This is a genomic window from Halovenus aranensis (assembly GCF_900100385.1).
Lineage (GTDB): Archaea > Halobacteriota > Halobacteria > Halobacteriales > Haloarculaceae > Halovenus > Halovenus aranensis.
This window is the reverse complement of record NZ_FNFC01000017.1, coordinates 1-56042: the sequence shown is the minus strand read 5'-3', so window position 1 is coordinate 56042 and position 56042 is coordinate 1. Positions and strand designations below refer to the sequence as shown.

General features: G+C 62.3%; 57 protein-coding genes and 1 pseudogene (1 of these 58 running past the window's edge). 35 read left to right on the top strand and 23 right to left on the bottom strand.

Annotated features, from left to right (window positions below):
* Both BLR34_RS14920 and BLR34_RS14915 read right to left on the bottom strand, forming a co-directional pair.
* A protein-coding gene (locus BLR34_RS14920) for a CheF family chemotaxis protein (protein WP_092704477.1) crosses the window boundary here: on the bottom strand, positions 1-336 show its start. Its footprint begins 531 nt before the window's first position; 336 of the gene's 867 nt are visible here — the first part of the coding sequence; its start codon is at positions 334-336; its stop codon lies beyond the left edge, outside the window.
* A 96-nt stretch (positions 337-432) separates the two neighbouring features.
* Positions 433-756 carry a DUF8062 family protein gene (locus BLR34_RS14915; protein ID WP_092704490.1) on the bottom strand — a complete coding sequence of 108 codons (324 nt, stop codon included), beginning with the start codon at positions 754-756 and terminating at the stop codon, positions 433-435.
* Between the two features lie 149 nt (positions 757-905).
* Between BLR34_RS14915 and srp19 the strand changes: the two genes are divergently transcribed.
* Genes srp19 through BLR34_RS14900 form a run of 3 tightly spaced genes read left to right on the top strand, consistent with a single transcriptional unit; the run spans position 906 to position 2911 of the window.
* The gene (srp19, locus tag BLR34_RS14910) at positions 906-1181 is read left to right on the top strand and encodes a signal recognition particle subunit SRP19 (RefSeq protein WP_092704487.1); all 276 of its coding nucleotides are present in this window, start codon (positions 906-908) and stop codon (positions 1179-1181) included.
* Positions 1181-1408, top strand: coding sequence for an H/ACA ribonucleoprotein complex subunit GAR1 (locus BLR34_RS14905; RefSeq protein WP_092704475.1), 228 nt, complete (start codon positions 1181-1183; stop codon positions 1406-1408). Before srp19 ends, BLR34_RS14905 begins: the two co-directional genes overlap by 1 nt.
* Before the next feature lie 48 nt (positions 1409-1456).
* A complete protein-coding gene (locus tag BLR34_RS14900) occupies positions 1457-2911 on the top strand; it encodes a cryptochrome/photolyase family protein (protein ID WP_092704473.1) in 1455 nt (484 codons plus the stop codon).
* Here BLR34_RS14900 and BLR34_RS14895 read toward each other — a convergent pair.
* Entirely contained in the window at positions 2908-4260 is a 1353-nt protein-coding gene (locus tag BLR34_RS14895) for a serpin family protein (RefSeq protein WP_092704471.1), read from the bottom strand. The genes BLR34_RS14900 and BLR34_RS14895 overlap by 4 nt on opposite strands.
* A gap of 111 nt (positions 4261-4371) precedes the next feature.
* Between BLR34_RS14895 and BLR34_RS14890 the strand changes: the two genes are divergently transcribed.
* On the top strand, positions 4372-5064 hold the full coding sequence (locus BLR34_RS14890) for a competence/damage-inducible protein A (protein ID WP_092704469.1): 693 nt from the start codon (positions 4372-4374) through the stop codon (positions 5062-5064).
* Here the strand turns inward: BLR34_RS14890 and BLR34_RS17535 are convergent.
* Positions 5055-5183 carry a hypothetical protein gene (locus BLR34_RS17535; RefSeq protein WP_281240910.1) on the bottom strand — a complete coding sequence of 43 codons (129 nt, stop codon included), beginning with the start codon at positions 5181-5183 and terminating at the stop codon, positions 5055-5057. The genes BLR34_RS14890 and BLR34_RS17535 overlap by 10 nt on opposite strands.
* Before the next feature lie 85 nt (positions 5184-5268).
* On the opposite strand from BLR34_RS17535, the gene BLR34_RS14885 reads away from it, so the two are divergent.
* The 6 genes from BLR34_RS14885 (at position 5269) to BLR34_RS14860 (ending at position 9822) form a co-directional block, all read left to right on the top strand.
* Positions 5269-6336: an ATP-NAD kinase family protein gene (locus tag BLR34_RS14885; RefSeq protein ID WP_092704467.1), complete on the top strand. Its 1068-nt coding sequence runs from the start codon at positions 5269-5271 to the stop codon at positions 6334-6336.
* A gap of 113 nt (positions 6337-6449) precedes the next feature.
* Positions 6450-7484, top strand: a complete 1035-nt coding sequence (locus BLR34_RS14880; protein WP_092704465.1) for a phosphate signaling complex PhoU family protein — start codon at positions 6450-6452, stop codon at positions 7482-7484.
* A 58-nt stretch (positions 7485-7542) separates the two neighbouring features.
* Positions 7543-7758: a hypothetical protein gene (locus BLR34_RS14875; protein ID WP_092704463.1), complete on the top strand. Its 216-nt coding sequence runs from the start codon at positions 7543-7545 to the stop codon at positions 7756-7758.
* A 59-nt stretch (positions 7759-7817) separates the two neighbouring features.
* The gene (locus BLR34_RS14870; protein WP_092704461.1) at positions 7818-8069 is read left to right on the top strand and encodes a DUF7123 family protein; all 252 of its coding nucleotides are present in this window, start codon (positions 7818-7820) and stop codon (positions 8067-8069) included.
* Positions 8070-8117: 48 nt separating this feature from the next.
* Positions 8118-8927: a carbon-nitrogen family hydrolase gene (locus BLR34_RS14865; protein WP_245683236.1), complete on the top strand. Its 810-nt coding sequence runs from the start codon at positions 8118-8120 to the stop codon at positions 8925-8927.
* A gap of 214 nt (positions 8928-9141) precedes the next feature.
* A complete protein-coding gene (locus BLR34_RS14860; RefSeq protein WP_092704457.1) occupies positions 9142-9822 on the top strand; it encodes a carbonic anhydrase in 681 nt (226 codons plus the stop codon).
* On the opposite strand, the gene BLR34_RS14855 is transcribed toward BLR34_RS14860, so the two are convergent.
* The 3 genes from BLR34_RS14855 to BLR34_RS14845 form a co-directional block, all read right to left on the bottom strand.
* Positions 9819-10847 carry a PAS domain-containing sensor histidine kinase gene (locus tag BLR34_RS14855; RefSeq protein WP_092704455.1) on the bottom strand — a complete coding sequence of 343 codons (1029 nt, stop codon included), beginning with the start codon at positions 10845-10847 and terminating at the stop codon, positions 9819-9821. The genes BLR34_RS14860 and BLR34_RS14855 overlap by 4 nt on opposite strands.
* A gap of 162 nt (positions 10848-11009) precedes the next feature.
* Positions 11010-13121 carry an AAA family ATPase gene (locus tag BLR34_RS14850; RefSeq protein ID WP_092704453.1) on the bottom strand — a complete coding sequence of 704 codons (2112 nt, stop codon included), beginning with the start codon at positions 13119-13121 and terminating at the stop codon, positions 11010-11012.
* A 42-nt stretch (positions 13122-13163) separates the two neighbouring features.
* Positions 13164-13397 (bottom strand): DUF8123 family protein, encoded by a 234-nt coding sequence (locus BLR34_RS14845; RefSeq protein WP_092704451.1) that lies wholly within the window; start codon positions 13395-13397, stop codon positions 13164-13166.
* A 101-nt stretch (positions 13398-13498) separates the two neighbouring features.
* On the opposite strand from BLR34_RS14845, the gene BLR34_RS14840 reads away from it, so the two are divergent.
* Positions 13499-14077: a hypothetical protein gene (locus BLR34_RS14840; RefSeq protein WP_092704449.1), complete on the top strand. Its 579-nt coding sequence runs from the start codon at positions 13499-13501 to the stop codon at positions 14075-14077.
* Between the two features lie 12 nt (positions 14078-14089).
* Here the strand turns inward: BLR34_RS14840 and BLR34_RS14835 are convergent, their stop codons facing one another.
* Positions 14090-14563: a DUF7529 family protein gene (locus tag BLR34_RS14835; RefSeq protein ID WP_092704447.1), complete on the bottom strand. Its 474-nt coding sequence runs from the start codon at positions 14561-14563 to the stop codon at positions 14090-14092.
* Between the two features lie 137 nt (positions 14564-14700).
* Between BLR34_RS14835 and BLR34_RS14830 the strand changes: the two genes are divergently transcribed.
* Genes BLR34_RS14830 through BLR34_RS14810 form a run of 5 tightly spaced genes read left to right on the top strand, consistent with a single transcriptional unit; the run spans position 14701 to position 20953 of the window.
* Positions 14701-16413 carry an ABC transporter substrate-binding protein gene (locus BLR34_RS14830; RefSeq protein WP_092704445.1) on the top strand — a complete coding sequence of 571 codons (1713 nt, stop codon included), beginning with the start codon at positions 14701-14703 and terminating at the stop codon, positions 16411-16413.
* A 22-nt stretch (positions 16414-16435) separates the two neighbouring features.
* Entirely contained in the window at positions 16436-17425 is a 990-nt protein-coding gene (locus tag BLR34_RS14825; protein ID WP_092704443.1) for an ABC transporter permease, read from the top strand.
* 19 nt (positions 17426-17444) lie between these two features.
* Positions 17445-18449, top strand: a complete 1005-nt coding sequence (locus BLR34_RS14820) for an ABC transporter permease (protein ID WP_092704441.1) — start codon at positions 17445-17447, stop codon at positions 18447-18449.
* On the top strand, positions 18450-19634 hold the full coding sequence (locus BLR34_RS14815) for an ABC transporter ATP-binding protein (protein WP_092704439.1): 1185 nt from the start codon (positions 18450-18452) through the stop codon (positions 19632-19634).
* Positions 19631-20953 (top strand): ABC transporter ATP-binding protein, encoded by a 1323-nt coding sequence (locus tag BLR34_RS14810; RefSeq protein WP_092704437.1) that lies wholly within the window; start codon positions 19631-19633, stop codon positions 20951-20953. The genes BLR34_RS14815 and BLR34_RS14810 overlap by 4 nt, the downstream gene beginning before the upstream one ends.
* Before the next feature lie 25 nt (positions 20954-20978).
* Here BLR34_RS14810 and BLR34_RS14805 read toward each other — a convergent pair whose 3' ends face one another.
* Positions 20979-22877 carry a S9 family peptidase gene (locus tag BLR34_RS14805; protein ID WP_092704435.1) on the bottom strand — a complete coding sequence of 633 codons (1899 nt, stop codon included), beginning with the start codon at positions 22875-22877 and terminating at the stop codon, positions 20979-20981.
* Between the two features lie 80 nt (positions 22878-22957).
* Positions 22958-23530: a cysteine hydrolase family protein gene (locus BLR34_RS14800; RefSeq protein ID WP_092704433.1), complete on the bottom strand. Its 573-nt coding sequence runs from the start codon at positions 23528-23530 to the stop codon at positions 22958-22960.
* Positions 23531-23604: 74 nt separating this feature from the next.
* Between BLR34_RS14800 and BLR34_RS14795 the strand changes: the two genes are divergently transcribed.
* Positions 23605-24894: an Hvo_1808 family surface protein gene (locus tag BLR34_RS14795; RefSeq protein ID WP_092704431.1), complete on the top strand. Its 1290-nt coding sequence runs from the start codon at positions 23605-23607 to the stop codon at positions 24892-24894.
* Between the two features lie 45 nt (positions 24895-24939).
* Positions 24940-26115, top strand: coding sequence for a nicotinate phosphoribosyltransferase (locus BLR34_RS14790; RefSeq protein WP_092704429.1), 1176 nt, complete (start codon positions 24940-24942; stop codon positions 26113-26115).
* Here the strand turns inward: BLR34_RS14790 and BLR34_RS14785 are convergent.
* The 3 genes from BLR34_RS14785 to BLR34_RS14775 are packed head-to-tail and all read right to left on the bottom strand — an operon-like array spanning position 26069 to position 28668.
* On the bottom strand, positions 26069-27010 hold the full coding sequence (locus BLR34_RS14785; RefSeq protein WP_092704427.1) for a GNAT family N-acetyltransferase: 942 nt from the start codon (positions 27008-27010) through the stop codon (positions 26069-26071). The genes BLR34_RS14790 and BLR34_RS14785 overlap by 47 nt on opposite strands.
* Before the next feature lie 2 nt (positions 27011-27012).
* The gene (gene gatD / locus BLR34_RS14780) at positions 27013-28257 is read right to left on the bottom strand and encodes a Glu-tRNA(Gln) amidotransferase subunit GatD (RefSeq protein WP_092704425.1); all 1245 of its coding nucleotides are present in this window, start codon (positions 28255-28257) and stop codon (positions 27013-27015) included.
* Positions 28258-28305: 48 nt separating this feature from the next.
* A complete protein-coding gene (locus tag BLR34_RS14775) occupies positions 28306-28668 on the bottom strand; it encodes a hypothetical protein (protein ID WP_092704423.1) in 363 nt (120 codons plus the stop codon).
* Between the two features lie 105 nt (positions 28669-28773).
* Between BLR34_RS14775 and BLR34_RS14770 the strand changes: the two genes are divergently transcribed.
* From BLR34_RS14770 to BLR34_RS14760, 3 genes are all read left to right on the top strand, one after another.
* Positions 28774-29421 (top strand): HVO_0476 family zinc finger protein, encoded by a 648-nt coding sequence (locus BLR34_RS14770; RefSeq protein WP_092704421.1) that lies wholly within the window; start codon positions 28774-28776, stop codon positions 29419-29421.
* A 1-nt stretch (position 29422) separates the two neighbouring features.
* Complete coding sequence (locus BLR34_RS14765; RefSeq protein ID WP_092704419.1) at positions 29423-30043, top strand: protein-L-isoaspartate(D-aspartate) O-methyltransferase; 621 nt, start codon at positions 29423-29425, stop codon at positions 30041-30043.
* A 65-nt stretch (positions 30044-30108) separates the two neighbouring features.
* On the top strand, positions 30109-30840 hold the full coding sequence (locus BLR34_RS14760; protein ID WP_092704417.1) for a protein-L-isoaspartate O-methyltransferase family protein: 732 nt from the start codon (positions 30109-30111) through the stop codon (positions 30838-30840).
* On the opposite strand, the gene BLR34_RS14755 is transcribed toward BLR34_RS14760, so the two are convergent.
* The 4 genes from BLR34_RS14755 to BLR34_RS14740 all read right to left on the bottom strand — a co-directional run bounded on the left by BLR34_RS14755 (position 30841) and on the right by BLR34_RS14740 (position 33634).
* The gene (locus BLR34_RS14755) at positions 30841-31284 is read right to left on the bottom strand and encodes an Ig-like domain-containing protein (protein ID WP_092704415.1); all 444 of its coding nucleotides are present in this window, start codon (positions 31282-31284) and stop codon (positions 30841-30843) included.
* A gap of 51 nt (positions 31285-31335) precedes the next feature.
* A complete protein-coding gene (locus tag BLR34_RS14750; RefSeq protein ID WP_092704413.1) occupies positions 31336-32295 on the bottom strand; it encodes an aminopeptidase in 960 nt (319 codons plus the stop codon).
* A 62-nt stretch (positions 32296-32357) separates the two neighbouring features.
* Positions 32358-33053 (bottom strand): metallophosphoesterase, encoded by a 696-nt coding sequence (locus tag BLR34_RS14745; RefSeq protein ID WP_092704411.1) that lies wholly within the window; start codon positions 33051-33053, stop codon positions 32358-32360.
* A gap of 41 nt (positions 33054-33094) precedes the next feature.
* Positions 33095-33634, bottom strand: coding sequence for a hypothetical protein (locus BLR34_RS14740; RefSeq protein WP_092704409.1), 540 nt, complete (start codon positions 33632-33634; stop codon positions 33095-33097).
* 98 nt (positions 33635-33732) lie between these two features.
* Between BLR34_RS14740 and BLR34_RS14735 the strand changes: the two genes are divergently transcribed.
* On the top strand, positions 33733-34596 hold the full coding sequence (locus BLR34_RS14735; RefSeq protein WP_092704407.1) for an eIF2B alpha/beta/delta subunit family protein: 864 nt from the start codon (positions 33733-33735) through the stop codon (positions 34594-34596).
* A 55-nt stretch (positions 34597-34651) separates the two neighbouring features.
* Entirely contained in the window at positions 34652-35776 is a 1125-nt protein-coding gene (locus tag BLR34_RS14730; protein WP_092704405.1) for a DUF373 family protein, read from the top strand.
* Here the strand turns inward: BLR34_RS14730 and BLR34_RS14725 are convergent.
* On the bottom strand, positions 35773-37605 hold the full coding sequence (locus BLR34_RS14725) for a DEAD/DEAH box helicase (protein WP_092704403.1): 1833 nt from the start codon (positions 37603-37605) through the stop codon (positions 35773-35775). The genes BLR34_RS14730 and BLR34_RS14725 overlap by 4 nt on opposite strands.
* 121 nt (positions 37606-37726) lie before the next feature.
* On the opposite strand from BLR34_RS14725, the gene aglJ reads away from it, so the two are divergent.
* Positions 37727-38749, top strand: coding sequence for an S-layer glycoprotein N-glycosyltransferase AglJ (gene aglJ / locus BLR34_RS14720; protein ID WP_092704401.1), 1023 nt, complete (start codon positions 37727-37729; stop codon positions 38747-38749).
* A 5-nt stretch (positions 38750-38754) separates the two neighbouring features.
* Here the strand turns inward: aglJ and BLR34_RS14715 are convergent, their stop codons facing one another.
* Entirely contained in the window at positions 38755-39084 is a 330-nt protein-coding gene (locus BLR34_RS14715) for a DUF5789 family protein (protein ID WP_092704399.1), read from the bottom strand.
* Positions 39085-39176: 92 nt separating this feature from the next.
* Between BLR34_RS14715 and BLR34_RS14710 the strand changes: the two genes are divergently transcribed.
* The 9 genes from BLR34_RS14710 (at position 39177) to BLR34_RS14670 (ending at position 49496) form a co-directional block, all read left to right on the top strand.
* A complete protein-coding gene (locus tag BLR34_RS14710) occupies positions 39177-40148 on the top strand; it encodes a replication factor C small subunit (protein WP_092704397.1) in 972 nt (323 codons plus the stop codon).
* Positions 40149-40277: 129 nt separating this feature from the next.
* A complete protein-coding gene (gene alaS / locus BLR34_RS14705; RefSeq protein ID WP_092704395.1) occupies positions 40278-43055 on the top strand; it encodes an alanine--tRNA ligase in 2778 nt (925 codons plus the stop codon).
* Between the two features lie 37 nt (positions 43056-43092).
* Positions 43093-43869: an alpha/beta fold hydrolase gene (locus BLR34_RS14700; protein WP_092704393.1), complete on the top strand. Its 777-nt coding sequence runs from the start codon at positions 43093-43095 to the stop codon at positions 43867-43869.
* 41 nt (positions 43870-43910) lie between these two features.
* Complete coding sequence (locus BLR34_RS14695; RefSeq protein WP_092704391.1) at positions 43911-44957, top strand: 3-oxoacyl-ACP synthase; 1047 nt, start codon at positions 43911-43913, stop codon at positions 44955-44957.
* A 38-nt stretch (positions 44958-44995) separates the two neighbouring features.
* On the top strand, positions 44996-45688 hold the full coding sequence (locus BLR34_RS14690) for a type 1 glutamine amidotransferase (protein ID WP_092704389.1): 693 nt from the start codon (positions 44996-44998) through the stop codon (positions 45686-45688).
* 51 nt (positions 45689-45739) lie between these two features.
* Positions 45740-47425: an NAD(+)/NADH kinase gene (locus tag BLR34_RS14685; RefSeq protein ID WP_092704387.1), complete on the top strand. Its 1686-nt coding sequence runs from the start codon at positions 45740-45742 to the stop codon at positions 47423-47425.
* Between the two features lie 73 nt (positions 47426-47498).
* Entirely contained in the window at positions 47499-48032 is a 534-nt protein-coding gene (gene tfe / locus BLR34_RS14680; protein ID WP_092704385.1) for a transcription factor E, read from the top strand.
* A 28-nt stretch (positions 48033-48060) separates the two neighbouring features.
* The gene (locus BLR34_RS14675) at positions 48061-48726 is read left to right on the top strand and encodes a DUF2110 family protein (protein ID WP_092704383.1); all 666 of its coding nucleotides are present in this window, start codon (positions 48061-48063) and stop codon (positions 48724-48726) included.
* The gene (locus tag BLR34_RS14670) at positions 48723-49496 is read left to right on the top strand and encodes a DUF5803 family protein (protein WP_092704381.1); all 774 of its coding nucleotides are present in this window, start codon (positions 48723-48725) and stop codon (positions 49494-49496) included. The genes BLR34_RS14675 and BLR34_RS14670 overlap by 4 nt, the downstream gene beginning before the upstream one ends.
* Here BLR34_RS14670 and BLR34_RS14665 read toward each other — a convergent pair whose 3' ends face one another.
* A complete protein-coding gene (locus BLR34_RS14665) occupies positions 49497-49967 on the bottom strand; it encodes an FKBP-type peptidyl-prolyl cis-trans isomerase (RefSeq protein WP_092704379.1) in 471 nt (156 codons plus the stop codon).
* Positions 49968-50045: 78 nt separating this feature from the next.
* Between BLR34_RS14665 and mutL the strand changes: the two genes are divergently transcribed.
* Positions 50046-52037 (top strand): DNA mismatch repair endonuclease MutL, encoded by a 1992-nt coding sequence (gene mutL, locus BLR34_RS14660; RefSeq protein ID WP_092704377.1) that lies wholly within the window; start codon positions 50046-50048, stop codon positions 52035-52037.
* A gap of 2 nt (positions 52038-52039) precedes the next feature.
* On the opposite strand, the gene BLR34_RS14655 is transcribed toward mutL, so the two are convergent.
* The 3 genes from BLR34_RS14655 to BLR34_RS14645 form a co-directional block, all read right to left on the bottom strand.
* Entirely contained in the window at positions 52040-52660 is a 621-nt protein-coding gene (locus BLR34_RS14655) for an METTL5 family protein (protein WP_092704375.1), read from the bottom strand.
* A gap of 9 nt (positions 52661-52669) precedes the next feature.
* A complete protein-coding gene (gene dph2 / locus BLR34_RS14650; protein WP_092704373.1) occupies positions 52670-53725 on the bottom strand; it encodes a diphthamide biosynthesis enzyme Dph2 in 1056 nt (351 codons plus the stop codon).
* A gap of 68 nt (positions 53726-53793) precedes the next feature.
* Positions 53794-55464, bottom strand: coding sequence for a rhomboid family intramembrane serine protease (locus BLR34_RS14645; RefSeq protein ID WP_092704371.1), 1671 nt, complete (start codon positions 55462-55464; stop codon positions 53794-53796).
* 337 nt (positions 55465-55801) lie between these two features.
* Here BLR34_RS14645 and BLR34_RS14640 point away from each other — a divergent pair.
* A pseudogene (locus tag BLR34_RS14640) lies at positions 55802-56042 on the top strand (ISH3 family transposase); the annotation flags it as partial.

The following is a 56042-nucleotide window of genomic DNA, read 5'->3' as shown; positions in this document are numbered from 1 at the left end:
CGTCAGAATCACCTCGTCGTGCAGTGCCGCCCGACAGAACTCGACCTCGAAGGAATCGACCTGTTGGGCGTCGACGAGGATGACGTTACTGCCGATTCGAAGCGGCGTGGCCGTTGTGTCCCTGTACTCCTCGGGCAGAACGGCGTCGTCGTCGAGAAGCCTGATATTCGAGTAGGGAATCGCCTGCTTGCCCCCGTTCGTCGAGAGGACGAGTCGCTCGTTGGTCAGCATGACGCGACAGGACCGCCAGTTCGCGTCTGGCAGCTGCTCGCCGTTTTTTATCGCGTACAGGTAGTCACCCGCTGTGTCGACGAGCTTCTGTTCCCCCTCGCTCATACCCAATGCTCGTATGTGATGCTATGCGGGGCCGGTATAAAAGCACTCTCACGTCGTCTGACTCCTGCAGGACGGACGGCTGACGCCACTGACGCCCTATCGGTCAGTATGCGTGACGTGTGCGCCTTCAACGGTCTCTTGCTCGCCGTCAGGGCCGGTGACGACAACCTCGTGGTCCGTGTGACGGGCATGAGTGCGCCCGAACCGCATCGCAGGCCGCTCTTCGAGGTACAGTTCCTCGGCAGGACAGGCCCGACAGGTGGCCGTCCAAGGCGACACGTTATCCGGGTAGTGTCCGGTATGTCTGTGATGGTCCAGTGCGAACTGTTCGATGGCACGGTTCCCGGCGTGAAGCTCTTCGAGTTCGTAGGTGAGTTGCCACTCACGACCACACGTCGAGCAGCGAACCGTCGGGTCCATATTAGCGCCCTGTGGGTTCGAGCCGCCCGTATCTGCTTCCAGGTCGGAGTTTTCGTCGACCACAGACGGAGATTCGAGAGCCATCCTAATGAAACTGGCCCGGCCGTGCAAAACAAGAGGTATGTATCCCCGTACACGAAATGGACGATATGGTCGAGAACGTCATCTGGCCGGCGTACCTGGATGCTGACCTCCCGCGTTCCGAGGGACGACGCATCCCGATGGAGTTGGCCGTCTCCGAGCCGACGGTCGACGAGATTGCACAGGCGGTTCAGCAGGTCGGATACGACGCGGTCATCGAGCGGGAGAAGGTGTATCCGAGAGAGTACGAACCCAGAGGCAGAGTGCTGGTCAAAGACGCCGGGGACGCGACGAAAAGCGACCTCCTCGGTGCGACTGCGGCATATCTCGACGCACTCCGGTGATGGAACGCGCTGGTACCGCCCTCGGAACCGCCCAGGGCCTGGTCGTCGTCCGCAGCACCGACGAGACTGTGCCGGACCTCGGGACGGCCCTCGTCGACGAGTCACTAACAGATGTCGGCACCGTCGTCGACGTGTTCGGACCGGTCGAACGGCCGTTTCTGGCTGTGTCGCCGACGACAGACCGCCCCGAACTGCTTGTCGGCAACCCCCTCTACACGCAACACTAGCGGGCGTGGAGAACCCATCTTGAAGTACGCCGAGTCCTACCCTCAGCCATGCACCTTCACTGGCACCGGCGGGACCTCCGTCTCTCCGATAACCTGGGCCTACACGGCGGCCCCGACTCGGAGACACTGCCGTTGTTCGTGTTCGACCCATCAGTACTCGACCACGCGGCTCCGCCACGGATGGCGTTCTTACTGGACTCGCTCCGAACGCTCCGGGCCGACTATCGAGAGCGCGGCAGCGATTTACTGCTCGCACACGGCTCCCCGACGACTGTGGTGCCTGCCCTCGCCGAGGTGCTGGATGCCTCGACAGTCACCTGGTGCCGGGACTACTCCGGGCTGGCACGCGAGCGTGACGTCGCTGTCCGTCGCGAACTCGACGAGGCTGGCATCGAGAGAAAGTCCGTCGACGACGCGGTCCACCACCGCCCCGGTGAGATAACGACAAACGACGGCGACCCCTACAAGGTGTTCACCTACTTCTCCCGGAAGTGGCACGACAGAGCGAAAGACGACGCCGCTCCCCCGCCCGCGGCCGACGAACTGGTTGGTGTTGAAGGAACTGCGGCCGAGCAGGTCGCTGCCGCCATCGACAACCACGACGGAGTACAGCGCTACGCCGAAGTTCCGACGATGGTTGAACTCGGATTCGAGGAACCCGAAGCCGATATCCCAGCAGGCGGGACCGAACGCGCCCAAGAGCTCCTCGATGCGTTCTGTGAACGTGATATCTACCGGTACGCCGAGCGCCGTGACTATCCGGCCGACGACTGCAGTTCTCGGCTCTCAGTCCATCTCAAATACGGGACTATCGGCATCAGGACCGTCTACGAGGCGACCGAGCGAGCCCGCGAGGCAGCCGACTCCGAGGACGAACGCGAGTCTGTCGAAGAGTTCCAGGACCAACTGGCCTGGCGCGAATTCTACACACAGGTTCTCTGGGACCGGCCGGATGTGGTGACGAACAACTTCAAATCCTACGAAAACGAGGTGGCCTGGCGCGAGGACGAGGCGGCCCTCCAGGCGTGGAAAGACGGGGAGACAGGCTACCCAATCGTGGACGCGGGTATGCGACAGCTCCGGGAGGAGGCGTTCGTGCACAACAGAGTTCGGATGATTGTCGCCTCGTTCCTGACCAAAGACCTGCTCATCGACTGGCGGGAGGGCTACGACTGGTTCCGGACAAAACTCGTCGACCACGATACCGCAAACGACAACGGCGGCTGGCAGTGGGCCGCCTCGACCGGGACCGACGCCCAGCCGTATTTCCGGGTGTTCAACCCCATGACCCAAGGCGAGCGCTACGACCCGGACGCAGAATACATCAAGCGATACGTTGAGGAGCTCCAGGGCGTGCCGGCAGATGTCATCCACTCCTGGCACGAACTCGAGCCGGGAACAAGGCGGATGCACGCAGCCGACTACGCTCATCCAATCGTCGACCACAGCGAGCGCAGAGAGCAAGCAATTTCGATGTTCGAACAGGCCCGCGGAGACAGCTAGCGCCAGCCCTCGGGGTCGACGGCGCGCCCGAGAAAGAGCACCGATCCCGTCGGCCGGTCTCGAATCGCAAAGAGGAACGGGCGGTTCGCGCGGAACTCGAAGGGGTCTGCGGGCACCGCGGTATCACCGATGACGGCGGCGGTCGCCCCGGCTGCCTCGGTCCCGGACTCGTCGACGGCGACGAACGTCTTGTGGAAGGCTTCGTGGAGGTACAGGTCCTCGTCGGTGTCGGCGATGCCGTCGAAGTTCGCGGCCTTCTGTGCGAATGCGTCCTCAATTCCAAGCGCCTTCAGCGGCTTGCTCAGCCTGACACGCCAGTCGAATTCGAACCGCGGAAGGTAGACCGTTCCCTCCTGGCGCTCGAGGGCGTCGACGAGGCTGTCGAGCGTCTCCGCGTCGAAGCTCGATTCGTAGCTCTCGAACTCGCCCTCGGGCGGGAGAACGACGAGCATCGACACCTCGTCGCCGACATACGGCAACTCGACGGCCTGGGCACCGTCCAGTTCGGCGTACTGCCAGTCCTGCTCCTGTTCCATCATCTGGACGGCGTGCTCGTCACCGTCGAGGGCGGTGAACGTCTCCTCGCTGGTGGCGTCGGTCGGGAACGTGTGTTTCCAGTTCGCCATGAAGTACACAGCGTTGACCAACACGAGCCGGGTCAGGGGAGTGAGCGACCCCTCCGGAAGGAGGTCCTCGATGCGGTCGTCGGTCTCGGTTGCGACCCAGTCGTTGATGTCCGCGCGTGCCGCGGGCGCATTCTCCCGGAAATCCGTTTCTCGGAGGCCACCGCCGTAGTGTGTATCGAGCGTATCGAGATACCCCTCCTCGAAGGGATACTCCGACTGTCCCCACGCCGAGTTGACGACAGAGAGCTCGAACGGCTGCTCTCCCTCGGCGTCGCTCTCTCCGTCCGCGCCGCGTTCGTCGAACTGCTCTTGGAGCTGTGCGAACCCTGCGTGGACGAGGCTGTCATCCAGCTGGTAACCCAACACCTCGCGCATCTGGTCACGGGTATCCTCGCGCGCTCCCGCGTATGCCATCGAGAGGCCGAGGGTGGCACTGATTGGGGAGGCGAAGACATTCGCCGCCGGTTCGTCACCGACGACTTCTCCGTAGAGGTCGAACGCGAAGCCGTTCGTTCCCCGGACCAGCGTCTCGAGGTGCTCGTCGTCTACATCCGCGGGCGTTTCGGTCTCGTCTGGCGTCTCCGACTCGGCCGGGTCGTTTCCGTCACTGCCGTCGGCTCCGCCGTCACTGCCGTCGTCGCCTTGGTTGTCGTTGCCGATACACCCGGCAAGCGCCGCGGCCACGAAGCCGCTCGAAACCGCCATGAGCTGTCGCCGTTTCATACGCTTCAGTTCGGGCGTGACTGATAAACTCGTTTGCCAGTGTCAAATCGCGGTTTGACCGTCCAGTCGGCGAGAAGGTGGGCTTATACACCTGCCACACGTGACACCGGTATGGAGGTAGCGCTGGTCACCGTCGGAGACGAGATACTCTCCGGTGAGACGACAAACACGAACGCCGCGTGGCTCGGACAGCGGCTTCGCGAATCGGGTGTGTCGGTCGAACGGATGACTGTGGTCCCAGACCGCATAGCCGACATCGCTCGCGTCGTCAACGAGTACCAGGCAGCGTACGACGCGGTCATCGTGACGGGCGGGCTCGGGCCGACCCCGGACGACGTGACGATGCAGGGGGTTGCCGCGGCCTACGGCACGGAACTCGAAGCCGACGCGGCTGTCAGCGAGTGGCTCGAATCCGAGAAGGGGTACAGCAACGACGACCTCGCGCCGGAGACGACACACATCCCAGAGCGAGCGACGATGCTCAAAAACCCCGAGGGCGTCGCGCCGGGCTGTGTTATCGACAACACGTACGTGTTGCCCGGTGTCCCGGCAGAGATGCAGGGGATGTTCGACCAGGTCGCCGACGACTTCAGCGGTGACCCGTGGTACGTCGAGACTGTCTGCACGCCCGAGCCAGAGAGCCATCTGCTAGACCGCATCACCGAGGTCCAGAAACAGTACGACGTGACCGTCGGCAGTTATCCAGGAAAAAACGTCCGGCTGCGAATCGAGGGAACGGACCCCGATATCGTCGAGGACGCCGCCTCGTGGCTGCGCGAGCGCGTCGACCTGACTCAGGCGTAGAGCCGCTTTACCCACAGCGCCGCGAGTACGACACCGCTCAGGAGAATAGCCCACGCTGCTACGTCGACAGCCGTTGCGCCGACACCGACCTGGGTAGCTTCCAGAACTGGCAGACTCATATCAGGCGGTTCGACCGGCGGTAATTAAGGTATTCCGGTTCACCGTAACGATAGTTTTTCACCGCCCCACACCAAGGTCCGGCAGATGCGCCGAATCGGATTCGTCGTCAACCCTATCGCTGGGATGGGCGGTCGTGTCGGCCTGAAGGGAACTGACGGAAAGGTCGAAGAGGCCCTCGAACGCGGCGCAAAGCGACGCGCGCCGTCGCGAGCCCGGGATGCCCTCGTCGCGCTGGCAGACACGACAGAAGACATCGAACTCCTCACCTACGGTGGCGTCATGGGCACAGACCAGGCCCGTACCGTCGGCTTCGACCCTGTCGTGGTCGGCGACCCCGCCGGTGACGGGACGAGCGCAGCCGACACCCGAGAGGCGGTCGCGGCCTTTATCGACCGGGGCGTCGATTTGATACTGTTCGTCGGCGGTGACGGAACTGCTGTCGATGTTGCCCAGCGTGTCGAGGACGCAGCCGAGTCGGTTCCGATTCTCGGCGTTCCGGCCGGCGTGAAGGTTTACTCCGAGGTATTCGGCGTCTCGCCTGAGGCCGCCGGCCACATCGCTGGGGCCTTCGAAACCACCGAGTCGGCGGAGGTAAACGACATCGACGAAGACGAGTACAGGGACGGCGAAGTCAAAACAGAGCTACGGGCACTGGCGACGGTGCCCGCTGCGGAACAGCGACAGTCGAGCAAGCAACTCGGAGGGGGCTCCGTCGAGGGAATCGCCGAGGGGTTCGCTGAGGAGGTGACACGCGGGACCACGTACGTTCTCGCACCGGGCAGTACAGTCGGTGCAGTCGCCGACGCCTTGGGCGTCGAGGGGACTGCTCTCGGCGTCGACGTCTACCGCGACGGCGAGCTCGTGGTCACGGACGGCGCTGCCGAGGATATTCTCGGGGCGCTCGGCGACGAGAACGTCATCGTCGTCTCACCTATCGGTGGCCAGGGCTTCATTTTCGGACGGGGCAACCAACAGATTTCACCCGCGGTCATCCGCGAGGCCGCCGTCGAAATCGTCGCCTCACGTCGCAAACTCGACGATATCGGCGTTCTCCGCGTCGATACCGGAGACTCCGACCTCGACGAGTCTCTCCGGGGCTGGCAGCGCGTCCGGGTCGGCCGCCACGAACGCAGACTGATGGAAGTTGTGTAACGCTGCTGCACAAAATGCCAATCAGTACCTCCAAAGCCCGACAAACCCCATTAGATGTTCTAACAGTTGCGAATATGCATATCCTTAAGGAGAGTGGACGATAATAAAGGAGCATGGAGACGCGCAAGGTTCAGCGACTTGGGCCGTCGACGCTGGCGATGACACTGCCGGCAGAGTGGGCCGGCGAGTACGATGTCGAGAAGGGCGACGAGGTGTCGATACGGCTCGGGGGGAAGGGAACGCTCACAGTGTTACCGGAAGCGGCGCACAAGGAGGGGACAGAGGTCGTTATCACGACCGACGGACTGGAGGCAGATGCCGTCGAGCGCGCCATCATCGCGCAGTACGTGCTCGGCCGTCGAGTAATTCACGTCGAGTCCGGCGAGGAGGCGACGCTTCCGAGTAACCACATCAACGCGGTCTACAACGCCGAGACACAGCTGATGGGACTCGGTGTCGTCGAAGAGACGCCTGCCCGTATCACGATACGGTGTTCGGTCGACCCGGAGGATTTCACGCTCGATAATCTCCTCGAACGGCTGGCGTCAACCGGGAAAACGATGCGAAACGAGGCCGTCCGGTCGCTCGCCCACCAGAACCCCGACCTCGCCCAGCGTGCGCTCAACCGCGAGCGGCAGGCAAACAAGATATTCGTCCTTCTCTTGCGGTTGCTCTTTACATCGTACCAGAATCCGAACCTGGCCCGGTCAGTCGGTCTGGACGACAGCTTCCCGCTTATTGGCTATCGCTCGGTTGCGAAAAACCTCGAACTGACCGCCGATAACGCCGAAGACATCGCCGAGACTGCGCTGAGCGCCGAGGGGCACGCGCTCAACGTCGAGACCGAGACGATGCGGCGCATCCGAGAGTACACCGAGGAGGTGGACCAGCTCACCGAGCTGGCCGTCGAGGCGGCTGTCGAACGAGACTACGAGACGGCAATCGAGGTCAAGACGCTGTTCAACGACATCGAGAGCCGCGAACAGGAGATACTCGCAGACCTGCCCGAGATGCAAAACGAGCAGCTGCTCCAGATTCGAGAGGTTCTGGTTAGCCTCGACGAAACTGCGAACTACGCCGTCCGGAACGCCGAAATCGCGACGAACCTCGCACTCGACGAGGAGTCCGACCACATCACGATTCAGTGAGCCACGCTCTCGGGGCAGTTCCGCACAAACTAAGTACCGAACAGGCAAATTGTCGTGCATGGCAGAGACTACTCACGGGTCGGACATGGCGACCGGACTCGGACTACTGTTGGGTCTTATCGCGGTGATTGCATCAGTTGCGACCGCGGGAACCGCGTACGTCTCGTTTCTCGGCGACCACAGCGACACGATGCAAATTCTCTCCGGACTTGCGCTGACAGTGGCGCTGGTCGGTGGCTGTCTGGCAGTCGTCGCCATCCACGTCTACGAGTGAGCGCGCGGCGGTGTGTTCACTGATAACCGTTAATACGCTGCATCACCTACGTTGTTGTAATGACTGATAGTAGCGAGGACCAGGCGCAAGCCGACCTCAGCGAAGAGGATAGGCAAATCCTCGACTATCTCCGCGAACAGGTCTCTAGGGGAGAGAGTTACTTCCGCTCGAAGAACATCGCGAACCACATCGGCCTCTCCTCGAAGCAGGTCGGCGCACGCCTCCCGAAACTCGACGAAGAAACCGACGACGTCGAGATAGAAAAATGGGGGCGTGCGCGTTCGACGACCTGGCGTGTCACGCAGAGCTAGGCTGGCGGAACCTCTTTATCGGTCTCACTGCTGGTGTCGTGTATGGCTCTGTCACTCGGTCTCGCCCAAATCGAGGTAGAAGGCGCTGAACCGGCCACAAACAGGCAGCGCGCGGTCGAGGCGGTCCGTTCGGCCGCCGACCGGGGTGTCGACCTGGTCGCGCTTCCCGAAATATTCACAGTCGGGTACTTCGCGTTCGACAGCTACGCCGAATACGCCGAGCCCCTGAACGGCGAGACGGTTACTCGCCTCCAATCTGTGGCCGAGGAGTGCGATATCGCCGTTCTGGCGGGCAGTATTGTCGAGGACCTAGCGGCGTCGACAGACGCCGGCTCCGAGACACCGGCAACGGAGGGGTACGCCAACGCCTCGGTCTTCATCGACGACGAGGGCCACCGTCACGCTGTCTACCGGAAACAGCACCTCTTTGGGTACGATTCAGCAGAGCAGGAGCTGTTGACTCCCGGTGAATCGCTGCCGACGGTGGACTTTGGCGGCTTCACGATCGGGATGACGACGTGTTACGACCTCCGCTTTCCCGAACTGTACCGACGGCTGGTCGAGAAGGGGGCGTCGCTCGTCTTGGTGCCGAGTGCCTGGCCCTATCCCCGCGTCGAACACTGGCGCTTGCTACCCCAGGCTCGGGCAGTAGAGAATCTCTGTTATGTGGCCACGATTAACGGCGCCGGCTCGTTCGACGACGCGACCCTGCTGGGTCGCTCGACGGTGTACGACCCATGGGGAACGACTGTCGCCGGTCTCGGCGAAGAGCCGGGCCTCGTGACAGCACGTATCGACCCCCAGGAAGTCGAGCGACGGCGAGGGGCGTTTCCGGCACTGGAGGACAGGCGGCTCTGAGTCGCCCCAGTCGGGAGTTTTAAACCCTATCACCCCCAATAATAGGGTGCCGGGAGACGCTTTTCACGTCGCACCGGCACTAACTCCGACCACTCCAACCTCGGCGGCGGGCACCCACGGTCGTCCGGACGACCACTCCTCCTCTCTCCCGGGCCTCGACTCCTCTCTTTGGACTGGGAAAAGGTTTGTCACACCAGCGCTCGCGCTGGGAAACATGGAGGAGATAGTGCGCGAACTGTTCCGAGCCAACGACCACCACGTCACGGCCAGAGGCGACGACCTGGGCACGTTACAGGAGAAACAGCAGCCCGAAGTCCTCACGGTTTCCTGTGGTGACTCGCGCGTGTTACAAGACGGGATGTGGGACGACAGACCGCCCGGCCACATCTTCACACACAGCAACATCGGCAACCGCGTCAGACAGCGAACAGAGAGCGGAACCGTCGTCGCAGGCGACGTGCTGTATCCGCTGGTCCACACCGGCACGGAGACTGTCCTCGTCGTCGGGCACACCGGCTGCGGTGCGGTCACGGCCGCGTATCAGAGCCTCACAGACGGGTTCACGGACAGACCTGGAATCGAACACTGTGTTCGGTTGCTCGAAGACGACCTCGCCGAGGCCGTCGACTCACTTCCAGGAGACATCGCCGAGGAGAACGCCGTGAACCGGCTCGTCGAGTACAACGTCGACAGGCAAATCGAGCACCTCTGTGACAGCGCGGATGTCCCCGAAGCAGTCACGGCGGTCGGCGTCGTCTACGATTTTCACGACGTGTACTCAGACAAGCGGGGCGGGGCACACTTGGTCAACGTCGACGGGCAGCGAGGCGAATCTGCGCTCGCAGCGCAGTATCCAGAGCTTGCCGAGCGTATCCGACGGCTGTGGGTGTACTAGAGGCCACGTAACACGATTTTTGCTCTGTTCCCGGAGTCGTCGGGAAGCCGTTCGAACCGGAGCTCTCCGCCGACTGTGTCGGCGACCCAGTTTGCGAGCCAGAGACCGATACCCATCGAGTGGACGAGTGGCGTCTCCTCGCCCTCGTTGATAGCCCGGAGGTCGGTCTCGGGTATCGAAGGACAGCCATCTTCGACCGCGGTGACGACGCTGTGGTCAGTCCGGTCGAGAGTGAGACGGACAGACGGCTCCTCGGCCGGATTGTGTTCGATTGCGTTCTCAACGAGTTCAGAGACGGCAATCCGGTAGGATTTGGGCACGTTGGCGACCAGTTGCTCGGGGAGCGCCGTCGTAATCTCGGCCGCGGGGTGTTCCCGGCGAAACTGCACGGCGAGGTGTTCGACGAGTTCGACGAGGTCGGTCTGTCCCTCGACCGACGGGTTGAATCCCACCTCCGTCTGTGCAGTGCGGGCTTTCTCGCTCAACTCCATGAGGTCGTTTGCGGCCTCCTCTATCTGACTCGCCGCCTCGGCGTACTGGCCGTTTTCGGCTCCCTGTATGACCTGTGCGTGGCCGAAAATAAGGTTCAGTTTGTTCCGGACGTTGTGTCTGAGCACCCGACTCAACACGTCGAGTTTCTGTTCGCGGTGCCGTCTGGCGCGCACATCCCGAACCACGCCCGTCAGTCCGTTGTAGCGCTCGTCTGCCGGCAACAGATTGAACCGGATTTCGACCGGCTTGCGCTTGCCTGATTTTGCCACGATGGTCGTGAGTACCGCGCCGGCGTCTCCATCCGTGCGTAGTGCTCCTCTGATGTGGGTGTTCAGCTCTTCGAGGTCGTCGTCTTCCAGCAGCAACGCTGGTCCGCTCCCGACGATTTCCTCGCGGTCGTAGCCGGTCAACTCGACGAACGCCTCGTTGACCACGGTAAACTCCCCCGATTTGTCCATCATGTACAGCCCGTCCTCTGCCTGTTCGACCAGATAGGCGTACCGGCTCTCTGCGCTGTCGATGTCGTCGCTCATACCTCTCCTCTGTGCGGCTGTCCGTCCGGATGATGGCGGGTCACTTAAATCCGTGGCCAATACGATAGCCGGGAATCCATCTCGGAAGCCGATACAGCGGACCGATAGCAGACGAAGTTGACGACCGTGGTACGATGTTTTGTCACTCCGTCTGGGACAGAGCTACGTCCTGTCGTCGAGGGTCTGTTTAGCCTGCTCGAAATCTGTCGCGGTGATGACGACGTCGTCTGCATGGTCGGTGACTTCGTCGGGGTCGATGTCCGTCGCTATCGTGCGAATCGCCCGCATCGACGCCTCGCGGGCGAGTGCCTCGATGTCAGCACCGGAGTAGCCGGCGGTCGAGCCAGCGAGGTCGTCGAGGTCGACATCCTCGCCGAGGGGAGCACCCTCGGTGTGGACTGCCAGAATCTCGCGGCGGGCCTCTTGGTCGGGGTTTGGCACCTCGATGTGCTGTTCGAGCCGACCCGGCCTGAGCAGCGCGGGGTCGATGCCGTCTTTCCGGTTTGTGGCCGCGAGGACGACGAGTTTCGGGTGGCTGGCCGCTCGGTCGAGTTCCGTGAGAAGCTGTGAGACGACACGTTCGGAGACCTCGTTGCCTTGGCCGCGGCTGCTGGCGATTGCGTCGATTTCGTCCAGGAAGACGATAGCGGGAGCCGCCTGACGCGCTCGCTCGAACAGCTCGCGAATCGCCTGCTCGGATTCGCCGACGTACTTGTCGAGTATCTCCGGCCCGTTGACCCGGACGAAGTTGACGCCGCTCTCGCCGGCGATGCCCTCCGCTAGGAGGGTCTTCCCGGTTCCGGGTGGCCCGTGCAGGAGGACACCCGAAGGCGGGTCAGAGCCCGCCTGTTCGAACAGTGGTCCGTACGACAGCGGCCACTCGACTGCCTCTGTCAACCTGTTTTTTGTCGCGTCGAGGCCACCGACATCCGCGAAGGTGGTTTCGGGCTGCTCGGCAACATACTCCCGCATCCCCGACGGCTCGACGCCTGTCATCGCCGTCTCGAAGTCTGCGTATGTCACTGTCAACTCGGCGGCGTCGTGGCCGCCCCGACGGAGTGCCGCCATCCCGGCTTCCCGACAGAGCGAGGCGATATCAGCCCCGACAAACCCGTGAGTCCGGTCGGCTATCGTCGCAAGCTCGATATCGTCTGCCAGTGGCATATCGCGCGTATGGACCGCGAGAATCTCTTCTCTGCCACTGACGTCCGGAACGCCAATCTCTATCTCGCGGTCGAACCGACCCCCGCGCCGAATTGCGTCGTCGATGTCATCGACCCGGTTCGTCGCGCCGATGACGATAACTTCGTCTGTGGCTTCGAGGCCGTCGAGTAACGTCAACAGCTGTGCGACGACGCGATTCTCCATGTCTGCGTCCTCGTCGCGGGCACCGGCTATCGAATCGATTTCGTCGATGAACAGAATTGCAGGGGCCTCTCTGCTCGCCTTCTCGAAGGCCTGTCGGAGTCGCTCTTCGGACTCGCCTTTGTACTTCGAGACGATTTCGGGGCCAGAGATGGTATCGAAGTAAGCGTCCACCTCGTTTGCCACCGCCCGGGCGATGAGTGTCTTCCCGGTGCCCGGCGGCCCGTGGAGTAACACACCCTTTGGCGGGTCGATACCGAGTCTGGTGAACAGCTCTGGCTCGGAAAGCGGGAGCTCTATCATCTCTCTGACGAGGTCCAGTTCCTCGTCGAGGCCGCCGATGTCTTCGTACGTCGTCGCCGCCTCTCCGGGTCCGCCAGAGTCCTCACTCGTTGCGGGCGCGCTCTCCTCGACCGACGCGAGGGTGGGGTCGAGACTGACGACCGTCGAGCCGGTGATTTTGACAGAGCCGCTGGGGTCGGTCTCGGTGACGACGTACGGACCGTATCCCTCGACGCGAATCTGTTTTCCCTGGCGCACGAGGTCGTCCCTGAGCTGTTCGCGCAGCGCCTCTTCGGAGGCTGTCTCGTTTGCGTGTTCGCTAGCCGGCTGGAGGGTGACGCGCTTGGCGTCGTTGACGCTGCCGCTTCTGAGGTGGACGGTGTCGCCGATGTTGACGCCTGCGCTCTTTCGCGTGTCGGCGTCGATGCGGACGAATCTGCCGTCCTCGTCGCTGGGCCAGACCTTGGCGACAGTGAGACGTGACCCTTCGATAATGACTGCGTCGCCGCTTAGGACGCCAAGTTCGCTCTGGACACTGTCAGATACACGTGCTCGGCCGCGGCCGGCGTCGGCCTTTCGTGCACCCTCGACTCTGACGTCGACGGTACCGTCGTCTGTCATAGACACTGATACGGACGAACGAAGTATATGTTTTCGGAGACCAGTCGGCTACTCGCCGCCGGGAATCAGCCCGCGCAGCCCGCCGCTGTAGGTAAAGTGTATCAGCGCGAGTCCCACGAAAACAGAGAGAACGACACCGAGGGTCTGGAGCATCGCTGCGGCCGTATCTTCGTTTGTCGTCCACGGCGGTTCGAGCAGCGTCCCGAGAGCGACGATAATCACGAACCCACCGGCGAGAAGGCCGATGAATTCGAGTTTGTCTTCGTACGTGAACGGATTCATACCTAACCCCTCGTTGTTCTCCGTGGTAAGTTTCGTGGTTTCGGGCGGCGCTCGAATTGGGAAAGCTCAAGACGGACCCGCCAGTCCGTCCGGACAGAACGATGGGCATCCAACTCCCCGACCCTGTGGTCAACCTCGGTGCAGGCATGGGACTAGCGTTGACCTACGGTGCCCCCTGCCGGTACAACATCGGTCCAGAAGGGCGCTGGTGGGAGACGGTCCGGCGAGAGCTATCGGAACTCGGGGGGGTCGTCGACGAACGAATCGGACCGCGGCCGATTACCGGCGCAGAGTACGCTGGAACCGTCGACATGCCACCGGCACTGGTCGACGAATACCTCTGGGAAGAAGGGTTCGTCCGAAACCCCTTTTCGCGGCTGAAGACACTCGACGGACAGCCGGAATGTGGGTCGTGGGTGTACAGAGAGTCGTCGCTCGCGCCACGACAACACCACGTCATGCTGTTTGAGGCCGGCGACGCACGGACCCACATCTACGCCCACGAGGAAGCCTCGAGCGTGAACCCTCGCATGGGTGCCGACCACGTCGACGGAAACGGCCAGAACATCGCCAAGGGCGTCAGATGGGCTCGTGAGGAGCTCCCGCTGACTGTCGAAAAAGAGACACCCGACCCGCCCGAGGCAGCCTGGAGTGTCGCCTACGAACGAGAACAGGACTGAGTTCCCGGGGCCTTACTCTTCGTCGGGAGTGAACAGCGGAACGGAGTCGTGAACGAATCGGAGAGCTTCGTCGCCGCCGAGTGCCCGGACGTGAATCGGCATCTCACCGAGTGACTCGATAGTCTCGACAAATTCGGCGTGTGCGCCGGCGTTGTAGTAGGCGGGAATAAGGACTGCCGTCTCCGCGGCCACGTCTTTCTCGACGACGAGGAGAAACACCATCGGGCCGCCCGTGTTCTTGTAGACTTCGACGCTGTCGAACGTTTTCTGCTCCGTGAGGTCAGCCAGGTGGTCGTACTCTGAGTCGGGAACGAGGACGCTCAGTCCGTCGGGTTTCTCACTGTCGTACCGGGGTGTCACGTCTCCCGGCGTGAGCGCCAGAGTGTCCCACCCGTTTTCCTCGTACTCGTTTGCCGTGGCTGCCGTGTCGTCGAGGAGGTCCTGCCAGTACCCGTCGAACGGAGAATCCTCGCCTAGCGTATCCATACGGGCCGTTGCAGGAGTGCCGAAAAAAAGCTGTCTGTCCACACCAGGCCATCACAGCCAGCGGTTGCGCTGGGTGGCGTCTGACAACTATCGACGAGGCCCCAGTTTTTATATAGGTGGTGGTGTTTTGACACGCTATGGCAGAAGAGTCAGATGACATGAACAGAAGAGGGTTCCTACAGTATGCGGGTGCGACCGGGGCGGCAGTCACGAGTTTCGCACTCGCGGGCTGTTCTGGGGGTGAGGAAGACCTCGAAGACGACGAGGACGGCAGCGACGGCGAGGACGGTAGCGACGGAAGCGATGGTGAAGACGGCAGTGACGGCGAGGACGGCAGTGACGGAAGCGACGGAAGCGATGGCGAAGACGGGGAAGACGGCGAGGACGGCAGTGACGAGCCCTTCGAGATTACGATGACCCAGCGTCAGGACCCGACGACGCTCGACCCACACGACCACCGGGAGACGACGACAGACAACGTCATCCTGCACGCCTACGAGGGTATCCTCTGGCGTGGCCCGGACGGCGGCATCATCGAGAGTCTCGCCACCGAGTGGGAGCAACTGGCACCAGACCGCCACAAGTTCACCATCCGCGAGGGCGTCGAGTTCCACGACGGGACCGAACTCTCGCCGAGTGACTGTGCGTTCAGTGTTCGCCGTGTCGTCGATCCGGAGGTCGGTGACCTCGAAAGCCCACAGCGCGACCAGCTCGCGGGCATCGTCGACGCGGAAGTCGTCGAGGACGAGAACGCGATTATCGTCCACTCTGACGGCGTGAACCCTCTGGTCTTTCAGGAAATCGCCTCGTACTGTTCGGTCGTCAGCGAGGAGTGGATAAACAACACCGCCAGCGAGGACATCGCGACCAGTATGAACGGGACTGGGCCCTACCAGCTTACCAACTACACCGAAGGCGAGTCGGCAGTCTTCGAGCGGTACGACAACTACTGGGGTGAGATGCCCGACGCCACGCAGGTCGAGATTATCGCCGCCAGCGAGGACAGTACCCGCGTTGGCCAGCTCGAATCCGGAGAGACAGATATCGTCTCGGCAGTGCCGCCAGCCGACGCGGGCCGTATCGAGGGGAGCGAGGACCTCTATATCGCTAACAAGGGGAGTACGCGTATTCTGTTCTTGCCGATGCGGTACGACGTCGAGCCGTTCTCGAGCGTGGAGTTCCGGCAGGCAATGAACTACGCAATCGACCTCGACCAGATTATAAGCGAGATTCTCAGCGGGTTCGGACAACCCACCGCACAGCCGACGCTACCGAGCTTTTTCGGTCACAACCCCGACCTCGACCCCTACCCTTACGACCCAGAACAGGCCGAACAGCTCGTCGAGGAGAGCGGCCACGCTGGCGCGGAAATTCAAATCGAGTATCCCGCCGGCCGGTACCTCCTGAACGACGAGATTGTGCAGGCGGCGGCCGGGTTCATCGACGACCTCGAAAACGTCACATGTGAGGCCGTCAGCCGCGACTTCGGGACGCTCGCGGGCGAGTTGCTCGACGGCGACATCACGACCCAGCCGCCGTTTTACAACATCGGCTGGGGGAACACGACCTTCGACGCCTCCCAGACGATGCTCCCGTGGCTCACTGAGGGCACCTCCCAGACCCACTACGTCTCAGAGGAGATGGAACAGCTCATGTCAGACCAGGCAAGCGAGGCCGACGCTGACACGCGAGAGCAGCTCCTCCAAGACGCAAACCAGCTGGCACACGAGGACGCCGTGTGGGTATTCCTGAACCAGGAGTTCCTCGTCTACGGCATCAACGAGCGCATCGAATGGGAGCCTCGCCCGGACGAGTTCTTCCTGGCACAGGGCATGGAACGGTCTGAATAAAGACGAGTCGAGGCGTTGGTTTATGCGACTGACTCGGTTCTTCATACGACGGACGCTGCAGGGTATCTTGGTCATCTGGGGAGTGGTTACTATCGTCTTCCTGTTGCGGTTTATCACGCCGGGAAGCCCCATCGACTTCGTCGCGCCTATCGATGCCTCTCCAGAGTTACGGCAATCACTCGCCGAGAATCTCGGCCTCGACAAGCCGATATACCAGCAGTACGGCGAGTACATATTCAACCTGATTCAGGGTGATATGGGCTACTCCTTCCAGCGCGGGCTGCCGGCCAGTGAAATAATCTTCCGCCGGCTGCCCGCGACGCTGGAGCTGGCGATTGCCGCGACTGTCGTGGCAATCACGTTCTCGATTCCGCTAGGAGTCATCAGCGCAACCCGGCGAAACGAACCGGTTGACTACGTGTCGACGGGATTCTCGCTGGTCGGCATCAGCACCCCGAACTTCTGGCTGGGTATCATGCTGATTCTGGTCGTCGGCGTTCAAGTCGAGTTCCTGCCGACGAGTCGCCGGATTATCGGATTCGGTGGCGCACTAGAACTGCTAGTCACAGAACAGAACTTCCTCGGGTTGCGCGTGTGGCTATCACACATTATCCTGCCAGCAGTGACGCTGGGAACGTACTTCACGGCACTCATCGTCAGATTGACCAGAAGCGGGATGCTCGAAGAGCTCGGGAAATCATACGTCGAGGCGTCCCGCGCGAAGGGACTTCCCGAGACGCTCGTCACGTACAAACACGTGCTACGGAACACGATGATACCGATCATCACCGTGCTTGGTCTCCAGCTGGGGACACTCATCGGGGGTGCGGTTATCACCGAATCGGTCTTCGACTGGCCAGGTCTGGGGACGCTTGTCATCGAGTCGATACGACAGCGTGACTGGCCGGTCATCCAAGGAGCCATTATCGTCATCGGCCTCGGATTCGTGGTGATAAACGTCATCGTCGACGCGCTGTATGCGTATCTCAACCCACGGGTGGAGCTAGAATGAATGGAGGAAAGCAGTAGCTATGTTATCTGACAGAGTTCGACAGAGCCTGCGAGCGGAACTGCGTCGCAGCTTGATGGCCAAAGTCGGCATCGTCCTGCTCGTCGGGGTAATCCTGGTGGCGACGTTCGCCCCATTCTTGGCGACTCAACCCCCCCAAGAGCAGAACCTAGAAGATTCGAACATTCCGCCAGCCGGCCTCACGTATTCGAGCGAGGAAATTGCGTTCGTCGACGGAGAGCGCCAGACAGTGACAAACACCGTTCAGGGGTCACTCGACCACCCGCTTGGAACGAACCAGCTCGGACAGGACATATACTCGCGGACACTGTACGGCGCACGCACGTCGCTGGCAGTCGGCGTCCTCGGGACGGTTATTGCACTGCTCTCGGGGGTGACCGTCGGTCTCATCGCCGGTTTCTACGGCGGCCGCGTCGACGACGGGCTGATGCGTTTTGCCGATATCATGCTCGCGTTCCCGGCACTCGTGTTAGCGATTGCGCTCATCGGGCTGCTCGGGCCGAGAACGCTTGAGATACCTGACCCCTTTGTCGCGGCGGGACTGGCCGATGGAATGCCCGAGACGTTTACGCTTCCGTTGACCGTCACGCTCGTCGTCGCACTGGTCAACTGGGTGTGGTTCGCCCGCATCGCACGGGGTGAGGCACTCACTGTGCGCGAGAAAAACTACGTCAAAGCCTCTCGGAGCCTGGGAGCCAGCAACAGGCGACTCATGTTGAAACACGTGTTGCCAAACAGCCTGACTCCGATTATCGTCCTCGCGACGATACAGGTCGCGGTCATCATCCTGCTCGAAAGCTCGCTGTCGTTCCTGGGTTTCTCGGGGACGAACCTCTCGTGGGGATTCGACATCAACCAGGGCCGTGACCTGCTTGCCACGTCGTGGTGGATTTCGACTGTCCCAGGACTTGCAATTGTCCTGGCAGTCATCGGAATCAACCTCGTCGGTGACTGGCTTCGGGACGCACTTGACCCCGATATCGGGGGCGAACGAGGTGGGATGTAGATGAGCGAGCCGATACTTCGCATCTCCGACCTCAGCACCCGGTTTTTCACGAAGTCGGGACAGGTCAACGCGGTGGAGTCCCTTTCAGTCTCGATAGACGAAGGGGAGATATTCGGCATCGTCGGCGAGAGTGGCAGTGGTAAGAGCGTGTTGGCACGCTCTATCATTGGGCTCATCGAGTCGCCCGGGCAGATTACCGGCGGCAAAATCGAGTACCGGAACGCGCCACTGGCCGACGAGTTCCGCGACGCTCACCCTGACGCCGTCAACGGCGACTACGTCGACCTCCGGTCACTTCCAGAGGAGGCAGTCAGGTCGCTCCGGGGCCCTTCGTTCAGCATGATTTTCCAGGACCCCGAGAGCAGTTTCAACCCCACGCTCACCGTCGGCGAGCAGATTGCAGAAGCCGTCGAAGTACAGCGCCGGGCGAGTTCGAATCCGCGGTCGACAAAAGCCCGCACGAGTTCCAGCGAGTACTCGCTGGGGTCGTATGCGTACGGGGCGGTGATGCCAAACCGTAGCTTCGTGAGTTCCAAGAGCAAAGACCGCGCGATAGAGCTCCTCCAGCAGGTCGGCATTCCCGACCCCGAGGAACGTGTCGACGAGTACCCACACGAGTACTCCGGCGGCATGCTCCAGCGGGCGATGATTGCCCAGGCGCTGGCGGGAGAGCCCGACATCCTCATCGCAGACGAGCCCACGACGGCGCTCGACGTGACCATCCAGGCACAGGTGTTGAATCTGCTTCGCGAGATTCAGGACGAAACCGGGATGACTGTGTTGCTCATTACTCACAACCTCGGCGTCATCGCGCGGATGTGTGACCGCGTCGGCGTCATGTACGCCGGCGAAGTGGTCGAGCGTGGGACCCTCTCTGATATCTTCGACACGCCCGTCCACCCGTATACGAAGGGGCTGCTGGGCTCGATTCCCGACCTGGACACGACCGGCGGCCGCCTCCAGCCAATCGACGGGAACGTCCCGAGTCTCATGGACGAAGAGATGGGGGACCGCTGTTACTTCGCAGACCGGTGTCCGAAGGCGATGGAGCAGTGTCTCGAAGAACCCGACGACGCCAGTGTCGACGGGGGCACAGACCACGAGGTAAAATGTGTCCTCGCCCAGACCGAGTACGACGAGTCCCAGGCGTTGGGAGATAGCCACTTCGGCGGAGGTGACACATGAGTTTAGCAGACGAACTACAGTCAGAGCGCGAGACATCTACGGGGCCGCTCGTCGAAGTGCGAGACCTCGAAAAGCACTTTTTCGAGGGCGACAACATTCTCGACCGTATCCTGGGCAACGGCCCCGTCGCAATCAGGGCCGTCGACGGCGTCTCCTTTGACATCCACAAAGGAGAGACGCTTGGACTGGTCGGCGAATCGGGATGTGGTAAATCCACTACGGGGGAGACGGTACTCAGACTCCAAGAGCCGACCGGCGGAACGGTCAGGTTCGACGGCGACTCGATACTCGATATGGCGGGCGACGACCTCCTCTCGTTCCGGCGAAACGCCCAGATTGTCTTTCAGGACCCCTACACCAGCCTCGACCCGCGAGTTCCCATCGGCGAGACGGTCCGCGAGGCGCTGGATATCCACGGTGTCGGGACGCTGGAAGAGCGCAACGACCGAGTGCGCGACCTGCTCGAACGGGTCGGCCTCTCGGAAGACCAGTTCGACCGCTATCCGAGCGAGTTCTCCGGCGGGCAACGCCAGCGTATCGGCATCGCCCGCGCGCTCGCGCTCAATCCGGATTTCCTGGTGCTCGACGAGCCGACGAGTGCGCTGGACGTATCGGTACAGGCCCAGATTCTCAATCTCCTCTCAGACCTCCAAGAGGAGTTCAACCTCACCTATCTGCTCATCTCGCACGACCTCTCGGTCATCCGGCATATCTGTGACCGCGTCGCAGTCATGTACCTCGGCGAAATCGCGGAGGTCGCCGACGTGGATACGCTGTTCGAGTCACCCAAACACCCCTACACCGAGGCGCTGCTGGAGAGCGTTCCGCGCGCCGAGACCGCAGAGCGAGACCGCGATATCGAGACGCTGAAAGGCGACGTTCCGTCGCCGCGCAACCCCCCGAGCGGGTGTCGCTTCAGGACGCGGTGTCCGAAGGTCATTCCCCCGGCCGAGACCAGCATAGACCAGCAGGAGTATCGCGAAGTGATGCATTTCCGCGAACTGGTCGAAGACGCGGAAATATCCATCCACAAGCTGGCCGAGGATGCCGGACTTTCCGGGCTGGAAGACGGTGACCAGAACCTGAACAGCCGGGAGACTGCGGCCTTCGTCGAAGAGGTCAAAGGGGACGTACTCGACACAGACCTGACCGGGCCGCCCGAACGGGTTGTCGACGAGGCGATCGGTCACCTCGCCGAGGCCGACTGGGAGAGCGCGGCGACTGTACTTCGCGACGAATTCGAAAGCATCTGTGAGACCGACAATCCCGAGCTGTCGGACGACTCACAGCCGGTTGCGTGTCACCTCTACGAAACCTAGGGGACCAGAGAGAGGTGGGTGTCGCTTAGTCGTCCCCGACGATTGCTTTTGGCTCTGTGCCGACACGGCGGTCGAGGAAGCCAGCGAACGCCTGGAATGCCCGGAGCTTCTGGGCCTGGTCGGAAGAGGCGTGTCCTTCTTCGCCAAGTTCCTTGTATTCGTAGTCGCCGTCTTCGCCCTGTTCGAATCCGTGTTCGTCGAGTGCCTCGCTGAAGATGCGCGCCTGTGAGACGGGGACACGACGGTCGTTGACCCCATGGATCAGGAAAATCGGAGCGTCGAGGTTCTCGACGTAGTTCACCGGCGAGCGCTCCTCGTAGAGGTCGGGGTTCTCCTCTGGCGTGCCGAGGTACTTCTCCATCAGTTCGGTCTTGAAATGAGGCATGGTGTTCTCGTACATATCTTCGAGGTCGGTCAGCCCAATCCAGGCGATGCCGGCCTCGTAGAAATCGGGGTACTGGACCATCTGCCAGTACGCCGAGTAGCCGCCGTACGAACCGCCGAAGACGACAACCTGGTCGTCGTCGAGCCAGTCGTACTTGTCGAGAACGTGTTCGGCAGCGATGACCACGTCGCCCTGTTCGGCACCGCCCCAGTCGTCGTACAGCTCCTCGACGAACTCTCGGCCCTTGCCAATCGACCCGCGGTAGTTCACCTTCAACACCGAGAATCCAAGCGAGACAAGCACCTGCGTGTAAAGGTCGAAGTTTTTCAAGTCGGCAGAGCGCGGACCGCCGTGGGGATTTACGATGAGCGGTGACGGTCGCTGGCCAGAGTCATACAGCAGCGCGCCGATTTCGAGTTCGTCGTAGGGGGCGTGGTCGATTGCGGCCTGGTCGGTCTCGGGAACACCGTCGGACTCGACGGTGAAGTACTCGGCGTCGGCGAAGTCCTCTGGGTCGAAGGGACCGTACTCGGCCTCGACGAGCGTCTCACTCTCGTGTGTCGAGAGGTCGTACACGAGTAATTCAGAGCGCCGCGTGGGTGTCGTGTGAGTCAGAATGACTCGGTTCTCGTCGAGAATAGCGTTTTCTCCCCCGAAACCGGCGACACCGTCCGGGAGGTCGAACTCCTCGACATCGCCTGTCTCGAGGTCGTACACTATCGGGACCGTCTCGGCGTCTCGCAGGCGGACGCCGATAACGCGCTCGCCGTCTGGCATGAACGCACTGGGACTTTCCTCGTATTCCCCGTCGCCGAGCCATGTGATGTCGTCGCTTTCGAGCTCGTAGACGCCGAGACGGCCGAGGTCCGTCGAGTTATCGCTAACCAGAAGACGCTCACCGTCCGGCCCCCAGTCGGCGGGCGAGGACTCTGCACCGGTGTCCCCGATTTCGAGATTGCGGGGGTCCGAGCCGTCCGCGTTTGCGACGTAGACGTCCCGATTGTCGAAGTCGTCGCTCTCGTTTGTCGAGTAGGCGACTCGTTCACAGTCTTGCGAGAGGATTGCGCCGCCAACGGCCCGCTCGTAATCGGTAATCTTCGTCGTCTCACCAGAGGGTAGGTCGTGGCGGTAGAGGTTCATCTGACCGTCCCGGCTGGAGCCGACGATCAACGTTTCGCCGTCTTCGCCAACGTCGCTGAGGGTGACCTGTCCCTCCATCTCGATGACTGGCTCGGCCTCGCCGTCTCGGGAGAGGCGGTAGATGTCGTTCTGTTCGTTGCCGTCGTCGTCGAGGTGGAAATACACCGCATTCCCGTCGGCGGCCCAGTCGACCGGCCATCGGGCGTTTCGTGGTACCTCGCCGTCGCTCCACTGGCTCCCCTCACCAGTCTCGACATCGAGGACGTGCAACTCGTTCCGGCCGGTGATGTCATAATAGAAGGCGATTTCGTCGCCGTCGGAGGAGGTAGTCGGGTGGGCAAGCGTGGGTAGTGCCGCAAGCTCTTCGAGCAGTTCTTCGGTGACTTCGGCTCCGCTCATACATACAGTAGCTGTGCCGCCACCTGCATAAACTTCTCCAGAACAACAATTCTGTAACCAAAGCGACACTCTGGCGTCGGCTACTCGAACTGTACGTCGTCGATGGTCGCGCGTTCGCCAAACAGCCAGTCAGCGTGTTCGACTGCGTACTTGCGGTCGTCGGGTTCGAGATAGCCCACTGCGTCGTCGACGACCACCGGCCGGTAATCGCGGAAGCCAGCCGCGCTCGCAGTGTGAAGTACGCAGACGTTCGCGAGTGTGCCAGCGAAGACGAGGTCGTCGATGCCGTGGGCGTTTAGCCATCCTTCGAGTTGTGTCTGATAGAAGGCGTTGTACGTGTGTTTGACGACGACCAGTTCGTCATCGCGTGGTGACAACTCTTCGATGATTTCGGCCTCCCAGTCGCCCTCGACTACGTGTTCGCCCCACCGGTCGAACTCGTCGTAGTAGTGAGCGTCCTCGAACTGGTCGGGCGGGTGCACGTCCTTGGTGTAGACCACGGCCGCCCCCGCGTCTCGCGCCCGGTCGACAAGCGTAGTACACGGTTCGATGGCTTCCTCGCTCGGTGGCGCGTACAGACTCCCGTCGGGGTGACAGAACCCGTTTTGCATGTCGACGATAACGACTGCCGTGCGCTCGGGGTCGAACTCCATACTGTTTGTAGGGGGGAACTGCATAGAAATGTTGGGACCTGTCGATTTTTGGGTGCTGCTTCCGTAGGGAAAGTATGCGTCGTGTACTCGTCGTCGTCGCGGTTGTCGCCCTCCTTGCGGGCTGTTCTGGTATCGCTACCGACGACGATATGCAACTGCCCGATGATGTCGGCGTCGTCGACAACGTCAGCTACGACGAGGCAGTCGCTGTCACCACCCAAGACGGCCTCAATCAATCCGAACTGGCTGTGCTGGCTGACCGAGCGATGGCTCGAATCGAGGTTATCCGGGGGCAAGCGTTCGACAAGGACGTCGAGATAGCCGTCCGAACGCGCGAGGACTACCGGTCTTCGAGCAGGGAGCGAGACCCGGTCGACGTTCGCTGGCGAAACCAGGTCTGGCAGGCGCTCTTTCTCGTGGGCCAAGATAGAGACGTGACTGCCGTGATGGACCGGACGCGTGGCGAATCGGTTCAGGGGTATTACACCCCGACCGACGAGAAAATCGTCGTCATCACCGACGGCGATGCCGCGAGCCTCGGCACGGAGACGCTCGTCCACGAACTCGTCCATGCGTTTCAAGACCAGCAGTTCGGACTCGATACAGTCCGCCAGCGCCGCGACCCGAGGATGGCCCGCGACGGCGTCGTCGAGGGTGAAGCAGAGGTCGTCACCGAACGGTACTTCGAGCGCTGTGGGAGTGAGTGGTCATGTGTCGACCGCGGTTCGCCGGGTGGGGACTCCTCGAACGTCGACCCCGGCATCCTCCGCGTGTTACTCCACCCCTATCAGTCCGGGGCGGCCTTCATCGAGCACACCGTCGAGCGCGGCGGGTGGGAAGCGGTGAGCGACCTCCACGATAGCTACCCCGAAAGCACGGCCCAGATTAGCTATCCCGAGACATATCCCGACGACACACCGGTGAACGTCAGTGTCCCAGACCGGTCGGGCGAAGACTGGGAGCGGCTGGACCACACACCAGAGGGCGAGACGGTCGGACAGGCCGCGATACACGTCATGCTCTGGCAAAACGGCGTCATCGATATCGACACGCCCTACAGCTACAGGGACGACATCTCCGAGGGGTGGGCTGGTGACGAGCTCGTACCCTACGAGAACGGTGACGCCTCGGGCTACGTCTGGCAACTGGAGTGGGAAAACGTCAAGCACGCGACCCAGTTCGCCGAGACGTACCGCGACCTGTTGGCCGAACACGGCGGGATGGAGCGCGGACCACGCCAGTTCGTCATCAGCGAGGGACCGTACGCGGGAGCCTACGATGTCTATCACGACGGAACGGCCGTCACCATTGTTCGGGGTCCAGATATCGATTCGCTAACCCGGATTCACCACATCGAGGGCTGAGCTGGATGGGCAATCTTTTCGACAGCACAGGCCGAATCCGATAGCATGTCAAACTTCGATATCGTCCCACCAGCCGCGATTGCGGCCGGGGACGCAACTGACGCGTACTTCGACCGGACCGTCGAGACACTCGAACACGCCGGAAAGAATCCGACGGTTGTCGCCGAGGTGACCGCCTCTCAGTTCCCCTCCGACGACTGGTACTTGTTTGCGGGTCTCAAAGACGCCGTCCAGCTATTCGAGGGCCGGGACGTTACCGTCGACGCCATCCCCGAAGGGCGGCTGTTCGACGGCGGTCCGGTGATGCGGATAACGGGGCCGTATCTGGAGTTCTGTCGGCTCGAAACGTCGTTGCTCGGCTTTCTCTCACACGCAACAGGGATGGCGACTGCGGCACTGGAAGCGCGCACGGCCGCACCGGACTCGGTCGTGTTGAGCTTTGGAAGTCGCCACGTGCACCCCTCGCTCGGGGCGATGCTCGAACGCTGTGCGCTGCTGGCCGGACTGGACGGCATCTCGAACGTCGCTGCCGGCGACGTTATCGGTGCGGAGGCCGGCGGAACGATGCCCCACGCGCTCGTCATCAGCTTCGGTCGCGGCAATCAGGAGGCGGCCTGGCAAGCGTTCGATGAGGCCGTCGACGATGACGTTCCACGAGTCGCGCTCTGTGACACCTACGACGACGAAATCGAGGAGGCGCTTCGCGCGGCCGCGGCCGTCCCAGACCTGGAGAGTGTCCGCATCGATACGACTGGGTCACGTCGGGGCGATTTCGAACATATCCTTCGAGAACTGCGCTGGAAACTCGACCGACGCGGTCACGAGGATGTCGGTATCTTCGCGAGCGGTGGCATCGACCCAGCGGCGATGCGTGAGCTGCGGGATATCGTCGAAGGATTCGGGGTCGGTAGCTACATCAGCAACGCCGACCCGCTCGATTTCGCGCTGGATATCGCCGAAGTCGACGGCGATTTGGCGGCCAAGCGTGGCAAACTCGACGGCAAAAAGGAGGTGTACAGAACCCCAACAGGCGAACACGAGATACGACCTGCCGACGAGGACGGCGACGGCAAAGCGCTGTTCGAACGCGTTGTCGAGGACGGCGAGATTGTGGCGTCGTTCGACACCGAGGTCGCCGCCGAACGGGCCAGAACGGACGCGGCGAGTGTCGGCTTCAGCGCGACCGCGGAGTCGGACGGTCCCGGCGGTAATCGGCGGTGAGGTCCGCCGCGACGACAAAATCCGGCTCGTCACCGATGTTTGCCCTGATATAGGCTCCGTCAGAGACGTAGCCTGCAGTCTCGGGAATCAGAACCCGCGTCCGGTCTGCGCCACAGTCGGCAGCATCGACACGGATGGCTTCGACGACTGTCCGGGCGCTGTCGAGGCTGTCCCAGGCAGCCACTCCGTACTCCGCCCACGTCTCGACCTCACCACCGTCGGTTTCGCGCTCGAATGTCCTGCTCCGGTAGGCGAACCCGTGAGTGCCGTCGCCGTCGGCAACCGTGAGGACAGACGTTTCGTCGGCGGCGCGGTCGAGCAGGGCCGGCGTGAGTTCCTGGACTGCCCAGGATTCGTCCATCGAAAGTGTGAGACCAGACAGCGACTGCGCGGCGTCGCTCCCGGTCCAGTATCCCCAGGCGGCGTCGGGGTCACAGGAGACCGACGCCGGGAGCGCTCCCGACATCGGTTCCGGGCGAATCCAGCGGAACTCGGTGACCGGTTCGTATCCAGTCGACCGTGACTGGCCGAGGCCGGCCTGATTCCAGGAGTACACCATCGCTCGGGAAACGACGGCGCCCTGTTCGCGGGCCCAGTCGAACAGTTCGTAGGTGATTGCTTCGCTGATGCCTTTTCCTCGGTGTGCCGGCGCGGTGCGAAGACCCTGTCCCCAGGCCTCGTGTGGCGAAAGCATAACAATCTGTGCGATTCCCGCCACGTCGTCACCGACGGTTCCTACGAGTGTGTGTCGCTGTTCGCCGTCGAGCCAGTCGTGATACACGTCGGTCAGGTAGTCGTCGCCGTCCCAGGTTTGTGCGGCGATGGCGGCGACCCCCTCGTAGTCGTCGTGGGTCGCCTCGCGAATCTCGAAGCCCGAGTACTCTGTCTCGGACATGGTCACTGCCGCGGCGTGGACCGCTCGGTCAGTTCACCTGCCAGGGGTTCGCGCATCGCCGCAGCGACATCCTCGGCGTTTGCGAGCGTCCACATCAGTTTCACCTTCGCTGTGCCGGGAAGCATGTCCTCGCCCTCGATGACACCCGCATCGAGCAAGTCGCGGCCGGTGTCGTAGACGCGGTCACAGACCCGTCCATCGAGACACTGGCTCGTCATGACGACGTGTGTTCCCTCATCGACGAGGTCTGCAATGTCGTCAATCCACGCCGAATGAACGTGGCCGAGGCCGGTCCCTTCGAGGACGAGCCCATCGTTCTCGCCGGCTAGTTCGAGTATCTCTTTGTCCATTCCCGGCGTGTACTTGAGCAGCGACACGTCGCCCTCGATAGCCGGCTGAATATCGAGGGCGACCGCGCCGCGTTCCTGGTATTCGCGTCGGAAGGAGACACTCTGGCTCTCGTAATCGACCTCGCCGAGAGGCTCTGCGCCGACAGTCTCGAATGCGTCCCGGCGGGACGTGTGGTTCTTGCGGACGCGCGTCCCGCGATGCAGCGCACATCTGTCGTCGGATTCGTCGGCGTGCATACAGACGAGCACTTCTGCACAGTCACTCATCGCAGCCTCGACAGCACAGACGGCGTTCATTACGTTGTCAGAGGAGGGACGGTCTGCCGAGCGCTGGCTCCCAGTGAAGACAATCGGGACCGGCGTATCCAACATAAACGAGAGCGCGCTGGCGGTGAACTGCATCGTATCCGTCCCGTGCATGACGACGATACCGTCAGCACCGGCCTCGATTTCCTCGTGGACGGCGTGGGCGAGGTCCTGCCAGACCGACGGGCGCATGTTCTCAGAGAGAATGTTCGCCACGACTCGGCCCCGGTAGTTCGCCATGCCAGCGAGGTCTGGAACAGCGCGCAGGATGTCCTCGGCGTCGAACTGTGCGGTCACTGCGCCGGTTCGGTAATCGACAGTCGAAGCAATCGTCCCACCCGTCGAGATAAGAGAGATAGTCGGGAGGTCGTCCTCGAACTCGATTTCCGAGGTATCGGACTCGTCAGCGTCGTCGCCGATGTCGTAGGCGTCGACTTCGAGCACGGTCGTCGCGGCCTCGGCGCGGTCGATACCGACGTTATAGCCGCTGTCGAGTTTGAGGACGAGGTTATCGGCGGTCGAGGACGGGAGGAGCACTCCCTCGAAGGTTTCGCCGTCTCGTTCGGCGCGTATCCTGTCTCCGGTGTTCATACCACAGAGTACCGGAGGCGCTGACTTGAAAGCATCTTTCTCTCGTGGTCACCGCCGAGAGAGTAGATAACCGACGAATCCGGCGACCGGGAGGATGATGATGAGCAAGAAGGCGATACCGATACTCAACACCTGAGCCGAGCTGTTCTCGAATATTTTTGTCGCCTGGTCTCCGAACAGGAACCCGCTCCAGAAGACGAACGTGCCGAGATAGGCCACACCGATACCCGTAGCCGCCAGTGGCTTCTCGGCTCGAATCTTCAGCGCACAGTAGAGGACCGGGAAAGCAGTTACAAACGGCGTCAGAAAGAAGCCGAGGCCGGCAGCGATACCGCCGCCCCACTCGTACACTTCGAGAGGTCGCCCCTCGCGGTCCGGGAGGTCACCGTCCGATTGGACGTTCTCACTCATTACATCTATATCCGGCCACGGATTGTTAAGTCGCGCGATTCTGCATCTGTCGGTGGGCGACCGTGGTACCCACGCCTTTTGTACCCGAACCGTCTAAGGTCGGGCATGGATGAGACGACAGCGCGGGTCGCACTCCCGTGCCCAGCGTGTTCGCCCCACAGGGAGACCGTCCACGAGGTACTCTCGGAAGGCGGGCGCGCCACGGTTCGATGTATCGACTGCAGTCACGTACACAAGGAGGAATTACCAGAGGAGCGTACACTCGAGCGCAAGGTCGTCGTCTCACAGGGCGGCGACTCGTTTTCGGACTCGGTCGACGTGCCAGCCGAGGAGACGCTCGCGGTCGGCGAGGAGTTCCTGCTCGAAACCGAGGAGGCAATCGTCACAGTTCGTATCACCAGCCTCGAATACGAGGAGGGTCGTACCGACGAGGCCGAGGCCGAGACGGTCGACACCATCTGGGGCCGGGCCGTTGGGAACGTCTCTGTCAGCGTGACCGCCCACCCGAAATCTGGCGAACACGACGAAACCCGAAGCTTCGACCTGCAGGTGCCCGGCGATTACGAGTTCACCGTCGGCGAAACCGACGAACTCGGCGGCGAAGAGTTCACTGTCGAGGGCGTCCTCATCCGCGACGACGCCACCGGCTACGACTTCGACAAACTCGACCACGACGGCGACGAGGCAGTCGCGAAAGACATCAAGCGCCTCTACGTCCGGGACGAGACCACGTCGGCGTGGTCGGCCTGGTGAGATGACAGCCCAGGAGCAACGGCACGCGCTGGTCGACCGTCTCGTCGAGCGCGAGCGTCTCGACGAGCAGACGGAGGCGGCACTCCGGGCGGTTCCCCGCCACGCGTTCGTTCCCGACTCGCGGGCCGAGGATGCCTACCGGGACAGGCCGTTGCCAATCGGCGAGGGTCAGACGATTAGCGCTCCACATATGGTCGCTATCATGACGGACTTGCTGTCGCTCTCACCCGGAGAGCGGGTACTTGAAATTGGAACCGGCTGTGGGTATCACGCGGCTGTAACTGCCGAAGTGGTCGGCCCCGAACACGTCTACAGCGTCGAATACCACGACAGTCTCGCGGCGCGAGCGCGGTCGACACTGGAAGCGGTCGGCTACGGCGAGGTGTCGGTCCGCTGTGGCGACGGGAAAGACGGGTGGAAGGCGAACGCTCCCTTCGAGGCGGTGTATCTGACCTGTGCCGCAGGCGATTTCCCAACACCGCTCGTCGAGCAGCTCCGCGAGGGCGGTATGATTCTCGGGCCACTCGGGGGCGACACACAGGTCCTCACCGAGGGTCGAAAGACCGACGGGTCGTTGCAACGCGAAACGCACGGCCAGGTACGGTTCGTCCCGCTCAAGTGAGCGAGTGGGCCGCCTAATCGCCCCAGGAGCGCACGATTCATTACGTTGCAAACCGACGGTGGGATATGGACGCCGCGGTCCTCAGAGACGACATGGTCGACAGCCTCGAACACGAGAGCAAAGCGTGTGTCCGGAGTGAGGCTGTCTCTGTTGCGATGCGTGCTGTCCCCCGCCACGAGTTCATCGACGACGACCGGGGTGCGTATGCGGACAGGCCATTCCAGCGGTTTGGCACCCGTGTGCTGGCACCCAGCACTGTCGGCCGGCTGTATGAACTGCTGGCACCGGACGCTGACGACTCGGTACTGGTCGTCGGTGTCGGGGTCGGCTACACGGCTGCTGTCGCCGCCGAGATGGTCGGTAGCCGACACGTTCACGCCATCGACATCACCCGCAAGCTCGTCTACGAGGCCCGAGAGAACCTCTCTGCCGCCGGCTACGACGAGGTACTCGTCGACTGTCGAGACGGCGCCGACGGTCTCCCGGAGTACGCCCCCTACGACAGAGTTCTCGTCGAAGCCGCAGCTGTCAACCCACCCCAGGCGTTAGTCGACCAACTCAGCGAAGACGGCAGACTCGTCATGCCTCACGGCACCCACGAGCAGGCGCTTGCAGTCGTCGACGCAAACGGCGGCATCGAACGTCACGGAACGTGCGCGTTCGCGCCGCTGCTTGTCGACGGCGAGGAGGCCGGCTCCGTCGAGCGCAACCGGACCCACCGCGAAGACCGCGAGTTCGCACAGCGAGACGCCCGCCGCAAACGCGGCTGGGAGCTCGACTGGATAGACTGGGACTGACTACGGGTCGATGACCAGTATCCCGGTGTTCTCCTGCTTGTCGGCGTAATCGCCGTCCGGTGGCCTGATGTCGAGCGCTATCGTCCCTTCACCCTGATTTGGCCGTAGCTCGGGGTCGAGGGTGAGCGTCGCGACTCCGTCGCCGTCTGTCTTCGCGTATGAGGTGGAGTCGAGCATCGCCGTATCGCTCTTTGCAACGACCGTCGCATTCGAGATGGGTTGACCGTCGGGGTCGAGCACAGTGACGTTCACCTGTGTCGTCTCTTCTTCGATGATTTCCGGCTCCGGGCTGGTGTCGAGTTCGGTCGTGCCAAAGGTGTTCAGCCCCGAGATGACGTTCATCATCACCGCGAGGCTGGCGACGCCGACCACCAGTGCGATGACCAGCCGAATCGGCAACCCTTCGATTGCGCGGTTGTCCGCCTGCAGAGATGTTTCCCGCATACGCCGCTCTGGTCCCGGCTTCCGGTATAAATAGTCGGAGTCGGTCCCGAGTTATACGTTCGAATCGGGCAGGGCAATCTGACTCCCGTCCGCGAAGACGGTCGGCTCTCGCAGGATTCCATCGAGGTGCAGCGGTGCCTCGACGTCGCCGCCGATGGCGTGGTTGTCGCCGATAGCAAGGTGGACTGTCCCGCCGGCTTTCTCGTCGAGGAGGACTGAGCCGACGAGTTCGGTGACAGCAGTGTTGGTCCCGATGCCGATTTCGGCCAGGTTGTAGGCCGCGTCACCGACCTCCTGAGCGGCCGTCTCGACCTGGTCGCTGATTTCCTCGTCGTCGATGTCAGTCACGTAGCCGTCTTCGACCTCGAATCTGACCGTTTGCCCGTCGGTGAGCTCGCCGTGGGGCATCATCGTCCCGTCGACGACGACCGTACCGTCACCAGAGACGGGACTGACGAACACCTCGCCCGCCGGGAGGTTCGAGAACGCGCCCGGCTCGTGGACGATGCCGGTGTCTTCTCGCCAGTCGCGTTCGCCGACTTCGAGCGTGATGTCCGTCCCCTGTGGAGATGTCACGCGAATCTCGTCGGCGTCAGCTACTTGTTCGTAAATCGCCACACACTCCTCGCGGATGGCCTCGTAATCGGCGTCGAGCCCCATCAGGAACACGCCATCCGTGATGCCGGGAAGCGTCGCGGCGCGTGCGCCGGCGTCTGTCGCTTCCTGTCGAGCGGTCGTATGACTCAGGCTCTTCGTCGTCGGTGCGAGGACCACGTCAGCCCCAGTCATTGCCGCCGCGACCGCCTCGGGCGGCTCCTCGCCGTGCTGTGAGCCAACAGGGTACCGGACGATGGCGGTGTCGTCGGTAATTTCGTTTGCGACGCTGTAGAGCGCTTCACCGATTGCCTGGCGTTTCTCGTCGGTGACGACGAGGAATGATTCGCCAGCGTCGAGGTCCATGCACTGTTCGACTGCCGTCTTCGCGGGCGTCCGCAGGGACTGATTGCTCATATCTGTCACTCGGACGGTGGCGCTATAGGTGTTTCTTCACGGGCACGCGCCCGCTGTCGCCGTCAAAGTCGGTGTCGAAGTTCGCCAAGCACCGGGAACGTCAGCGTCTCTTCGGCCGTGGTGTCTCGGACGACCGGGGCGAGTGCGTCTACGTCCCGGACGAGTGGTGACATGAAGTCGCTGGCTCCCATGTCGTTGATTTCGACACCCCTGACGAGCCTGTTAAACGACGGGAGCATCAGCAGGTCTGCGCCGTCGTAGACGTCGTCACCGGCGAGCAGACAGGGTCGACGCTTGCCCTCGATGGTGATTGTCGGGTGGTCGTGGCCGACGATATACCGCTCTGCGTCGGCCGTCGGCGCAGCGTGGCCGTGACAGACGACCGTCTCGCCCGTAATCTGGCACTCGGCGGTCGTCTCGCCGGACCAGACGGCGTCGAGCATCGTATCGTGGTTGCCAGGTGTCACGAGTGTATCGGCCCCGGCATCCCGTGCCGCTGCACACAGACCCTCGACGGTCGCCTCGACCTGTCGTGGAACCGTCCGGAACGAGTGAAGCAAGTCGCCCGCAAAGACCACCGTCTCGGGTTCGAACTCGTCGCAGAGCCCGGCCAGGCGCTCGACCATCTCGGTTCCATCCCCGACCGGAAACTCGACGTTCGAGGCAGAGCCTCGCCCGACGTGGAGGTCGGCGACGACGAGGATACCGTCGAGGTAGATTGCCCTGTCACGCACGGAGACGGCCGAGAGTGCGTCCATACAGACTCCTCTGAGAGACCGAGAACCATAGGCGTGGCGAGTCACCCGACTTGGGCGAGGAGGAAGAACGCACTCAGATGGACCGAGAGAAAAGCGACTAACAGCAAAATCGGGACTCGCGCGGAGACGTGCCACAGCGCCGAGTAATCACCGGAGAGGCTGTTGCTCCGCCAGGTTCGGACAGCGTCGACGGCCACGTACAACAGCGTCACCGCAATCGAACTCATCAGCAACAGCTCAGCAGGGCCACGAAAGCCCGCGACACCCAAGACAAGGGCAACGGGGACGACCACGAGCGTCTGAATAATCTCACCGCCGGTAACGAACCGTTCCAGGTTCTCGTAGCTCGGCTCGTGGCGCTCGTAACAGGCCCGGTATCGGTCGAAATCGTACGGCGGAACCCACCCCTCGTCGCCTCGCAGGGCGAGATACCGGGGCACGAGCGGGCTGACGAGTCGCATCTCAGAGCGAGGGATACTGACGATACGTCCCCCGCTGTAGTAGTGCCCGAACTGGTGTACAATCGCGACGGCCCACAGGAAGACGGGAATCAGTCCGAACTCGACCAATCGACCCAGCATAGATAGAGACGGGACGGCGACGGTCTAATAGGGTTGGGTTTCGCCGACACGGTGTCGAACCCAGAAAGTCCTTTGTCGAGGGGTGTCTTTGTCCGGGTATGATAGACGAGACAGCCGAGGAGATTGCCGAGATGCAGACCCACAGTTCCTCGGAGGTGGCAATCAAGGCCGCGCGAGCGCTCCGTGCGGTCACCGACAGAGAGTTTCCCTCTATTGGCGATTACAAACGAAACCTCGAACGCAACAGCAACGCACTCCGCCGGGCGAATCCCTCACACGCCTCGCTTCACAACACGCAGCGAGAAATCGTCCGCAGAGTCGACGAGAGCGACACAGACACCGTGAGCGCGACACAGCGACGGACGACCAAAATCATCGACGAGGTCATCGACCGCGTCGAGCAAGGGAAAGACGCGGCCGCCCGGCGACTCGCTGACCAGCTTGGCGACCGGGAGACGCTGTTGACACACGATTACTCGACGACAGTGCTCTCGGCGATAGAGACAGCCGTCGAAGACGGGGGCGAGTACACAGTTTACGTGACCGAATCCCGACCGCGGTACCTCGGTCGGAAGACCGCCCGTCGGCTGGCCGAGACCGACGGCGTCGAAGCGACGCTGGTGGTCGACAGCGCTGCCGGGAGCTATCTCTCGGCGTGTGACCGCGTCGTCGTGGGGATGACCTGCATCGTCGACCGAACGCTGTACAATCGAGTCGGGACCTATCCCCTGACCGCGACGGCAGCCGACGCCGACGTTCCGGTCGTCTCTGTCGGCTCCGGGGCGAAGCTCATCGAGGGCGGTTTCCGATTCGAGAACGAACACCGAGCGACGAGCGAAGTGATGCGCGAGCCGGCCGACGGGTTCGAAATCGAGAATCCGGCTTACGACGCCACGCCCGTCGCGTTGCTCGACCGTATCGTGACCGACGAGGAGACAATCGACCCGGCATCACTCGGGTAAATCGTCGCTTAAACGATTGTAGGGATTTTTATTTCGGGCACGTATTGGTGGAGGTGTGAGTACCCTCGTCCTCTGTATCTACCGGGGAGACGACCTCGACGCTGACCCGCCAGTGGTGGGTGCCGAGGCAGTCGAGGACCTCGTGACGACCGTCGGCGTCGACGACCCGGAGGACAGCCGGGTCAACTGTCTGCTCGAAGGGCTTCGGGTCACACGCGACCTCGACGACGAAACGGTGCTGGCGGTGCTGTGTGGCGAGGGTGATACGGTCACGTTCAACCGCGCTATCGCCGCACAGGTCGACGACCTCGTGGAAATGTACTCGCCGGATTCGGCCGTCGCCGTCGTCGATAGCGCCGAAGACGAGCGACTCGTTCCCATCATCGAGAGCCGGATAGCTGTCGACGCCATCGACCGGGTTGTCGTCAGACAGGCTCGCGACATCGAGTCGACGTACTATCTGCTCAAACAGTTCCTCGCAGACGAGGAGTTACGGAAGACGGTACTCGTGCCACTGGGGTTGACGCTCCTTGCCTTCCCGGCGCTGCTTGCGGTCTTCGACAGTATCACCGTCTCGTTCGGTGCGATTGCCGCCGTCGTCGGGCTTTTTCTCCTCTACAAGGGCCTCAACATCGACGCACTGCTCGCCACGCTGTCGACCAGCATCAGAGACGCGCTGTACGCTGGCAAGGTTTCGCTTGTCACCTACGTCGTAGCCGGCGGGCTCGCGTTGGTGGGGCTGTTCGTCGGTGCGCTGGGTGCGTCGTCGCTCGACAGAGCCACTGCCGGCGAGTTGGTGTTGTCGATGCAGTTCCTCTACGACAGCATCCCGTGGCTCACTGGCGCAGCCCTCATCGCCAGCGCCGGTCGCCTGCTCGATGAGGTCATCCGCGACGACGACATCGGGTCGGCGTACATCAACCTCCCGTTCGTCGCAGTCGCGGTCGGCCTCGCAGTCCGCGGGTTCGCGGCCTATGTCATCCAGCGCTCGGACGTATCGGGCCCGTTCGTCGTGCCGACGATGAGTTACGGCCCGCTGGAGGTCGAGCAGTTCTCGGTCGCGCCAGAGACGCTGCTTGCAGTGTTCATCCTCAGCAGTATCGTTGTCAGTCTGGTCGGCGTTCGTGTCGCGGCCTACGTCAACAGTGTCGGGTACGACAACCTCGAACACCGAGGCTAACTGTCGGCCTCAAACGCTTCGGCGTCGCGCTCGGTCACACGAACCCCTTTTTGTGCGAGATACCGCATCCGCTGGCGGGCGAACTCCTCTTCTCGTGTCCCACGGGTCGCGAGTACGTACATCCGCGCGCGGCCGGTCGGTCGCATCGTCCGGCCCGCACGCTGGGTGCCCTGACGCCTTGACCCGCCGAGCCCAGAGGCGACCACAGCGAGTTCCGCACTCGGCAGGTCGATACCCTCGTCGCCGACGCGGGAGACGACGAGCGTCGAGAGCGTCCCGTTTCGGAACTGTTCGAATAGCTTCTCGCGTCTGGCGTGGGGCATCTCGCCGCTGATGAACGGAGCGTCGAGCGCGTCGGCGTAGGCCTGCCCCTGGTCGAGATACTCGACGAACACCAGGGCTTGCTCGTCTGGATGATACGAGAGAAGGTATTCGAGTTCAGACAGCTTCGCCGGATTCGTCGCCGCAGCCTGGCGTCGGGCGTGTCCCTCCGTGCTGACGTATTCGTTTTGCGTGTCCTCGGAGTCCCAGGGGACGTATCGAATCTCGACCTCCGGCTCGGCGACGTAGCCGGCCTCGAACAGGGAGTCCCAGTCGGTCCCGATTGGCGGCCCGATAAGTGTATAGATGTCTTTCTCCATGTCGTCTTCTCGCACCGGACTCGAGGAGAGCCCGAGTCGGTGGCGCGTCTGGAGGTCGGTGCTGCGGCGATAGATTGGGGCGCTGATGTGATGGACCTCGTCGTAGACGATGAGTCCCCACTCGCGGCTGCCAAAGAGCTGTCTGTGTCGGTCCATGCCCGCGGTGCGGTAGGTCCCAATCGTGACCGGACGTATTTCCTTCTCGCCGCCGTGATACTCGCCGACCTGTTCCTCGGTGAGCGAGGTGTGTGCGAGAATCTCCTCGCGCCACTGGCTCGCGAGCTCTCGTCCCGGCACCAGAATGAGTGTCTCGCCCTCGACAGCAGCCAGCACCGCCAGCGCAGTGACTGTCTTCCCACTTCCAGGCGGTCCCACCAGCACGCCAGAGCGACTTTCGAGGAAATTCGAGAGCCACTCCTGCTGGTAGGTCCGCAAATCGAGTTCTAACTCGACGGGGAGAGTCTCCCCGCTGTCGAGGTCGCGCTCGTCACGTACCGGATACCCCGCTTCGTAGAGGACCCGCTTTACCTCGGCAACACTCTCCTCTGCGACCCAGCTTTCGGTCTCAGAGAGGGGTGCCCGCAACTGGTCGTCGTCGAGTTTCTGCCGGGCGACGTTCCCCATGAGGTCATCAGTTTCGGCCGCCAGCACGACGTAGCCGTCCTCGTGAGTGTACATCGTGAACCGGTTCGCTCGCTTGTACTGGCTTTCGAGCCACTCTTCGAGGTGTGGGTAACGCTCGGGGAGCACGTCCCTGACCGTCTCCAGCAACGCCTCGAACGCCTCGTAGGGTGCCTGCCAGATATCTTCCTGGCGAATCTCGTACATGTACGCACCGGAGCCGGTCGTCTCGACGAGATGGGCGAACTGCGAGAGCTGTGCGCGGGTGAGCTGTGTCGGATGGTCGACGACCAGCTCGCGACGCTCCGGAAAGACGACGACGCGCTCGCGGTCGGTCATCCGTGCCCAGTCGCTGGGATACCAGACCACGGGGTCGGTCGACACGTCGAGTCGCTGTGCGACGCCCTCTGCTGTCAGCTTGTCCAGCCGTTCGGTGGCCGCATCCTGTGAGATGTCGTTTGCCTGTGCGTACCGGGTCGCGCTGACCACCGGGCGGCCCAGGTCTTCGAGCGTATCGTACAGCTCGGTGTCGCTGTGTTCGTCCGTATTTGAATCCTCGCTGGTCACTGGTAGTTCCTTAGCGGCAGGCGTACAAACGGCTTGTGACCCGGTGGTTCTGGCAGACCTATCAACACTCACGAACACCCACGTTTTTTAACCCCCGACCGGCGTAGTAGACCACAGCCAGATGATTCGCCACGAGGATGTCTGTGTACTCATCCCGACGTACAACGAAGCCGAGACGATTGGCGACGTGATAGAGCGGTTCAACGCCGTCGGCTTCGAGCACATCCTCGTCATCGACGGCGGCTCAGAAGACGGCACCAGACAGGTTGCCGAAGACCTGGGCGCGACGGTCCACATCCAGAGCGGCGACGGGAAAGGGCAGGCGGTTCGCGAGGCAATTAACTACATCTCACAGCCGTACGTTCTGCTCGTCGACGGCGACTCGACGTACCGCCCCGAGGAGGCTGGCAGGGTCCTCGCACCGTTGTTTACCGGCGAAGCCGAACACGTCATCGGCAACCGGTTCGCCGACATGGAGTCCGGGGCGATGACTCGTCTCAACCAGATTGGTAACGGTATCATCAACAGCGTGTTCAGGACGGTTCACGGCCGGAATCTGGTCGACATTCTCAGCGGCTACCGCGCGTTCACGCGGGAGTCGTTCGAGCGACTCTCGCTGTCGGCAGACGGGTTCGGTATCGAGACCGAGATGTCCGTCGAGTGTGTCCGCAACAACATCCGGACGGAGGTCGTTCCAATCACCTACGAGCCACGGCCAGCGGAGTCGGAAACGAACCTACGGCCGTTCCGTGACGGAGGCAACATCATCGTGACGCTGTATCGCCTCGCGAAAAAGAACAATCCGCTCTTTTATTTCGGGAGCATCGGCGGGCTGAGTATCCTCGCCGCCGCGGGACTTGCGACGTTCGTCGTCTACCGGTGGGTCGCTGCCGGCATCTCACACGAGGTTCTCGCACTCGCCGCAGGCGTATCGCTCCTGTTCGGCGTGCAGATGGTGATGTTCGGCGTCCTCTCTGACCTCATCCTGACCTCGAACCGAGAGCAGAGTCAGCGCATCGAACACCTCATCGACGAGATACACACAATCGAAGAGCCGGCCGGGACAGACAACTCGCGCCAGGCGGGAGACGAGACCGACGACCCAGACGTGACCGACAACGCCGGCCACCTCAACGAGAACTGACCGGACTAGAAGGGAACCATCGCCCGGAGTCGGCTCAGAATCGACCCCGAGATGCGCTCGCGTCGCTCCTCGAAAATCGGGTGGAGTTCGTTGAGGAGTTCCTGTTTGCGCTCGAAGGTCTCGCGCGGACAGTCGGCCAGAATCGAATCGAGCGAGACCTCGTGCCCACTGGGGCCGACAGCCAGGCGTTTCTCGCCGTAGCTGTCGGCGAGCTCCCGGCGGGTAATCGGGAACGAAACGTCCCAGTCGTCGACAGCGGCGTCGAGGGCGACGATACCAAACTCGGTGGCGTCCGGTTCGTCGTCGATATCGTTCGATGGTGGACGGGCAGCCATTATCCGAGGTGTCTCCGCCCAACCTGAAAAAACGTACTGACTCCCGACCGGTTCTCGGGGGGTTTATCACTCGGCCGCGCCTTCGCTCTGGCATGAGTGAGGCCGACCAGTCCGAGACCGGACGCGAGGAAATCTGGCTGGAGAAGTACCGCCCGCAGCGACTCTACGACGTGGTGGGCCAAGAGACAATTGTCGAGCGCCTCCAGAGCTACGTCGACCGCGACGACCTGAGCCACATGCTGTTTGCCGGGCCTGCCGGCGTCGGCAAGACGACGAGCGCTGTCGCCATCGCTAGAGAACTCTACGGCGAGGAGTGGGAGGAGAACTTCCTCGAACTGAACGCATCTGACGAGCGCGGTATCGACGTGGTACGAGACCGGGTCAAGAGTTTCGCCCGCACGTCCTTCGGCGGGCACAACTACCGTATCATCTTTCTCGACGAGGCCGACGCCCTGACCAGTGACGCCCAGTCTGCGCTTCGCCGGACGATGGAGCAGTTCTCGAACAACGTCCGGTTTATCCTCTCGTGTAACTACTCCTCGCAGATTATCGACCCGATTCAGTCCCGCTGTGCGGTGTTCCGGTTCTCGCCGCTCCCCGACGAGGCAATCGAAGAACAGACCCGGAAAATCGCCGACAACGAGGGTATCGAGATAACGGACGACGGCATCGAGGCGCTGGTCTACGTCGCCGGGGGCGACATGCGCGCGGCAATCAACGGGCTCCAAGCCGCCGCCGTCACCGGCTCGACCGTCGACGAGGAAGCAGTCTTCGAGATTACGAGCACCGCCCGGCCCGAGGATATCGAGGAGATGGTGACACTCGCCCTCGACGGCGACTTCACCGCCGCGCGGACGCAGTTAGACCGGCTGTTGACCGACGAAGGAATCGCCGGCGGCGACGTTATCGACCAGCTACATCGCTCTGTCTGGGAGTTCGACCTTGACGACGAGGCGGCAGTCAAGCTACTGGACAGAATCGGCGAGACTGACTACCGTATTACCGCCGGCGCGAACGAGCGGATACAGCTCGAAGCGCTGCTTGCTTCGGTCGCACTCGACTGAGCGCCGAAAGATAAAATCGGCATCGGACAACCCCCGTACATGACCTGACTCGGTGTCGTCGGTCTCTGACTGGTCATAGCACTGACTCGGAAACGTTTTACGGACAGATGGGCCACCTTACATCAACAGATGAGCGACTTGGAGGAGGAGTATCAACTCGGCTATTTCACTGAGAATGGGTTCACTCGCAAGGAGTGTGTGGAGTGTGGGGGCGCCTTCTGGACGCGAGACGAGGGGCGGACGACTTGCGGAGAACCGCCGTGTGACACGTACAGCTTTATCGACAATCCGGGCTTCGACGAGTCCTACACCGTCGAAGAAATGCGCGAGGCGTTTCTCTCGTTTTTCGAGGAACACGGCCACGACCGTATCGCCCCGTATCCGGTGGCAGCAAACCGCTGGCGCGACGATGTGTTGTTGACCCAAGCGTCGATTTACGACTTTCAGCCGCTGGTTACCTCCGGCGAGACGCCGCCGCCGGCCAATCCGCTGACCATCAGCCAGCCCTGTATCCGAATGCAGGATATCGACAACGTCGGCAAGACCGGTCGGCACACGATGGCCTTCGAGATGATGGCCCACCACGCGTTCAACACCCGCGAGGACGCCGACGATTACGCTTACGAGGGTGAGGTCTACTGGAAGAGCAAGACCGTCGAGCACTGTGACACACTGCTCGGTGAGATGGGGGCAGACCTCGAAGAGGTGACCTACATCGAGGACCCGTGGGTCGGCGGCGGCAACGCCGGACCGGCAATCGAGGTCATCTATCGGGGGCTCGAACTGGCGACGCTCGTGTTCATGTCGATGGAGCAAGACCCCGACGGCGAGTACGAACTCAAAGACGGCAACCGGTACTCGAAGATGGACACCTACGTCGTCGACACCGGGTACGGGCTCGAACGCTGGACCTGGATGAGCCAGGGGACGCCGACGGTCTACGAGGCAATCTATCCGGAGATGATAGCGTTCCTCAAAGACAACGCCGGCATCGAGTACACCGACGAGGAGGAGGCGATTATCCACGACGCCGCTCGCCTGTCCGGGAATCTCGATATCGACGATGTCGACGACGTAGAGGCCGCCCGGGGCGATATCGCGGCAGAGTTGGGCGTCGATGTCGAGCGCCTGCGAACGCTGCTCGAACCCCTCGAAGATATCTACGCCATCGCAGACCACTGTCGGACGCTGGCCTACATGCTCGGCGACGAAATCGTCCCCTCGAACGTCGGGACCGGCTACCTCGCTCGGATGGTACTACGCCGGACGAAACGACTCGTCGATAACGTCGGCGTCGACGCGCCGCTCGACGAACTGGTCGATATGCAGGCAAAGCGACTGAGCTACGAGAACAGAGATACGATTCGGGATGTCGTACGGACCGAAGTCGAGCGATACAGAGAGACCCTCGACAGAGGCTCTCGGCGTGTCGAACAACTTGCCGAGGAGTACGCACAGGAGGGCGAGCCGGTTCCGAGCAGCGAACTCGTCGAACTCTACGACTCACATGGCATCCAGCCGGATATGGTCGAAGAGATTGCGACCGAACACGGGGCAGATGTCGCGGTTCCCGACGACTTCTACTCGCTGGTCGCTCAACGGCACAACGACGAGACCGAGACAGACAGCGAGAGCGAAGCGGGGCGTGACAGCGAGCGGTACGCCGAACTGCCCGCGACCGAGCGCCTCTACTACGAAGACCAGAGCCGGATGGAGTTCGAGGCGATGGTACTCGAAGTGTTCGAACACGAGGACGGATACGACGTGGTCCTCGACCAGACGATGTTCTACCCCGAGGGCGGTGGACAGCCGGCCGACCACGGTAGTATCTCGACAGACGAGGAGACCGCAGAAGTACTCGACGTACAGCAGGTCGGCGACGTTATCGTCCATCACACGGACAGCAATCCCGGCAAGGGCGAATTCGCACGCGGGCAGGTCGACGCGAACCGGCGTCGCCGCCACATGCGCCACCACACCGCGACCCACATCGTCGGGCACGCGACCAGACAGGTGCTCGGCGACCACATCAGACAGGCCGGCGCACAGAAGAGTACCGACAGCGCGCGACTCGACGTGTCACACTACGAGTCCGTCTCGGCGGACGAACTGGAGACAATCGAGCGGGTCGCAAACGAGATAGTGACCGAAAACGAGGCCGTCGACCAAGAGTGGGTCGACAGAAACGAGGCCGAGGCCGAACACGGCTTTGACATCTACCAGGGCGGTATTCCGGAAGGCGAGCAGATACGGTTGATTCACGCGAGTGAGGACACCCAGGCCTGTGGCGGCACTCACGTCTCTCGAACCGGCGAGGTCGGTGTCATAAAGCTACTCGGTACCGAACGAGTGCAGGATGGCGTCGTCAGACTCACCTTCGCCGCCGGGGAAGCGGCTATCGAGGCGACACAGCGAACCGAGCGGCTGCTCTCAGAGACGGCAGACCTCTTCGACGTGAGCCACGACGAGGTGCCAGAGACCGCAGAACGATTTTTCCGGGAGTGGAAAGAACGCGGCAAGCGCATCGAGGAACTGAAAGAGGAACTCGCCGCCGTCCGTGCCAGCGGTGGCGGTGACGGCGAGGAGGTCGATATCGAGGGGACGCCGGCAGTTATCCAGCGCCTCGACGGCGACATGGACGAGCTACGGGCGACCGCGAACGCGCTGGTCGAGGACGACTCGATTGCCGTCCTCGGCTCAGGTGCATCGGGCGCGCAGTTTGTCGTCGCCGTTCCGGACGACTGCCCCGTCGACGCGGGCCACGTCGTCGGTGAACTCTCACAGCGTGTCGGCGGCGGCGGCGGCGGTCCAGCCGACTTCGCACAGGGTGGCGGCCCCGACGCAGAGAAGGTCGACGACGCGCTCGATGACGCCCCGGAGATTCTGAAACAGGCACTGGACGCCTGACGTAACGCGTTTATTCTGCCCACCTGTACGTGTAACTGTGCCGACGACGAGCGCCGACGACGGGACGGAACTGTACTACGAAGTCGACGGTTCGGGGGAGACGATTGCGTTCATCGGCGAGGCGGGACTCGGCGCGTGGCAATGGGGGCCACAGTACACGGCCGTTCCCGGCTCCTATCGGACAATTACTTGGGACCTGCCGGGTACCGGCCGCTCGGAGTCGCCCGCCGACGATTTGGCTGTCGACCGTCTGAGCCGGGACCTAGAGGCGGTGCTCGCTGCCACGGGGGTAAAAAACTGCCACCTCGTGGGTGCTGGGCTCGGTGGGATGGTCTGCCTGCGGTATGCCCGCGCGTTCGACCGAGCCCGGACGCTGACGCTGTTTAACACTGCGCCGAGCGGTGATGCCGTCGATACCGACGCGCTCGGGGTGCTCTGTAGAGCCGACGGACGGCACGCAGACCCTCTTTCGGTGGCCTTTTCGGCAGCGTTTCGCGACGCGAACCCGGAGGTGCTGGACCGCATCTCGGGGTGGCGACGCGAAGAAGACGCCGACACGACGGCGTTCGACCAGCAGGTCGCCGCAGTCGAGGGGTTCGACGCCGGACCGCTGTATGAACTGACCGTACCGACGCTGGTCTGTCACGGCGCGGACGACCCGGTCGTCGACGCATCCGTCGGCGAGGCGCTGGCTACAGACCTACCCCGGGGCACCCACGTCCCCGTCGAAGGACGACACCTCTGCTTTTTCGAACACTCCCGTCCGGTCACCGACCGGCTGCTCGACTTCATCGACGCGGCTGACCCGTCGTGAAGCCACAAGACACTTTGATGCAGTTTACATGACTGTCATGTATGGCTGATTCGGAAGGCAGTGTGACGACAGTTGGACTCACGGGGTACGACTACTACGTCCCAGAGACGGTAGTCACGGGCGAGGAGATTGCCGAGGCAAGCGGGATTCCCGAGGAGGTCGTCGTCGAGAAGATGGGCCTCGTCGAGAAGCGAGTCTGCCCGCCCGATGAGGACCACGCGACCGACATGTGTCTCGAGGCTGCCGAAGGAGCCATCGCCGAGGCCGACATCGAACCGACGGCTATCGACCTCGTTCTGTATCACGGCAGCGAGTTCAAAGACCACATCGTCTGGTCGGCGGCGGCGAACATCGCCGACAGACTCGGCGCAACGAACGCCTACGCGACCGAGAGCTACACGCTGTGTGCCGGCGCGCCCGTGGCGTTCCGGCAGGTCACGTCCCAGCTTCGCACCGGCGATATCGAGACAGCATTGCTGGTCTCGGCCAGCCGCGAGGAGGACCTCGTCGATTACGCCAACGAAGACTCCTCGTTTATGTTCAACTTCGGAAGCGGAGCCTCGGCCGCCGTTCTCGAACGTGAGCCAGAGCGAGACCGGGCACGTGCACGCGTTCGCGGGAGCGATGCCATTACCGACGGGTCCTTCTCGGAGGACGTCGTAATGCCTGCAGGCGGTTCCGTCGCACCGCCGTCCCACGAGACCGTCGATGCGAACGCCCACACGCTCGACGTGCCGGACCCCGACGGAATGAAAGAACGTCTCGCCGAGGTGAGTCTCGACAACTACCTCGCCGTCGCAGAGGGGGCACTCGAGTCGTCGGGATACGAGACAGACGATATCGATTTCGTCGCGGTCACCCACATGAAGCGGTCGTTTCACGAGCTGCTCCTCGACAGGCTGGGGGTCGACCCCGGGACCGACGGCTACTACCTCGACGAGTACGGCCACGTCCAGAGCGTCGACCAGATTCTCGCTCTCGACGAAGGACACGAGCGCGGGCGCGTCGAACCGGGCGATGTCGTGCTCTTTCTGGCGGCCGGGACTGGCTACACCTGGGCCGCGACCGTGCTCGAATGGCTCGGGTGAGCGGGTAGCTTTTACCCTCCCGCCGGTAATTCGGGACAATGACACGACCCCGGATTGCGTTGTTGAACGCATCCTATAACGCGTACAACACGCGGCGGAACTTCAGGCGAGAACTCGATGCAGACCTCGTCGAGTACAACGTGACAGATGGCGACATCCCGGAGACGTTCGACGTAGACGGGTTTGTCGTCACCGGCTCTCGTGCCTCTGTCTACTGGGACGAAGCGTGGATTAGCGACCTCGAACCGTGGGTCGCGGAGGCGGTCGACCGCGGGATACCGGCGCTCGGCGTCTGTTTCGGCCACCAGTTTCTCGCACACGTCCTGGGCGGCGAGGTCGAGGGGATGGACGGGTACGAACTCGGCTACAGAACCGTTTCCCGGACCGGCGATTCCACGCTCCTCACCGACCTGCCCGAGGAGTTCACGGTCTTCGAGACACACTCAGATAGAGTGGTTTCGCTGCCGGAGGGGGCACGCCAAACCGCCACAAACGAGTACGGAATCCAGGGCTTCGAGACAGACTCGGTGTATACGGTCCAGTTCCACCCGGAATACGACCGGCAGACGGCGCGCGAAGTGACCGAAGGCAAAGACAGCGTTCCGGCCGCGAAAGTCGAGCGCGTTCTCGACGGCATCGACGAGGAGACACACCAGAACGCCTGTGCGGTCAAACAACTGTTCGAACGGTTCACCGAGGTTGCGAGAGCCAGCGCAGTCCGGGCTGACTGACACCGCCGAAAGGGACAACCGTTAAACGCCAGCCAGCCTTCACTGCAGGCAATGCATGGGCGGAGGCTAGCGACGACAGACCGGCTCATCGTCCTGGCCAGCCCCGACTGTGGCGAGGGGCTGGACCGAATCCGTGAGTGGGCCGACAAGCACGCAATCGATGTGTCTGTGGTCGACATCGGGAACGACATCACCGAGGTCTACGACCCCGACGCCCCGACACTCGGTATCACGCTCGGGGGCGACGGGACCTTTCTCGAAGGCATCAAGCAGTTCACGACCCACGGCATCCCACAGCTTGGAGTCAACGCGGGCACGCTCTCCTTTCTCGCCAGGGTCGAGACCGACGATATCGAGGCGGCGCTGGAGGAAGTGATTCGAGGCCGGGCAACTGTCGACAGCCGCCAACAGCTCCACGTCGATTCCAGTGGTCTGGACACCACCGGTATCAACGAGGTGACCGTCGAGCGGGTACCGCCAGAGAACCCGTTCGACCGCAAGGTCACGCGCCTGGAAGTGTTCGCCGACGACGAGTACGTCGGCCAGTACGAGGGAAACGGTGTCGCGGTTTCGACGCCGACCGGGTCGACCGGTCTCTCGCTGTCGGCCGGTGGCCCAGTCCACATGCCCGGAGACAATCACTCCCTCCAGATTGTCCCGTTGCACACCCATCGCCTCGGCTCTCGGCCCCTGGTGATGGCAGCCTCGACAGAAATCGAAGTTGTCACGCGCGGCCAGGCGAGCCTGCTCGTCGACGGCGGGCGGGCACAGAAGGTATTGAGCGAAGAGAGCGTCGTCCGCATCACCGGTGCCGAGGAAAAGGCCCACGTCGTCCGGACGAGCTACGACGACCAGTTTATGACCGCGATAACCGAGAAACTCGGGTGGGGACTACGAGACACCAGCGACGGCCCCCGGGACCTCCTCGCCGATGATATTCCACCCAGAGAGCCGACGTTCCTCGAACACGCCCGCGATATCGCAATCGAGGCCGCAGAGAGCGTCGGCGAACCGCTGCGAGAGCTTCATGGTCGGGTCGAGGACATCACGTACAAGAGCGATAAATCCGATATCGTCACCGAAGCAGACCACCGGGCCAACCGCATCATCACCACGGTCATCGAAAACGAGTTTCCCGACCACAGCATCTTCTCGGAGGAAAGCGAATTCGTCGACGGCTCTGGCCCGTACACCTGGGTCATCGACCCCGTCGACGGGACCGGCAACTTCGCTCACGGAAATCCCCAGTACTCGGTCTCGATTGCCCTGTTGGAGAACGACACCCCCGTGCTGGGTGTCGTCTACGTCCCAGAGACAGACGAGACCTTCCACGCCATCGAGAGCGGAGACGCCTACAAGGGAGAGACGAAAATCGTGACCACAGACCGAGACTCGCTCGACGAGAGCATGCTGCTGTCGGGATACGACCCCGACGGCGGCTTTCTCACGCATTTCTACGACCAGACACAGGGCGTACGCTCACTCGGGTCGGCCGCGCTGAATCTCTGTTACCTGGCAAATGGCAGCGCGGACGCCGTCTGGGAGTACGACACCTATCCGTGGGACGTAGCAGCCGGCCTCGTCATCGCTCGGGCAGCCGGAGCGACAGTAACAGACCGCTACAACGAGCCCTATACCGTCGAATTCGGTGTCGACGAGCGGCGGTCGCTGCTTGGCTCGAACGGCCTGTTACACCCGGTGTTGTACGACCACCTCGAATCCAGCGACCTGGTTTAGGCCTGGAGCGGCGCGGACGGCGGGAACGGGCCTTCCGATGGATTTAACCACCTGACTCCCCCACCTTCTCGTAATGGCTTTTGAGGAGTTACTGGAAGACCCAGTCATACAGAAGTACCTCCACGAACTCGTCGGTCCGAAGGGGATGCCCGTCGCGGCAGCGCCGCCGGACGGCGAAGTGACAGACGAGGAACTGGCCGAAGAGCTGGGACTCGAGTTGAACGACGTTCGGCGGGCGCTGTTTATTCTCTACGAGAACGACCTGGCGAGCTACCGGCGGCTCCGGGACGAGGATTCTGGCTGGCTTACCTATCTCTGGACATTCGAGTACGAGAAGATTCCCGAGCAACTCGAAACCGAGATGCAGCGACTGCTTGCCGCACTCGAAGACCGCTACGAGTACGAGGGAGACAACGAATTTTATCTCTGTGAGCGCTGTGGCATCCGCTTCGAGTTCGACGAGGCCATGGAGTTTGGCTTCGAATGCCCCGAATGTGGCTCGCCGGTCGACGCCATGGAGAACACGCGGCTCGTCGATGCCATGGAGACGCGCATCGAGGAGCTTCGCGAGGAACTAAACGTCGAAACCGCGGAAGTCGAGGTCTGATGGCTGACACACTGGAGGCACACCGACGATGGTAGTACTGGCGACCAAATGTTACGTCGACGGAGAGGCACGCGAGCGGACGCTCGACTCGCTGTCGTCGATGATAGCCGACGATATCGGCGACCTCGATGTCGAAAGCGATGTCGGGCTGCGAGACGACGGGTTCCCGTCGGTCACAGTCGAGGGACCAGACGCGACTGCAGCGCGAAATCTCCTGCGCTCTCGTTGGGGAGAAATTACGCCACACTTCGAGGACGGCAAGACCTACGTCGGCACTCTCGAAGGCTGGGACGACGACGGCTTCGTTCTCGATGCGGGTCGGGAAATCCGGATTCCCCGTGACGAGTTAGGGCTCGGACAGGGAACGCCAGAGCAGATTCGGACGCGGTTCGGGCTCGTCCAGCACGCGCCGTTGCACTTTGTCTACGGTGACCCGCCGAGTCTGGCGCCCGAAACACAGGACACCCTCTACGAGTGGACGCGTGGTGACGGTCGGCTCAACGTCAACAGCGCCACCCGCGCAGAGGTGCGCGCGACCGTCAACCGGGCCGGCCACGCGGAGGATATCGTCACGGTGGAGCGACTGGGCCTGCTCGAACAGAGCATCGTCTGCAAGCCGAACACGGACCCCCCCGGACTGCTCGCCAGCGTCGGCGACTACCTCCGGGCGGAACTGCTCTGTGTCGTTCCATGAACAGGCGTGTCCTCGCTATCGTCGCACTCGCGGCGCTCGTCTTCCTTTCCGGGTGTTCGATACTCGGCGGTGGCGGCGAGATAGACGAGGACGACCTGCTCGGCGACCAGGAATACGACTGGAACACGACGGCAAACGCTACCTACGACCTGTCGGTGTCTTCTGATTCGTTCGCCGCAGTCGTCGCCGCTCAGAACCGCTCCTCGATAGCGGTGTCACAGTCGACCGCGTTCCGCGGCGACCAGTCTGTGTCCGTCGCCGACCTCAAGTTCCAGTTCGTCAACGGCACCGTGGTAAACGCGACACACCCCGGACTGACAGCAGAGAAAGGCTCTGACGAGACAGAGATCCAGCTTCCGGCGAGAAACGGGACCGTCGCCTGGGTAGAGTCCAGAAGCGGAAAACAGTGGAGCGTGCCCGTCGTGGCCGAGGGGTCACACGAGGTTCGGCTCTCGAACTCCAGTCGGGTCGGCATCCCGCTTCTCTCACGGACGAGTCCAGACCCCGACGAGTCGAGCGTCGAGAACGACCAGATGACGCTGTACTACGACGACATCGACGGCGGGAGCATCGCAGTTCGGTACTACCTCGTCCGTGACCTCTATCTGTTCGGCGGGATTGGTGCCGTTGCGCTCCTCGTCGGCGGTGGCGGCGCTATCTACTATCTCCGTGGCGTCCGGGCTGCACAGACAAAGCGCGAGGAGGTCGGTCTCGACGTAGAGACCGACGACGACCCTGGCGACGACGGGCCGCCGCCGGGGATGCGGTAGCTACTCGACTGCGAGCACTTCGATTTCGAACGTGAGCGTCTCGCCGGCGAGTTCGTGATTAAAATCGACGGTGACACTGCCGGCGTCGAAGTCGACGACTTCACCGGGAAGCCCGTCTTCGGTTTCGACTTCGAAGCCTTCAGCGAGTTCGCGGTCGCCTATCATCTCGTCGAAGTCCGCTCTGTCGTACTCCGCAACGCGGTCCTCTGTGTGTGGGCCGTAGGCCTTCTCCGGGGGAATCGTAATCGTCTTCTCCTCGCCGACCTCCATTCCGACCAGTTCCTCCGCGAGTCCCTCGATGACGCGGTCGCTCCCAAGCTTTACCTCAAGCGGCTTGAAGCTTCGTTCGGGGTACTCCTCGTCGACGCCGGCCTCACGGGCCAGTTCCTCGTCAGAAGTATCGAAGACGGTGCCGTCCTCGAGTCGACCGACGTACGATATCGTGACCGAATCGCCTTCACTGATTGGCATACCACACAGTCGGAGACGGGGCTCCCTTAGGCTGTCGGTCGCTGGAGTGAAGTTGCTCGCTCCGGTACGAACGCGTAGATGACGGCCTCGGAGATACGGGAACTCGACCCACAGACGGTCGAACGCATCGCTGCGGGTGAAGTCGTCGAGCGACCGGCGTCGGCGGTTAAAGAACTCATCGAGAACAGCATCGACGCTGACGCCTCTAGGGTGACCGTCGCCGTCGAAAACGGGGGTATCGACGGCATCAGGGTCCGCGACGACGGCGTCGGCATGGCCCGAGGCGAACTCGAACGCGCGGTCGACGAACACACGACGAGCAAGATAGCAGATATCGACGACCTCGAATCCGGCGTCGCCACGCTCGGGTTCAGAGGGGAAGCACTCCACGCAATCGGGGCCGTCTCGCGGCTAACCATTACCACGAGACCGAGGGCCGGGGGCGAGGCGACCGAGCTCACCGTCGCTGGCGGTAACGTGACAGACGTGCGGCCCGCGGGCCACCCGTCGGGAACGACAGTCGAAGTTGACGACCTGTTCTACAACGTGCCCGCCCGCCAGAAGTATCTCAAACAGCCCTCGACCGAGTTCGACCACGTCAACACGGTCACGACGAGCTACGCCCTGGCGAACCCCGACGTAGCCGTCACGCTGGAACACGACGACAGGGAGACGTTCGCCACGACCGGGAGTGGCGACTTACAGGAGACGGTCATGGCGGTCTACGGCCGCGAGGTGGCCCAGGCGATGCGGACCGTCTCGGGGGAGGATATCCCGGACGGGCCGCTGGATTCGGTGCGTGGACTCGTGAGTCACCCGGAGACGAACCGGGCATCGCGGGAGTACCTCTCGACGTTCGTCAACGGCCGGTACGTGACCGCGAGCGTCGCTCGCGAGGCGGTCGTCGACGCCTACGACACCCAACTCGCGCCGGACCGCTATCCCTTTGCCGTCCTCTTTCTGGAAGTCGACCCCGCAACTGTCGACGTGAACGTCCATCCCCGCAAGATGGAGGTCCGATTTGCTGACGAGGCCGCGGTCAAAAAGCAGGTCGAGCATGCAGTCGAGCAGGCCCTGCTGGAGGAGGGGCTCGTCCGCACCTCGGCCCCGCGCGGTCGGTCCGCGCCCGACCAGACCGAGATTCAGCCGGACACGACCGAACCGGAGACCGACGAGCCCGAAACACAGCAGAACATCACGAGCCGTCGAGACGACGGCCCCGACGAGCCAGACCGACAGCAGAGAACCACGAGCCGCCGAGGCGACAACTCAGAGACGGGAGCGTCGACGAGCATCGAGGCCGGGCCGTCGGCGGCGGGCGACAGTACCGATACCAGGTCCCAGGGGTCCTCGGACACTGAGGAAATTGCCTCGAACGACACATCTGAGCGAGACGACGACCGACGCAAGTTCCAGGACACCGGGACACAGTCGCGTCTCACGGCATCGACAGAGACAGAACAATTCGAAAGTCTGCCCTCGATGCGCGTCCTCGGCCAGTACCAGGAGACGTACATCGTCGCCGAGACGACAGACGGTCTCGTTCTCGTCGACCAGCACGCGGCGGACGAACGCATCAACTACGAACGGCTCAGAGAGGACTTCAGCGGCGAAACGACGACACAGGCGCTGGCCGAACCCGTCGAGCTCGAACTGACGGCCCGAGAGGCCGAGCTGTTCGACTCTCACACGGATGCGTTGGCACGGCTGGGATTCCGGGCGCGTCTCGTCGGCGACAGGACCGTCGAAGTACAGACCGTGCCGACGATGGTCGCCGGGAGCGCCGGCCCGGCACTGATTCGTGACGTGCTCTCAGAGTTCGTCCAGGGTCGGAAACGCGCGGCCGACACCGTCGAGGCTGCGGTCGACGACCTGCTCGCCGACCTGGCGTGTTACCCCTCGATTACCGGGAACACGTCGCTGACCGAAGGCTCTGTCGTGGACCTGCTCGCGCGGCTCGATTCCTGTGAGAACCCCTACGCCTGCCCCCACGGGCGGCCCGTCGTCGTCGAGTTCGACACCGAGGAAATCGAAAACCGGTTCGAGCGGGACTACCCGGGCCACCAGTGAACTCACCACGAGATGCGGAAAACCTCGGCGTCGATACTGCGCGAGTCGTGGTCGTGAAAGTCGAAGGTTCTGGGTAACTCGAAGGTTGCCTCGAAGGCGTGTGTCACCTCGCCCCCGTGGTCGGTCGCGTACGACTCGACGAAGGCCGCACTGCCTGCGTTGTGAATCGAGTACGAAACCACAGCGAGAGAAGCAGCCGTTTCCAGAAACGCCCTGTCGGCGTGTTCGTTGCCGGACTGTGCGCCAAAAGGCGGATTCATCAGCACCGTCACGTCACGAGTGGGGGCAAACGGTACGCGGGGAATCTCTCCTCGAACCCAGGAGACAGCCGTCTCCGGGCCGACCGCTCGCTCGTTGTCCCGGGCGACCGCGAGTGCATCGGGGTCAATATCGATGCCGACCACCTCAGCGGCACCGGCAACCGCACTCGCGAGCGCGAGCATCCCGGTCCCACAGCCCAGGTCGACGACCAGTCTGGTGCCGATATCGTCGTGTAAGCCGGCAGTGTGGACGAGCGTGGCAGCAATTGCTGCTGGCGTAGCGTACTGTTCGAGGGCGGCGGCTGGATTCTCGAAACCGGCCACCTGCGAGAGCTGTCTTGCAAGCTCGCGTTTGCCCGTCATACCACAGGCCTACCAGGTGCCGTGGAAGGTGTCGAACTCGAGTTCGTCAAGCGGCTTCTCGCCGATAGCGATTTTGTACTCGCCGGGCGTGAGCATCGGCGCGTGGAACTGCGGGCCGTCGTCCGTGGTGATTCGCGGACAGCCCGTGTTGACGTAGGCGTCCATCCCGAAGTTCAACAACCGGTCCGGGGTTACCTCGTCCATCGTGATGAGGTAGGCGTTCTCGTTGTTGTCGACGATTTCCTGGGCTGTCTCCCAGCGCCCCTGTCCAATCTTGGTACAGAAGATGACGCCCCATGATTCGGCGTCCATCGCCTTATGGACCGCAGCGTACCGCTCTTTCAGGAACTGTTCTGCGTCTGCGATGGTGACTGCGTTGTTGACTGGGTCAGCGATGACGACGTTTTTCTCCTGGTGTTCCATCGCCAGTCCGAGCGGATGGAATTTCCCGCCACCGACATACAGCACCTGCTCTGCGTCGATGTCGGCGGACTCGTAGTTACAGCCCAACACCTGTCCTTCGTTTGTCAGGCGCTCGTCGCCGCGCCGCGTGTGAACGTTGTATCCCTCGTCTTCGAGGAACTCGCGCATCTCCTCGAACTTGTTCATGTGCTGTGCCGTCGTCACGAGTCCAACGTCGGGGTCGTCCTCGGGAGCGGCGAGCTGGTCGTCGATTGCCTCCTTGATAATCGGGAAGACATCGACATTCGAGAACAGCGGGACGTAGAGAATCTTGTCCGAATCTTTCATCGGAGAGTGGCCGAAGTGAACGAATACGTCGGTCCGTTTCATCAGATAGGTATCGAGGTCGCAGGCACCGTAACACGGCTGGCCCGAAATCATCACGGAAACACCGTCTGGCAGCGATTCCCGGAGGTCGTCGGCGACGCCGGGGCCCCGGCGTTTGAGTCCCTCGGGGAACTGCAATCCGACGGTCTCTGCGTCACGTTCTTGGACTGCCTCGACGATGCGGTCGAGCTCGTAATCCCATTCCCTGTCGTGTTTGAGCGACATGCCGGTGTTGCGGAGGTCGCCGTCCGGTCGGTCGTCAGATGGCTGACTCATTGCAACCTACTACCCAGTGTGGGCGTATAACAGCGGCGTTTCGGCGTGAGGGGTGACCGCCAGGGAGCTCACTGCTCTCGCTCGGTTCGGTACTCGGCAAACAGGAGCTCCGTTCGATTGTGTCGTGCGACGAGCGTGTTATCGGTTCGCGTAAACGTTACACCCCCAAGTTCGACACTTTCGTTGTGAGCGGGGACTCTAACCTGCTTTCGGGTTCCGTTCGCGTCGAGAACTGCGATATCGTAGAACCTCTTCGAGGGAACGATGCCAAATCGCTGTCCGTTGATTGTCGGCTGTCCCTCGCCCAGCGGTGCAGAAAAGAGAAGTCGCTGGTCGTCCATCTCGCCCCAGTGCTGTCCGTAGACTTTGTAGGTGGTATTCCCACCAGCAAGTTGCCACTGTGTGTGATTCACGAGGACGACCTCGCGCCAGGTCGTGTCGCCGACGACGACGACCGAAAAGCCGTTCAGGGCCAACTCGTCACGGGGTGTTTCGAGTGACCAGACGTTGCGCTCGTCGCTCGTGACGATGACGCCGCTGGTCTCGACAGAGAGCGCGTCTCCGACGACGGGCAGGTCGAGAGCTGTGTACTGGTCTTCGACGTTCTCGGCGTAGGTGACGGTGTAACCGTCGATTTCGATACCGTCGCTAGCCTCCTCACCGGGTGAAACGTCGGCGAGATTGTACGGCACGCCCGCGAGTGCGACGAGGACCGCGATACCAACGAGGATGACAACACCAACTGTCCTGGCCTGAATCTCGATTCTGTCTTGTAGTAGCGGGCGACCGTCAGAGAGACTCGCGACGGCAATGACCGATGCCAACACTGCGACCGACGCCGCACCGAGTCCTCTGAACAGGACGAACTCCGTATCGCTGAGAAACCAGAAAATCGTCCACATCGACCGCGTCACAGCGAAGACGAGCGCCGCAAACCAGACGTGCCCGACGTTCGGTGACCTGCTTCTCCTCCGTACGACCCACACCGCGAGCAATACCCCGAGGACCAGGCCGAAAAGGTGCCCCTGTAGTGCCGTATCGGCCCAGTATGGAAACGTAAACTCGGGCCTGGCTTCGGCAAATCCGACCGGGCTCTGAAAGCCGCTGTAGACCAAATCTAAGCCGTCTAGCCCAAGGATACCGCCTACTGTCACCAGTGGCCGGGTGACGATTGCGAACCCCGCAAGTGCGAAGACGACTCCAGAAAAGCCAATTATCGCGCCGGGAACGAAGAGAGAGCCCGCGATACCGACCAGAGAGAGTCCGACGATGAACATCGCGATACGAGCGAAGGGATTGGTTCGCAAAGACGAGAACGAGTGCTGGCCGGTCACCGTCGGGTAGTGGCTCCAGGCATACTCGGCGATACTCCCGAAAACGAGCGTCGCGAGTACGTTTCCGGTAAGGTGCGAGCTACTCGCATGTGAAAGCCACGCGAACACGATGCTTTCGGGATACCACAGCGACCAAGAACGAAAGCCGATAACGTTCGGTCCCCCGGGGTTACCGGCCCCCTGGACGACGTGATAGACGACGTAGACGCAGGCGACAGCGAGAACAGTTCCCCACGGGACACCGACCACGAATCGCTTTCGCAGCCGCACGAACGGCGACTGGCGCTCACCGACGCGATAAATCACGAGATACGAGAGGACGAGTGCCCCCACGAGCAGTGCCAAGCTAGCCTGTTCTATCAGTGTAACAGCCTCGGACGAGAGCAGGGCGGGATACGCTGACACGAGTAGAGTCAAGGCGGGAATGGTAATAAATATCACCGCACCAGTGGCCCGATAGTGTCTAGACAAACCGTCGCTGCCGTGCGACGAGTTCACTAGCTACCCGCTGTTTCATTAGATATCCATGATTCTACACAGGTTCAATAAGGATCAGTTAGTGATATCACTAGATCGTAACACAGAAGTTTTATTCACGATTCATCCTGAAATAAACCTGTAGACAGCTTCATTACAGGCAGATTTCTGAATAACAAAACCGTATTACCAACGACTGATATACTCGGACACCGAGTATCAGTCGATCACATCGGGTTAGAGGAAGTGTCTGCTTTGGGAGGATGTGCAACAACCCGAAGCAGACAGCGAAATAGAGGAAGAGCACCTGCTTAATTTTGTCGTCAACAGCCTCGACGAAGAGCTTGCGATAGACCTCGGTGATGACGTCAAGGTCACGACAGAGACGTTGTACGAGGTCCTCGCCGGCGCCAGCGCCGGCGGGACCTCAATCAACCACGTCTGCGAAACGACCGGCGACTCGCCACACGCCAATACCGTCCGGGGACATCTCACCGAGCAGTTTG

Bases quoted from the DNA above. Each gene is read 5' to 3' on its own strand.
- BLR34_RS14800 (WP_092704433.1), bottom strand. From the start codon at position 23,530: ATGGAGTTCGACCCCGAGCGCACGGCAGTCGTTATCGTCGACATGCAA.
- BLR34_RS14765 (WP_092704419.1), top strand. From the start codon at position 29,423: ATGACAGCCCAGGAGCAACGGCACGCGCTGGTCGACCGTCTCGTCGAG.
- BLR34_RS14875 (WP_092704463.1), top strand. From the start codon at position 7,543: ATGGCAGAGACTACTCACGGGTCGGACATGGCGACCGGACTCGGACTA.
- BLR34_RS14855 (WP_092704455.1), bottom strand. From the start codon at position 10,847: ATGAGCGACGACATCGACAGCGCAGAGAGCCGGTACGCCTATCTGGTC.
- mutL (WP_092704377.1), top strand. From the start codon at position 50,046: ATGACGGCCTCGGAGATACGGGAACTCGACCCACAGACGGTCGAACGC.
- BLR34_RS14770 (WP_092704421.1), top strand. From the start codon at position 28,774: ATGGATGAGACGACAGCGCGGGTCGCACTCCCGTGCCCAGCGTGTTCG.
- BLR34_RS14670 (WP_092704381.1), top strand. From the start codon at position 48,723: ATGAACAGGCGTGTCCTCGCTATCGTCGCACTCGCGGCGCTCGTCTTC.
- BLR34_RS14870 (WP_092704461.1), top strand. From the start codon at position 7,818: ATGACTGATAGTAGCGAGGACCAGGCGCAAGCCGACCTCAGCGAAGAG.
- srp19 (WP_092704487.1), top strand. From the start codon at position 906: ATGGTCGAGAACGTCATCTGGCCGGCGTACCTGGATGCTGACCTCCCG.
- BLR34_RS14655 (WP_092704375.1), bottom strand. From the start codon at position 52,660: ATGACGGGCAAACGCGAGCTTGCAAGACAGCTCTCGCAGGTGGCCGGT.
- aglJ (WP_092704401.1), top strand. From the start codon at position 37,727: ATGATTCGCCACGAGGATGTCTGTGTACTCATCCCGACGTACAACGAA.
- BLR34_RS14860 (WP_092704457.1), top strand. From the start codon at position 9,142: ATGGAGGAGATAGTGCGCGAACTGTTCCGAGCCAACGACCACCACGTC.
- BLR34_RS14840 (WP_092704449.1), top strand. From the start codon at position 13,499: ATGGGCATCCAACTCCCCGACCCTGTGGTCAACCTCGGTGCAGGCATG.
- BLR34_RS14845 (WP_092704451.1), bottom strand. From the start codon at position 13,397: ATGAATCCGTTCACGTACGAAGACAAACTCGAATTCATCGGCCTTCTC.
- BLR34_RS14745 (WP_092704411.1), bottom strand. From the start codon at position 33,053: ATGGACGCACTCTCGGCCGTCTCCGTGCGTGACAGGGCAATCTACCTC.
- BLR34_RS14905 (WP_092704475.1), top strand. From the start codon at position 1,181: ATGGAACGCGCTGGTACCGCCCTCGGAACCGCCCAGGGCCTGGTCGTC.
- BLR34_RS14750 (WP_092704413.1), bottom strand. From the start codon at position 32,295: ATGAGCAATCAGTCCCTGCGGACGCCCGCGAAGACGGCAGTCGAACAG.
- BLR34_RS14785 (WP_092704427.1), bottom strand. From the start codon at position 27,010: ATGTCCGAGACAGAGTACTCGGGCTTCGAGATTCGCGAGGCGACCCAC.
- BLR34_RS14890 (WP_092704469.1), top strand. From the start codon at position 4,372: ATGGAGGTAGCGCTGGTCACCGTCGGAGACGAGATACTCTCCGGTGAG.
- BLR34_RS14695 (WP_092704391.1), top strand. From the start codon at position 43,911: ATGGCTGATTCGGAAGGCAGTGTGACGACAGTTGGACTCACGGGGTAC.
- BLR34_RS14825 (WP_092704443.1), top strand. From the start codon at position 16,436: ATGCGACTGACTCGGTTCTTCATACGACGGACGCTGCAGGGTATCTTG.
- BLR34_RS14915 (WP_092704490.1), bottom strand. From the start codon at position 756: ATGGACCCGACGGTTCGCTGCTCGACGTGTGGTCGTGAGTGGCAACTC.
- BLR34_RS14895 (WP_092704471.1), bottom strand. From the start codon at position 4,260: ATGAAACGGCGACAGCTCATGGCGGTTTCGAGCGGCTTCGTGGCCGCG.
- tfe (WP_092704385.1), top strand. From the start codon at position 47,499: ATGGCTTTTGAGGAGTTACTGGAAGACCCAGTCATACAGAAGTACCTC.
- BLR34_RS14665 (WP_092704379.1), bottom strand. From the start codon at position 49,967: ATGCCAATCAGTGAAGGCGATTCGGTCACGATATCGTACGTCGGTCGA.
- BLR34_RS14900 (WP_092704473.1), top strand. From the start codon at position 1,457: ATGCACCTTCACTGGCACCGGCGGGACCTCCGTCTCTCCGATAACCTG.
- BLR34_RS14675 (WP_092704383.1), top strand. From the start codon at position 48,061: ATGGTAGTACTGGCGACCAAATGTTACGTCGACGGAGAGGCACGCGAG.
- BLR34_RS14835 (WP_092704447.1), bottom strand. From the start codon at position 14,563: ATGGATACGCTAGGCGAGGATTCTCCGTTCGACGGGTACTGGCAGGAC.
- BLR34_RS14715 (WP_092704399.1), bottom strand. From the start codon at position 39,084: ATGGCTGCCCGTCCACCATCGAACGATATCGACGACGAACCGGACGCC.
- BLR34_RS14795 (WP_092704431.1), top strand. From the start codon at position 23,605: ATGCGTCGTGTACTCGTCGTCGTCGCGGTTGTCGCCCTCCTTGCGGGC.
- BLR34_RS14885 (WP_092704467.1), top strand. From the start codon at position 5,269: ATGCGCCGAATCGGATTCGTCGTCAACCCTATCGCTGGGATGGGCGGT.
- BLR34_RS17535 (WP_281240910.1), bottom strand. From the start codon at position 5,183: ATGAGTCTGCCAGTTCTGGAAGCTACCCAGGTCGGTGTCGGCGCAACG.
- alaS (WP_092704395.1), top strand. From the start codon at position 40,278: ATGAGCGACTTGGAGGAGGAGTATCAACTCGGCTATTTCACTGAGAAT.
- BLR34_RS14815 (WP_092704439.1), top strand. From the start codon at position 18,450: ATGAGCGAGCCGATACTTCGCATCTCCGACCTCAGCACCCGGTTTTTC.
- BLR34_RS14740 (WP_092704409.1), bottom strand. From the start codon at position 33,634: ATGCTGGGTCGATTGGTCGAGTTCGGACTGATTCCCGTCTTCCTGTGG.
- BLR34_RS14710 (WP_092704397.1), top strand. From the start codon at position 39,177: ATGAGTGAGGCCGACCAGTCCGAGACCGGACGCGAGGAAATCTGGCTG.
- BLR34_RS14880 (WP_092704465.1), top strand. From the start codon at position 6,450: ATGGAGACGCGCAAGGTTCAGCGACTTGGGCCGTCGACGCTGGCGATG.
- BLR34_RS14690 (WP_092704389.1), top strand. From the start codon at position 44,996: ATGACACGACCCCGGATTGCGTTGTTGAACGCATCCTATAACGCGTAC.
- BLR34_RS14760 (WP_092704417.1), top strand. From the start codon at position 30,109: ATGGACGCCGCGGTCCTCAGAGACGACATGGTCGACAGCCTCGAACAC.
- BLR34_RS14755 (WP_092704415.1), bottom strand. From the start codon at position 31,284: ATGCGGGAAACATCTCTGCAGGCGGACAACCGCGCAATCGAAGGGTTG.
- BLR34_RS14805 (WP_092704435.1), bottom strand. From the start codon at position 22,877: ATGAGCGGAGCCGAAGTCACCGAAGAACTGCTCGAAGAGCTTGCGGCA.
- dph2 (WP_092704373.1), bottom strand. From the start codon at position 53,725: ATGAGTCAGCCATCTGACGACCGACCGGACGGCGACCTCCGCAACACC.
- BLR34_RS14790 (WP_092704429.1), top strand. From the start codon at position 24,940: ATGTCAAACTTCGATATCGTCCCACCAGCCGCGATTGCGGCCGGGGAC.
- BLR34_RS14830 (WP_092704445.1), top strand. From the start codon at position 14,701: ATGGCAGAAGAGTCAGATGACATGAACAGAAGAGGGTTCCTACAGTAT.
- BLR34_RS14810 (WP_092704437.1), top strand. From the start codon at position 19,631: ATGAGTTTAGCAGACGAACTACAGTCAGAGCGCGAGACATCTACGGGG.
- BLR34_RS14820 (WP_092704441.1), top strand. From the start codon at position 17,445: ATGTTATCTGACAGAGTTCGACAGAGCCTGCGAGCGGAACTGCGTCGC.
- BLR34_RS14685 (WP_092704387.1), top strand. From the start codon at position 45,740: ATGCATGGGCGGAGGCTAGCGACGACAGACCGGCTCATCGTCCTGGCC.
- BLR34_RS14775 (WP_092704423.1), bottom strand. From the start codon at position 28,668: ATGAGTGAGAACGTCCAATCGGACGGTGACCTCCCGGACCGCGAGGGG.
- BLR34_RS14735 (WP_092704407.1), top strand. From the start codon at position 33,733: ATGATAGACGAGACAGCCGAGGAGATTGCCGAGATGCAGACCCACAGT.
- gatD (WP_092704425.1), bottom strand. From the start codon at position 28,257: ATGAACACCGGAGACAGGATACGCGCCGAACGAGACGGCGAAACCTTC.